This window comes from Uliginosibacterium silvisoli (assembly GCF_036017035.1).
In the GTDB taxonomy this organism is placed as follows: domain Bacteria; phylum Pseudomonadota; class Gammaproteobacteria; order Burkholderiales; family Rhodocyclaceae; genus Viridibacterium; species Viridibacterium silvisoli.
In genome coordinates this window covers 863,167-920,837 of record NZ_JAYXHS010000002.1, presented here as the reverse complement: position 1 = coordinate 920,837, position 57,671 = coordinate 863,167, and the positions used below count along the sequence as shown (strand labels likewise).

The following is a 57,671-nucleotide window of genomic DNA, read 5'->3' as shown; positions in this document are numbered from 1 at the left end:
CGGCAATCAGTTGCATTCGCCGCAGCGAAGCTCGACGAATGCAGATCGGCACTCGAGAAATCCGACTCGCGAATGGTCGCGGCATCAAAACGCGCACCACGCATGCTGGAGGGCCGGAAGTTGCTGGTGAGAATCTCGGCGCCGCTGAAGTCAGCGCCATCCAGCATGTTCACGCCGACGAAAACGGTCTTGATGATGCGCGCACCGACGAATCGCATCTCCTGCGCCTGCACCTCGATGAAGGACGCACGCTCCAGGCTCGCGCCCGAGAAATCTGCCCCCCCGAGCTTGCAACGTACGAAGGCTGCCCGGTCGAGATTGGTATTGCGACACACCAGGCCTTGCAGGTCAGCATCGAGCAATACGACATCCGCGGCGTTGGCACCAGACAGGTCCCCTTCACGGAAATCCGCACCGCCCAGAAGATTGATCTTTTGCAGATTCGCGCCGACGAAGCGTGCGCGCGCGAAATGCGCACCGCGCAGGATGGCGCCTTCCAGCACTGCGTTGCTGAAATCCGCGTCACTCAGATCTGCTTCACCAAGATTGGCGTCGCGCAAACTCGCGCCAGTCAGCGTGGCCCGCGAAAGATTGGCACGCGCCAGCACTGCCTTGTCGAAATTGCAGCCTGACAAATCGCAGCCGCTGAAATCAATGGCTTCCAGATGCGCGCCGCTGAAATCACGCCCTGCAAAATTCATCCCGGTTAGATTGGCGCCAGTGAGGTTGATGCCCGTGAAAGCGCCACCGCTTTCCAGGTGCTGCACTGCGCGATCACGAATCCAGTCCGCACGTTCTGCAGGCATGCGGTCAGCCGCGTCTTGCATGTGTGCGCTGACCAGGTAGGCCTGCTTCGCCTGGCGCTCTGCGGAATGCATGCGTTCGCGGAATGCAGGGTCTTCGAGGTACTGGTCGATCTCGTCAACGGGCCCATTCTGCGCCGCCAGCGTGCTGCGCACCTGCGCCAGGGTGTCGAATTGCGCTTGGGCCGTCATGGTCGGCGGCCCTTTGGGCTTGGCCGAGTACTCGGCCTCGATGATGCCGTAGTCCATGCCAAGGCTCGCGAACAGCGCACGCCGTTGCGCATCATACGTCGCCTCGCGCGCGGCAAACTCCGCTCGCGAGGCAAGCTCCTGTGCCTTCTTCTCTGCAAGGAAGGCAGGAAAATCCTCCAGCCTTTTTGGCAGCGCCTCAGCCTCTGCAGGCAAGCTCGGCGCGTGACCATCATCAGGGTCCATGCCGTAGGCCGTCACCATGGCGCGCGCACTTTCGATCTCGGCACGCTGACGCCGGCGCAGGTTCTCGGCGAGCAGGGGGCGCGGATTCTCGGGCAAGGCGCTGACGAACTGCTCGACGCTGTAGCGCTCGCCCTGCCCGCCCGGCAGGAGGTCGTCCTCCTTGAGCATGAAGAAGTGGCCGTTTTCCGGATCGAGGCGCTGTTGCACGGCTTCGGCGTAGTGCTCGAGCGAACGTGACTCGTCCTGCCACTCTGCCGCCGCGATCAGCAATTTGATCTCGGCCGCATCCTCTTCTGCCACTTCGAGGCTGCCGCGACTGATCAGCACCGCGCACTCGCGATGCGGGAAGAACAGTACCGTCTCGAGCTGCGTCGGGATTTCCTGGAAACGTGGCTCGTCACCAACGAGACGAGTGATGAAACAGCGCGATACCAGGCCGGGCAGATTGCCCTGCAACAGCGGCCGGGTCGGATGCAGGTGCTCGAAGGACCAGGGCGCATCGGCCGCAATCGGCAGGTCGAGCCATTGGTCCTGCTGCGTGACGTTGAAGTGACGCCAGTCGACGTCGCGCGCCAGGCCTGGGAAGTCCGTCTTCAGCCAGTTGTCATCGTAGGTGCCGATCATCGCGGCGCGCTCCGGATGCATTGCATCGCGCGCGCCGAAGCCGGCCACCTTGATCGGCTTGCCGGGACGCACCGAGGGATCATCCGGATACTCGACCTGCGGCAAAGCCCAGCTCGTCGCCGTGTCATCCGGTTTGATATGCCCGAGGCCCGCAGGATTGAGGGCGAAATCGCCACCACCGTAGGCCAGACGCCAGTCCATGGGCATATCGTGAAAGGCTTCGGGCTCGCTGGGCTCCTTGCCCTGCCAGCTGCGCTTGCCGAACACGATGAGCGCTTTCTCTTTGCCTGCGAAGCGGGCACGCACCGCGCAGGCCGGCGCCGGCCCGCCGGGCGGGCTAGCCCGACCATGCACGAAGTATTCGCCGCGGACTTTCGGCATGCCAGCATCCAGGGCGGTTTCTGCACCGAGCTCCTCGGCTGCGAACTGCCACAACGCCCCCTCGCCACGCAGGCGCAGAGGCCCCTGAAGGGATACGAAAAGCATCGGCGTGACTATGAAGCGGAAGCGGCCGCGATACTCGATGGTGCGTGTGAGCATCGCGACCGCGCCGGGCTTGAATGTTTTCATGCCGTTTCTTCGAAGGGCCTGGTGGGGTTTCCGTCAGGCAATGATGTGGGCGTCAGCAGTCTTGATCTCGAAGGAAGCCTTCTCGCACTTGAGTACGACGTACGCCATGTTGAGGCCTTTGGTTTCCATGTTGATACCTGTCGCACTGATGGACTCCAGGGTGGTCTCAAGCTTCAAGGCCGTCTGCGCGATGGCAACACCCGTTGCCTGATAGCTCGAGCCTGCCACCGTGCTTTGCGTACCGAACTTGGTCGACAGGAAACCGCCGATCTTGTCGAACATATTGTCGATGGTGCGATTGCCACCGGGCGAGATGATGGTCAGTCCAGCAGGTGCCGTGATCGTGACCGGGCCTGCTGCCGTCATGTTCCACGAGCCGCCCACGGTCTGGGTGAGCCCTGCACCGATGGTTTCGGATTTCGAACCGCCGACGCTGACTGTCTGGCTGGCGCCCACCGTCACGCTCTGGCTGGCCCCCACGGTGATGCTCTCGGAAGCACCCACGCTTTCGGTGCGATTCGCACCAATCGATATCTGTTCGTTAGCGCCCACACTCTCGGTACGGTTCGCGGCAATCGTGATCTTCTCGCTCGCCCCGACGCTCTCGGTGCGGTTGGCACCAATCGTGATCTTCTCTTCCGCTCCTACGGTCTCCGTGCGGTTGCTCTTCACGTGCACGGTCTCGTCATTGTCGACAGTCTTCTTCCTGTCATGCCCGACCCAGTGTGTCTCGTCGTTCTCGACCTCGATGTCCTGGTTCTTCTCGGCGTGGATGAAGAGTTGTTCGCTGCCCTTCTTGTCTTCGAAGCGGATCTCGTTGAAGTTGGCGACGCCGCCTCCCTTCGTGGAGCGCGTCTTGACGCCGGTCTGGGTCATGTTGGCCGGCAGGTCGTAGGGGGGCATCTGGTCGGCGTTGTACACGCGGCCGGTGATGATGGGTTGGTCGGGGTCGCCTTCGAGGAATTCGACGATGACTTCCTGGCCAATTCTTGGAATGGCGATGAAGCCCCAGTTCTTGCCGGCCCAGGGGTGGGAGACGCGGACCCAGCAGGAGCTGTGTTCGTCTTTCTTGCCGTAGCGGTCCCAGTGGAACTGGACTTTTACGCGACCGTATTTGTCGGTGTAGATCTCGTCGCCGGAGGGGCCGACGACGATGGCGGTCTGCGGGCCCTGGACGATGGGTTTGGCGGTGTTGCGCGGCGGGCGGTAGTCCTGGTGGCTGTTGAGGGTGCTGAAGCTGCACTGGAAGGTGCTGCCCGCGCTGCGGCCGCTTTCGTGGCCTTCGGCGCGGATGAGGGTGGTGGTGGCGGTGAGGAGGTATTCGCGGTTCTGGTCTTTGCGGGCGTGGCCTTTGAGTTTGAAGAGCTGGCCAACGCTGAGGCGTCGGGCGTTGCTGCGCCCTTGGGCGACTTCGAACTGGGCCTGGTATTCGTCGATGCGGACCTGGGCGTAGTGTTTGCCGTCGGCGGCCTGGTCGAATTCGCCAGGGTAGTCGTAGACTTCGTGTTTGCCTTCGCCGTGCGAGCGTGCCATGGCGGCGCTGCCTTCGAGTTTCACCGAGGGCTTGGTGAAGTCGTAGTCGGCCAGCACGGTCTTGCCCGGTTGGACCTGCCGCTGGTAGCTCCAGCTGCTGATGTAATCCGACTCTTCCTTGGCACCTGCGTTCTCCAGGAACTCGATCTCGGCCTCGCCTTCGATCGGCTTGTGCGCACTGTACGCGTCGGCGAGGACAAGGACGTTCTTGTCCTTCTTGTATTCGAAGTAGTAGTAAATCCCCTCTTGCTCCATCAGCCTGCTGACGAAGTTGTAGTCGGACTCACGATACTGCACGCAGTAATCCCAAGTACTGTACTTACCAGTCAGCGCATCGCGAACCTCCGAGATGGCGTGATCAGCGAACACTTCCTTGATGATGTCGGGAACGGTCTTGCTCTGGAAAATGCGACAGTCGGCCGTGCGCGTCAGGAACCACAACCAGGGACGAACCTGCAGGCGATAAGCCTGATAACGCTCTTCCGTACCGAGATGGGAAATGGCGGTCACGTAGCCGCAGAAGAAGCGCTCCTTGTCGTCAGGGAGGCCAACACGCAAGCTGACCTGTTTGCCGAGAATGGAGTCCAGATCCACATCGGTCTCGCTACTCAGGCATTCGATCTGGAAGTCGGCAACTTGCGAAAGCGCCTCACCAGCGTTGAGCCGGGAAAACAGCAGGACGTTTGCCCCTAGCGGGGTTGTCAGCTCGAATTGCGTTGTCTCTGCCATGGCGACCACGTCCCCTCGTCTAGTGTGCGAGCCAGCTTCCCGTGTGCTGCATCCGCGCCTCAGTCAGTGACGAGGCCGCGCTGCCGATGCTGCCAAGCGAAGCTACAGGAATGCAGTGTCCTTGTAAAACGCACCGGCCTCAATGCCCCAGACGGGCATCCGGCATTACTGGTAGCGCGGATTCGTGGCGCTCAGCGGCGCGGCAAAGTCCGCGAGTACGCTTTACAGAGCAGGGGGCGGCGCGAAGATACGCGCACCGGAGAGCGCCGCACGTGCGCCGAAATCCCAACGTGCCTGCATGCTGATCTGCTGCTGCGCGGCAGAAGGCAGGCTTGCGGTGATCTCGAAGCCGCGGCACCAACGCGCACCAGCTTGCCAACGCTCAGCATGCTGCGTCCAGAAACGCTGCGCTTTGTCGATGTCAGGCAACCACACATCCTCGGCAAACTCCCGCGCAAACACATCCGTATCCTCGGCCACGGGTGGCGTCTCGCGGCGGCCCTCGACGTCGAAACCCGTCATGCGCGTAAAAGCATCTCCCGCTGCGGCGGCTTGCACCGGGTCTGCGTCGCGCATCTGCGCCAACATATGCTCGATCGCGACGGGATGCCCCCAGCGCGCGGCCAGCGGTGCACGTAGCGCCAGGGGAATCTCCTCCTGCAGTCCGGATGTCAGCAAGGGCACACAGCGTGCATCGCCCAGCGCAGCCAGACCACGCCAGCCGACAAGGTCTCCTCGCTGTGCAAGCTGGGCCAGCGCAGGTAACACCCAGGATTCACCATGCCAGGCGCCCGCATGAAACGCTGCTTCGCGCAGCGCGACATCCTCGCTGCGCGCAGCCAGGGCATAAGGACGGTCGTGTGCAGCGCCCGGTTCGTCGAGCAGGGCCGCGACACGCCAGGCCAGCAACGCAATAGCGGTGTCTTCATCGCCGAGCAGCGTTGCGAGCCGCGGATGACCCGCGTATAGACAGCGGCGATTGGCCAGCGCCAATCCTGCATGGGCGGCGCGGCGCGCATCCCCCTGCTCCACTACCTTCAACAAGGCCGCTTCACTCAAGGTTTCCTGCACGGCGCCCAAGGCATCGGCAAGCCCCGTGAGGCGATTGCCGGAAGCGCTCATGAAGGCATCAATGACACGCTGCGCGAACGCCGGAATCTGGGTACGCAACAGGCCATACGCCGCAGCAAACACCTCATCGCGATCATCCGCCTCCAGCGAGGCCGAGACCAGGCTCAACAGATCGGGCCCGGCCACCACCAGTCCCTGCACGTGCGCTTCACAGCGCTCCTGCAGATCCTGGATGTTGACGATGGTCAGTGCGGGAGAGGCCAGCGAAGCACGCAAGCGCGAGCGCAAATAGGCCAGTTCTTCGGCGTGGGTCGCAATCTGCCCGGGGATAAAGCGCAGCTTGCGTACAGGGGTACGGATAGAGCCCATCAGTTGATGTTGACTGAGCCAGCCTTGATGCGCTGCGTTCCCTTGGCGCGCAGCAGCACATCCTCGCCACGCATCATCAACTTGCCATCCGCGGCACGCAGATCAATCGACACATCGCCGCACTTCAGGCTTAGCACCTCGGTGGCTTCGAGCGTGAGCTGTTTGGGCGGGACAGACGCTTCCGGCGCGCTGTAGACGCCAACCCGACCGACCACCACGCCTTGCTCGGAATTGGTACGGACAAACAGCACCTGATCTCCTGCAAGGAGCGCAATGGGTGCTGCCGCATTTTCAAGCCAGAGGCAACGCGTCGTCGTTCCTTCAACGGAGCGAACCAGAATCGTGCCCGCAGCTTCAATGCTGAGAATGGAGCCCGTCTCGAATGCAAACCCCGCAGTCTGCTGAAGCATGCCGGCAATTGCGTCATTCATTTCTCACTACCCTCGCGCTGTCGTCGATCGGTTGGTACGGCACGGAAATCCGGAACAAACAGTGTTGTGCAGCCAGCGCCTCAGCCAGCCACACGGGTGATCTGCCTAACTTGCCCACTCCGCCGGATCGGTGAAGGTCAATGTCGTGATATTGGCTTGCTCAATCGCCTGCTTGACGCTTTCGTGCACGACAATTCCAGCGACGAATTCAGCCAGGCGGAAAAGCCTGGCACCCTGCGCTTTGGATGGGTCTATCGCCAACGAGCTGAACTCGACGGAAATGAGCGGGCCATCCGGAGCCGAATAGGCAGACTTCGCCAGATCGGCCGCAGCAATCACGCCCACGATATTGAATGCCAGGTGGGTATCCAGTTTTTGCCCTGACTTCTGGTCGTCGATCTCGGCCTCGTAGAAGTCAATATTCGACACCCCTGCAGATTCGATCGCCTCGGCCAGGCGCTTGCTCATCATGGGCAACGAGCCGCCTATCAAATCCGGAATCAAACCTGCCTGCGAGGCAGGAATGGTGGCAACAACAGGCACAGGCGGCGGCGATGAAAACCTGGCGCCCTCCAGCCAGCTGCGCGCAAAGATGTCGTCGTCCGGCGTGTCTGGCGTGTAGTTCACAAGCGCTTGCTGCTGTCCGATCGGACTGATGAAGTCGAGCATGTAGTACATATGCATTCCTCTTAGTCGGCGTCCGGGGTATTGCTGGTTTTTGCCAGAATGTAGGCTTGCCCCCAGTTGGATGTCACCACCTTGCTACGCCAGACAGATCCGCCCAACAGACCTTTCAGCCCTGTGGAAGAAGCATTCAACCGGCTGAGCAACTTGAACGGAGTCGGGAGCCCGGCGTCCTTGAATTTTTTGAAGCGCTCTTTGCATTTGTCGCAGCCGACGTTCTGCATGATTTCGCGAGCTTGCTTGCGATATTGGATACCTACCGTATTGAGGCGATCCACCACCCAATTACTGTAATCGGCGTGTCGATCATGAAACTGGCCCGGCGCCATCTTGACCGCTTGTTTCACGTACAACCACTTCCTGTTTTCGTTGTTGATCTGGTGCCTGTGGCCCGTAAGTTTCGGGGAGTTGACCTGTTTGGGCTTGGCGACGTTTTCATTGTCAGGTGCTTCGCCATGTTCCCAATCAATTCCCGCCAGTACGCTTAACTCGGGCGTCCAATAGGGGTCATCCATTGTCAGGCCAGTCACTGCATAGTTACCGGGCAGGAACAAACCGTTTTCGCTGCCGTTAACGTCGTAGCCCACATCTGCATACACAACACCGCCAGAGAGCGTCGTCTTGCTTTTACCTTCGGCAACAGCCTCTGTGTCCCCCTTCTTGATCATGAAAGCATGGAGTTCGGTTGCTCGTTTGAGGGACTCCTGAGCGGGGATGAGATGATGCGCAGCACAGGTGACGGGATAGCGGTGCGTGCCGGATTTTCCCGATTTTTCATCCCGCCAGGGAATCTGTATCGGCCACTGATCTTCTGCAAGCCCGTCCCAGAATGGATGCTTGGGGTTGTCGTTCGGGCTCACAATTGCTTCGAGACCGCCTGGCTTCATGGGGTCGTATAGCGCGGTGCTGATCCGGCCCGACATGTTGGACGCCAGAACCGTTGCATCGCCTACAAAATCATTCTGCGTGCTTGGCGGCGTCGGACTGTCATGATCGAATGGACAGGCGTCATCGGCCCCCAGAACAATGCCAATTGCGACCGGCTCTCCCAATTGCGTCATGGTGTCACCCGCAGATGTTCTTCTTGTTGTGCCAGAGCATGTCGCCCATGCGACATACGTTCTTGCCATCCAGCATCACGTCAAAGGAGTAGAGCATGAACTCGCACTCCTGTTTGAAAGTGCCGCTCATGACACCGCCCACGCTGCCCGGCTCGTCCCCGGCACTCATCATGTACTTCGCGCCTTTTACCATCACCATGCTGCCATCGGCCTTGACCGTACTGGTCCCGGCCGAGGTGTCAGACGATTTTCCGATATTGGGGTAAGGAATCGGAATTGGCGGCGCAGGTGGCGCGGGTGTCTTGCAGACGTCGGGGAACACCATGCTCATGCCGCCACTGTTCTTGTGCGCAAAGCCCATGATGTTATGTACGGTACATGGCATGAATCAGTCCTCCGTCGCGCCTGCGCTCAGCTGCAAGCGTTGAGTAAAAGCGCAGCCCGATCACCGTGATCTGACGACGCATAGATCAGGCTCGGTGAGCGTCGATAGCCTGCAGAAATGCCTTGCGCAGCCAGTGCGGCCATCACTGGGCCATGCGCTGCGCCGAGATCGCCGAAGCATTCGGCAGGATGCTCCATCTGCAAAGGCTCGGCGAAGCGGGCACTGTTGCGCAGCCGTGCAACGCCGAACTCCTTGCCCCAATAGCGCTCACCATTGAAGCTTGCGTAGATGCTCGCGACAGGTTGCGCGGGTGGCTGTGCAAACAGCTCGGAAAAAGCATGGGCCAGGCCCTCACCGAGATAGGGCTCATCTGAATACAGATGGCCCTCCTCCAGGCCGATCCCGCAAGCCTCCACTTCCGCCAGAGCCTCGACTCCGAGACCTTGCGCCATCGTGGAAGTGCTCAACAGCAGGAAGGCCGCGCCTTCACCCGGCGCAAAACCATCGGGGTTCTGGCTATTGCGAACACGCCCCTGCAGATCGAGCGTTCCCAATACATACAGATCGACGAGGCTGTCCACTCCGCCAATCAGCACAAACTCCGACTGACCACTCTCCAGCTTTGCAATGGCCTGACGCACCGCCATCAGCCCCCCTGCGCGGCCGCGGGGCACAGCCAGACTCGACGCATGAAAACGCGCACCGGACTGCACTTGCAGGTACTTCATGAACATGCGTGGGTCTATCTCGCTGCGTGTGTGATGCTCCGGCAAGCCCATCAGCAAGGGAATCGGCGCCGCAGACTCGGGCACAGGCGCCATCGCCTCGGCCAACGCCACGTGCGCAAGGCGCAGCATGCGCGAGAACCGCTCTTGCAGGCCCTGCCCGCGCAAGTCGTCCGCCAGTTCAGGCAAGCCATCATCGGGCACACAGCCCACCACGAAAGGATCAAAGCGCCGGTCACGCCATTCAATCTCCCGCAGATTGGCCGTACGCGAGCGCGCCGCTGCGGCCGTCTCTGCAAGACTCAAACCATTGGGTGTAATGGCCCCTGCCGACAACACGACGATGCCTGAACTCACGGCGCCTCCGCAGTCATGTGCAGGTTTGTGCAGGCAACCCGCAACTCGCGCAGCTTGAGCAGATTCTTGTCCACCCTCAAAGCTGCACGCCAGACCATCTGCAAACGCCCCACGTCGGTTTCAAACAGCACGGTATCGAGCACGGGTATCGCGGCAATGGCTTTGCCATTGAACAGCCACTCCAGCCGCAGATCGAGCCGCGGCAGCCTGAAGCGCAAGGGAGCCCCCGCCGAACACCCCACAATGCTGACCTCCTCACCGCCCTGCAGGTAGCCGGGCGCCACCATTCCGGGCGCGGCGACATTGAAAAAGCGGGGATCAAAATCAAGCGGCAGATGCGGAGCCCGTTCGCGCTGCCAGGCCTCGTCGTAGGTTCCCGCATACTGACTGCGTACCGACCATGTCGGCGCGACTGGCGCAATTCCTGCGGGCGCCGGCCTGTCATGCGGTGCTGTGATCAGCATTGCAGGGTCTTCAATATTTGGGAGCGCCTGGCCAGCAATCTTGTCGTCATGGCTGGCGATAAATCCGCGACCGAGCGGATTGCGCGCATCCCCCTCCTGCGGCCGACCCTCCTGCAGGGCGCCGATGCCACCATAAGCAAGCTCCCAACGGAGTGGCATGCGCTCGAAGGGCTCGGGCTCGCTGATTGCAAACTCCCCTTTGCCGCGCGCAACCCAGTGACGATTGCCATAGATGCGTAGCTGACGCTGCACAGGCCCGACTTGCAGCCGGACCTCCATGGACTGCGTTGCCCCGCCTTGCGCAATTGCGCGGCCGATCACAATGACGTCCGTCGCGGGTTTGAGCAAGGTCACGTCGCCGGCAGCGCGCAAGGAGCTCTTGCCAGGCTCACCCCAATAGACATCCGCCGCGAGAAAGTTGGCCTGTTGTGCTGCCAGCAAGGGCTCACCCGAACGAAAATCGAACGATGCTTTGACATTGGCATACGCACATTCGACCCCCTGGGGGTCGGGAAACACCGTCAGCGTTGCCGCAAGGGGAGTCTGGTTTACAACCTGGAGCATCTTGCAGCGACTCAGTTCTCAGCGATCTTGGAGCCCTTGAGCACCAGATCGCTGGAGGCCTTGACGTTGATCTTGCCACCACCGTCGAGCGTGATGTCCTTGCCCTTGATCGTGATGGTGCCGTCTTTCTTCATCGTGATGCTGGCGCTGCCGGTCTTGATGGTGACCGAGTCGCCTGCTTCTATCACCCAGTTCTTGCCGACCTGCAACTGGTCATCCTTGGCAACTGAAGACGTACGCTTGCCTGAGACATCAAGCTTCTCGTCCTTACCGACGGACGTTGTCCGGTTCTCAGCAATAGTGATCGATTCATCCTTGCCGACACTCTCGGTGCGATTGCTACCAATCGTGATCGACTCATCATTGCCGACGTCTTCAGTACGATTGTTGCTGATGGTGATCGACTCATCCCGGCCAACGCTCTCCGTACGATTGTTGCCGATCGTGATGCTCTCATCATTCTCGACCGTCTCGGTGCGGTTGTGTTTGACCTGCACGGTCTCGTCGTTGTCGACGGTCTTCTTCCTGTCATGCCCGACCCAGTGTGTCTCGTCGTTCTCGACCTCGATGTCCTGGTTCTTCTCGGCGTGGATGAAGAGTTGTTCGCTGCCCTTCTTGTCTTCGAAGCGGATCTCGTTGAAGTTGGCGACGCCGCCTCCCTTCGTGGAGCGCGTCTTGACGCCGGTCTGGGTCATGTTGGCCGGCAGGTCGTAGGGGGGCATCTGGTCGGCGTTGTACACGCGGCCGGTGATGATGGGTTGGTCGGGGTCGCCTTCGAGGAATTCGACGATGACTTCCTGGCCAATTCTTGGAATGGCGATGAAGCCCCAGTTCTTGCCGGCCCAGGGGTGGGAGACGCGGACCCAGCAGGAGCTGTGTTCGTCTTTCTTGCCGTAGCGGTCCCAGTGGAACTGGACTTTTACGCGACCGTATTTGTCGGTGTAGATCTCGTCGCCGGAGGGGCCGACGACGATGGCGGTCTGCGGGCCCTGGACGATGGGTTTGGCGGTGTTGCGCGGCGGGCGGTAGTCCTGGTGGCTGTTGAGGGTGCTGAAGCTGCACTGGAAGGTGCTGCCCGCGCTGCGGCCGCTTTCGTGGCCTTCGGCGCGGATGAGGGTGGTGGTGGCGGTGAGGAGGTATTCGCGGTTCTGGTCTTTGCGGGCGTGGCCTTTGAGTTTGAAGAGCTGGCCAACGCTGAGGCGTCGGGCGTTGCTGCGCCCTTGGGCGACTTCGAACTGGGCCTGGTATTCGTCGATGCGGACCTGGGCGTAGTGTTTGCCGTCGGCGGCCTGGTCGAATTCGCCAGGGTAGTCGTAGACTTCGTGTTTGCCTTCGCCGTGCGAGCGTGCCATGGCGGCGCTGCCTTCGAGTTTCACCGAGGGCTTGGTGAAGTCGTAGTCGGCCAGCACGGTCTTGCCCGGTTGGACCTGCCGCTGGTAGCTCCAGCTGCTGATGTAATCCGACTCTTCCTTGGCACCTGCGTTCTCCAGGAACTCGATCTCGGCCTCGCCTTCGATCGGCTTGTGCGCACTGTACGCGTCGGCGAGGACAAGGACGTTCTTGTCCTTCTTGTATTCGAAGTAGTAGTAAATCCCCTCTTGCTCCATCAGCCTGCTGACGAAGTTGTAGTCGGACTCACGATACTGCACGCAGTAATCCCAAGTACTGTACTTACCAGTCAGCGCATCGCGAACCTCCGAGATGGCGTGATCAGCGAACACTTCCTTGATGATGTCGGGAACGGTCTTGCTCTGGAAAATGCGACAGTCGGCCGTGCGCGTCAGGAACCACAGCCAGGGACGAACCTGCAGGCGATAGGTCTGATAACCATCCTGCGCGCCAAGGTGCGATATACCCGTCACATAGCCCGAGAAAAAGCGGTTCTTCTCTGCGGGAAGGCTGACCCTCAGGCTGACCAACTTGCCAAGAATGGCATCGAGATCAACCGTGACTTCCTTGCTCAGGCATTCAATCTGGAACTCTGCGACCTGCGATAAACCCTCGCCTGCATTCAGCTGCGAGAACAGCAATACATTGCTGCCCAGTGGTGTCGTCAGCTCGAATTGTGTCGTATCAGCCATCCGGCCATACCCCGTTCAGTGATTATCGTTACCCGAAGCCGCGCGTCAGGGAGGGCAAGCGCCTGATCAGGCGGACTTGCGTGCCGTCACGACCCAGCCGATGACGGGTTCGCCACCCTCGTTGCGCAAAACCACCTCGTTGATGGCGTCCACCGACAAGCCGGCTTTGGTCAATGAGCCTCTCAAGTAGGTTTGCGTATGGGCGTAACGTCCGTGAGGGTTAATGGCGAAGCCGATGTCTTCAGGCACCTTGCCTTCGCCCTTCTCCACCGTGAAGATCAGCAAACCACCCTTGCGCATCGCAGCGTGTGATGCATGCAAGACCTCATCAAGCGCACCAAAGTAAACGATGGTATCCGCCGAAACGATGGCATCGAATGCAGCCTGACGTGCGGCTATATAAGCCGTCAGCTCAGCCTTTTCCAGCAAGTCGTAGCACTGTTTTGCCTCGGCCTTCGCCAGCATGCCCGCGGACAGGTCTACACCGATCATGTGACGCGCAAAGGGCTTCAGCAATGGTCCGCACAAGCCCGTACCGCAACCGGCATCGAGAATATCGAGTTGCGCGGATGACGCTTGCAGCGCGCTTTGCAGTGCTTCCGCCACGATCTCGGGCGCCTTGTATTCCAGGCGCTGTTGCAACTGCGCTTCGAAACTGTCGGCAAACCGGTCAAATGTATGCTCGATATAGTCGTCGGCCGCACGAACGGGAACGTCCTTGCCGGAGCATGCGGCATGCATGTGTTTCGCCACAGGATCTTCCGGTGACTCTTCCAGCCACTGCCGGAACACCTCCGCCGCCTCGGCAGTACGCCCCAGCGTGTAGTAAGCAATCCCCAGCAAGCGACGGCTATCCGGGTTGCCCGGCATCTCGGCGATGGAACGACAATAGTATTCAACCGCCTCCTTGATCTTGCCCTGCGCTGCGAACAACAAACCCATGTTGTTGTAGGCACTGACATGCTTCGGATCAATCTCGATTGCGCGCCGGTAATAGCTCTCAGCCTCCAGCCACTTGCGCTGCAATTTATGCAGGACACCGAGGTTGTTATGGACGTCCGCCTGATCGGGCACGAGCGAGAGCGCTCGCAGATATTCGGCTACGGCTTCATCCAGCCGTCCGCTTTCCGCCAACACATTCCCCATATTTATATGGCATGGCACGTGATCAGGGATCAACGCTATCGCCCGCGCGATCAAGGCAATTGCCTCATCCACACGGCCACGCTGATGCATCAACACACCGAGAAAATGCAATACATCAGGGTGCTCAGGCGCAACTTCGAGAATGCGCTCATAGATCAACTGTGCGCCATCGAGGCGTAATTGCTGCTGCAATTCCAGCGCGTAGGCGAGCGCTTCGTCGAGTGTGGCCGTTGCCGGGGTTTCTTCGGTGGGCGTCTGTGTGGTCATGACCGGACTGCGTAACAGAAAGTGACCGAATCATCCCCGAAAGCGGGAAGCGCGAAAAGCCCCGGCAAGGGCTTTGACCCCTTTGGACAGCCTTGAATACGGAAAAGCGCGGAGAAAAAGAAAAAGCCCGACACGAGGTCGGGCTTTCGGAGTCTGGGGCGACATACCGGGTTCGAACCGGCAACACCTGGAATCACAATCCATTGTTTATTCTATTTTTTTCAACGCTTTGCAGTGTCAGATGGCGCGCAAAGACGACGCATACGCAGTTCGCAAATATCGATAGCCGTTGAGGGTCAATCCCTTTTGCGAACCGAAAACAACACTCAAATATGGTTGCAGTACAAGGACGTCGCCGAAGCGATATCCCTCCCCTTGACCATGGATACACCCAAGCCAATGCTCGGGAGCAGCTTGCAAACCAACCTGACCGCGCGCAGGCAACTCCGGCATGGCATCGCCTGCCCGCGGCATTCCCTACCGCCGACGGCTCTGCCTGGATACCAAGAGATCAATGAAGGTTGGGGTCTGAACCCTCTCTCCTGACGGCATTGTTGCCGATTCGTGCTTACTTCTTTCTGCCGCGCGCAGCAAACCCCAGCAAACCGACACCTCCGAGCAACATGCCCCACATGGCAGGTTCGGGCACAGGAGTGATTTCGGCGTAGCCGGCGAGGCTGGCGACGTCCTTGCCTGCAGTCAGTGTGAATTGCGTTTCAAAGGCCCAGTAGTTGAAGCTGCCGGAGCCGCTACCCAGCTGGCTGTACAGACCGTAGGCCTTGCTGCCGGTGGCCAGGTCTTTCTGGCCGACGTCGACACCGGCATTGACGAAGGTCAGGCCGCCGTCGTTCGACAGGCTCAGCACCTGCAGTTCAGCTATGCCATCGCCATCCTGATCGGCGAGTGCCGGGGTGATGGTGACATTGCTGCCCGTGCCATTGACGATGGAGCCGGAAACGTCAGCGTAGATGTCGTAGGCACCGGCCACTGATGGCGACAGCGCTTCACCCATGGTGAAGGTGTAGGTCTGCGTGCTCGCCGTGTTGTTCTTGGCGGTGAAGCCGTAGGTCATGAACGGATCGACATTGCCCGAGGCGGTGAAGGTGAACACCGACGACCAGGGATTGTCGGTGGTAGCGGTGGCACCGCTCGTGCCATCGACACGTTCCCACGAATGCCAGCGAACGCGATCCGAGGTCAGCACGGTCACGCCGTCGACGTCCTTGCTTCCGGCCAGCGCGAGAGACCACTCGCCCTGTGCATCGCTCACCGGTGCGGCCACCTTGCTGCTGTCGAAGGCAAACGCGCCCGTGGCGGCGTTGAAGCTCATCAGCGCGCTGAGATCCAGATTCCAGCTGCCGTTGTCACCCTGCACGACGATACCGATTTGCTGGCCCGATGCAGCTGCGGCACCGGCCATGGCCTGGCCGGCGAAGCTGCAGCCCAGCGATGCAATGGCGATAGACACAAGCGTCTTTTTGAACATGCCCACTCTCCCTCAGAAGGATTTGTTTTGTCATGGCACACCTGCACGGTGTAGCCGTTGTGGGAACGAGTATTGCGCGCCGACATGAAGCCCTTGGTCTTGCAGGCAGTGCCACGCGTAGTGCGTTCGGCACGTTTTCGTGTCAGGCGGATGACGGGCGGCCCATGCCTACATCTGCATCTCACGCTTCACGCGCTGCTGCAGTTGGTTCCAGGGGCTGGCGGTGCGCTCTTCGCCAGCAGGGCGTTGCACGCCTGCGCGCCACACGCCCTGATCATTGAAGCTGAATACGGGCGAGAGGTCTGGCCGTTGCGAGGCTGGCAGGAGACGCGGGTCGATGTTGTCGAGCAGCAGCGGTTCCGCGTCAGGCCCCGCGTACCAGGCCAGCACCATGTGCGGCACGAGTTGCCCCTGGAAGAAAGCGCGCACGTAGATCAGGCGCAGCTTGTCGCCCGCCACGCCGAGCGTGCGCAGCGCGTAGTACTTGGCGATGGCATAGTCCTCGCAATCGCCCGCGTTCTTCGACACGAACTCGGCGGGCGTGGCCCAGTAATCGACGAGGCCCCAATTCTGCAGATCGCTGAGGTACTCCGCACGATTGGCCAGCGCATTGATGGTGGTGAGCGTCTGCCGCTCGCTGGCGACGGCTGCAGCAAGCTGCATGGCGCGCTGCCAGTCGGCGAGATGCGTTGCTGCGTCGCGCCCGAAGCGCTTCACCATCTGCTCGCGCAACGCATCCGGGGTGCGGTCGAGATAGGCATTCGCCGCCAGACTGAAGGCTGTGACGCATACAAGCAGCAGTGCGGGCCAACGCCTTACCAGAACTGCCATTGCCCCGTATGCACGACCCACAGACCCAGCAGGAGATTGGTCAGCGCGTGTGCCGCGATGGCTGCGCGCAAACTTGCCTGCCGATAGAGCCAGGCGTAGGCGATGCCCGCCACGATGCCGGCGAACCAGAGGTTGTGCTCGACACCGAAAACCACGGAGCTGATCAACACGCTGCGCCAGCTGACGGAAGCAGGCAGCACTTTGAGAAAGTCACGCGCCTCCAGCCAGCGCATCAACAGCGAGCGCCAGAACAGTTCTTCCATGAGCGGCACGACCAGCGCGGCACCCATGATGCGCAGCACGATCCAGCGCCAGTCGATGCTGCCATCGGCCAGTGCGGGCGGCGCCACATGCGGCGCGGGAATGCTCAGCGGCGACACATCGAGATGGATCCACGCGACGAATACGGCAATGCCCAACGCACATGCGAGAGCAGCGCGGTACGCCCTCACCTGCGGGCTGTTTTCCAGCGAGTACGGCGCCGCGCGCAGCTCCACATACTCGGCGCGGAAATGCCACAGCACGGCCGCGACCAGCGCGACCTGCACGGGGTAAAGCCATTGCACCAGGCTGGCACCGAGCAGCGCACCTGCTTCGCCACGCAAGGCCATGCACAGAATGTAGAGCGAGAACGGCAAGGCACGCGCCACCACGCTGCGCTCGACGCGCGGCAGGCGCAGTGCGGAGATCATGGCTTGCCTGCTGCCGTTGCCGCCGATGCGTCACTGGCGAGCGCCGCACGCTTCTGCGCGTCGAGCTTGTCGCGATATTCTTCCAGCATGTTCTGCATCTGCACCTGACCGAGACCAAATACGGGTTCGCTGTGACGCAGGGCACTCACCACGCCTTTGTTCTCGTAGAGCGTCATGAGCTCACGGCCGTACTGGTACAGCGCGATGTTGTTGGCTTCGCAACGCTTGCGTTCTGCCAGCTCGGCGGTGAGCGAAGCCTGCAGGCCAGAGGCTTCGCCATCGCGTGTGCGCAACTTCGCTGCCGTGTCGCGCTGCAGGGGCTCGAGCTCAGCGAGGCGCTTGCTGGCGTCGCCATACTTGGTGGTCAGCGCATCGCGCTCCTGCTCTGCCGCTTTGAGACGCGTCTGCAGGTCGGCCAACTGGCGTTCGCTGTCTTTCAACTTCTTGCTGGTCGAGCCCAGCTCGCTGCTGCGGCGTTTGAGCTCTTCGTCGGCTGCGGCCTTCTCCTGCGCGCTTTTCTGTTCGCTCTGCTGCTGCGTCTGTTGCAGTTGCTGTACTTGCTGACGCAGGCGACGCAGCTGCTCCTGGCTGCGTGCGGCCTGTTTGTCCTCCGCGTGGGCAAGCGGTTGCGCCAGCAGCAGGCCGATCAGGCAAGCCCGGACGAGTATGTGGTGTGTCATGTCACGACTCCTTAGAACCCGACACCGAGATCCATCTGCAAGGTGTTCTGCTTGAAGGTGTGTGCATCGCTGACCATGGATGGCGAATCGATGTTGCGCGCGTTCATGTAACGCACACCGAATGTCGTCGCAAGGTCGAGGCCATAGTTGAAGCCGAGGATGTAGCCACGCAGGTTGGTACCACCACCGCCGAGCGTGCCATCGACGAAGGCATCCGGCACGGCATCGCTGCCGAGGTTGCGGAAGGCCACGCTGGCATTCCACTCGCCCTTGCGACGCACGGCAGGCGTACCCACAAGGAATTTGAGTTGGTAGCCCGAGCTGCTGCCATCGGTAGGCGCGACGCCGGTACGACCCTGGATCTCGTTGCGGTCGTAAGCCAGATTCTTGACGTAATCGCCACTGAAGATCAGGTGCATCGCATCGGTGCGGGCGTTATCGAAACCGAAGCCGAGGTGGATGGGCTTGAAGCGGGAGCTGAGGCCCCAGATCGTGGCGCTCGAATCGTTGGCGGCATTGATGCGCACCAGCGTGTTGCCCTTCTGCCGCATGCCGGCCTGGTACTCGGTGTTGGCATAGGTCGGCGTCAATGCACCGACACCCGTCAGGTAGTTGTCCTCGCTCTCGACGTGGCCTTCGAGATTGTGGAAGTTGTAGTACGCGAGGCCGAAGCGCGCGCGCGTCTTCGTCGACACATCTGTCGCCGCGCCAGCCTGCACAGCGAACAAGGTGCGGCTGAAAGGTCGGGCCGGTGCACTTTCGGTCTGCAACGGAAAGGCGCCGAAGGTTGCGTAAGGCACGAAGCCATCGGCCTTCTTGTCGCGGACGTTGAAGGTGATGCCGTCGAAATTCAGGTTGTCGTCCCACATCAGGTCGGAGCCGACAAAGGGATTGCTCATGCGCCCTGCTTTCACATCTACCCACTGAATCGGGTCGTATGAAATGAAGCCGCGGTCGAGCCACAGCGAATACTTGTTGAAGGCCGAGCCGAGCGGTTGCGTGGTGGATACGCGGCTGTCGGTACTGCCCGTGGCGATGCGCACCTCAGTACGCACGGCGTCAGTGAGCTTGGCCTCGATGCCGAGGCGCACGCGCAGGCGTTCGGTGTTGAGATCGTTCTGCGTATTGCCCGAGCTGAAGCCATTGTCAGCCAGCGGCGCGTTCCGTGTCATGACGCCAGGCGTGGTATTCGTTGCCTGGTCGTAGTCGATCGGTGGCGTATTGCTGCTCGCGAAATTATCGAACTGGTAGCGCGCCAGCACGTCACCGGAAAGCTTGATGCGATCGAGCCATGAAGGAATGACATTCGGGTCTGCCCAATGTTCTTCACGCGCTTGCGCCAGCACTTCCTTCCTGATCTGGTCGCGGATTTCCTTCTTCGTGCTTTCCGGGATGTACTGCACACGCACCGGAGCGGGGGCCGCCGCACCAGCAAGCGTTCCCGCAACGGCAGCACCGGCCACCGCGCCAGTTGCGGCACCATCGGGCTTCGGATCACTCAGTGCCACGGTACGTGCAGCTTTCTCTTCTGCAGTGCGGATCAACTCGTTGGCTTTCTCGCGCGTCAGCACGCCGTTCTCGACCAGTGCGTTGATGAGATTCAGCGTCGTCTGCTTGAGGACTTCCATCGACTCGCGCTCGTCGGCATGTGCGGCGCCGCTGGCGGCGATGAGCATGACTGCCAGGGCGATCGGTCGCAGGGCATTTAGCGGTTGAATGCGGTTCATGATTGGGGATGAATGAGAAGTTGTCCGGTGGATCAGTTCAGGAATTTGTTGGTGATGCGCACGCTGAAGCCGCCAGCGGGCGAAGCTGCCGGCGGTGGATCTTTCTGGATGGCGTGATCAAGGGCTGCGCGCAGCAGCTCGTCGAGCTGGGGGTCGCCCGTGCTGTCGGCAAGGCTCACCTTCCAGCCCTGCCCGTCGCGCGCCACTTTGGCGGGCACGCGATACTGGGCTCCCTTGAGTTCCTTCACACGCGCCAGCTCTTCCTGCAGCAGACGTTGCAGGCGTGAGCGGTAGAGATCGAACTCGGCACGCCCAAGGCCACCGGAAGCGCCGTTGCCGCCAAGTTGCTGGCCGTTGTAGTCCTGCGTCGGCGTGCCGGCAGCAAAGCCGCTCGGGCCATCACCCGCCTGGCCTTCCATCTTGAGTTGCTCGGCTTGCTGCGGCGGCGCCTCCTGCCGCGGCTGCTCCATCTTCACTTCCTTGGGCTGGTCCTTCTGCGGCGGGGGCGGCTCTTTCGGTGGAGGCGGTGGTGGAGGTGGCGGCGTGTCCGGCAGCAGCGCGATCTTGGCCACCTGACGCGCCTTGGGCTCTTCCTTCTCGCAGGCCGTGCACAGCAGCAGCGCCATTGCTGAGACGAGAGAAATCTGCAATGCAGCGTTCAGCCTTGCGCACATGTCAGACACCGATCCGCGCAGTGACGAGGCCCATGTTCACCTCGAGGCGATTGCACAGGTCGACCACGGCAATGACGCGCGCGTACTGCGCTTTCCCATCACCCTTGATCATGGCCTGAACATCCTTGTCCTTGGCCTTGGCCTGCTTGAGCTGCGACTCGAGCTCTTCCATGCTCACCGCCACGCCATTGATCAGCGTCCGCCCTTCCGTCGTGATCTGGATGATGCGCAGCTCGTGCTTCTCCGTGCTCGGCTTGTTCGACGGCTTGGGCAAGCTCATTGACAGACCTTGCACGGATGCCGTGGTCATCAGGATGAACACAACCAGCAGCACGTACGCCAGGTCGAGCATCGGCGTGACGTTGATCGTGTCGTAGGGTTTGGCTTCGTCCTGGACTTGCATCAGGAACCCACGCGCTTGGTAACGAGGCCAACCTCGGTGATGTCGAGCTTCTTGCAGACCTCGAGCACGGCCATGATCTTTTCGTATTGCGCGTCTGCATCGCCCTTGACGACCACCGGCAGCGCAGGATTGCTGGCCTTGTAGCGCGCCAGCCCGTCGGCCAGCGTCTCCAGCGTGACCGGGTAGGCGTCGAGGTACATGCCGCCATCGCGCGTCACGGTGATGGCACGCGTCTGCGGTTTGGCGAGGCTCTTCACGGCGAGTGTTTGCGGCGAGTTAACCTTGACGCCCTGCACCGAGGCCGTCGTCAGGATGATGAACACCACCAGCAACACGTAAGCGAGATCCAGCATCGGTGTGACGTTGATATCGTCATACAGCTGGTTGTCTTCTTTTACTTCAGCCATGGCGCGACACGCATTCGTTGCACATGATCAGCCGCATCAGTCGCCGTACTTCTCGGCAACGCGCGTCACGAATTCATCGACGAAAATCTGCAGGCCGGTGGTGACGTTCTTGATCTGCGCAGCGAGCCAGTTGTAGCCGAACAGTGCGGGAATGGCGACGCCCAGACCGGCAACGGTAGCCATCAGCGCGGCAGCGATCCCCGGCGCGATGGCGTTGACGTTGACGTCGCCGGCTGCAGCGATGGCGGCGAAGGTGATCATCACGCCGACGACAGTGCCGAGCAGGCCGAGGAACGGGCCGCCCGAGATCGCGATGGTCAGCAACACCATCAGGCTGTTGAGCTTCTGGTTCTCGCGGATGTAGTCGGCGTCGATCGTTGCCTTGATCGCATCGATCGATGCACCACTCAGGATCGTCGACCCCGCAGCGCCGACGCTGGCACGCGCAGCAAAGCGCTTCTCGATTTCATGCACACCGGCCTGATACAACACGAACAGCGGCGAGCTACTCATCAACTCGTCCTTGGGAATGTTCAGCAAGGCCTCGTCGCTGACATTGCGGTAGCGATTCATGAACTCCGCATTGGCCTTGCGCACCTTGCCGAGCAGCAAGGTCTTGCTGACCATGACCCATACGGAGATCGCGAACATCACGCCGAGAATGATGATGATGACCCACGCATCCGTGGTCAGGTTCTGGAAGAGAATGCCAAAGTAATTGTGGCCGCCGCCTTCGCTGGCTTCGTCACCCGCAGCTTCTTTCGTCACCGTCAGCAACTTGCCTTCGCTGGCCGGCGCGGCAGCGGCCAGTTGCAGGAACTCGGCGCTGCGCACGGCATTGGCAATCTGCACTTCATCGAGCAGGCCGCTGTATCCCTCACCCAGCGAGACGTCACCCGCAAGTGCCGGCAGGTTCGTATCGGCTTGTGCGACCTGCGTGCCATTCACGAACAGCGTGCCCTTGCCCGCACCTATCGTCAGCGCAACGGCCTGCCATTGCCCGACCTTGATCTCCCCCCCCTCGAACTTCGCACTGCCCACCTGCGCCACGAGCTTGCCGCCTGCGAGTTGCAGCTGCACGCCCCCCCCGTTGTAGAGCGTGCCCTTGGCCACGTCGGTCGGCTTCACCCACAGCGAAATCGTCATCGCGGCCCCCGCCGCGAGTTTCAGACGATCCCCTCCGTTGATACTTATCGGCGCGCCACTGAGGGTCGCCGCATTGCCGAGAAGACCATCGGCATCGACTGCCACCGCCGCGCTGGTCTTCAATGCACCTGAAGTCGCGTCAAGCGCAGGCACATCCTTTTCGGCGAAATGGAAGACGGCGAGATGGCTGCCGTCATAGCTGGCGCCCGCAGCGGACGGCTCTGCCGTTGCGGCAGCATTCCCGTAGTAGGCGAACACCACGTTCTTGTCATTGCCGGGTGCAACGGTCGGCACCTGCACCCACACGACCGCCAGCTCGTTGATGCTGTCGAAACGCTCGATGTGGAATTTCAACGGCGTCTTGTCGTCACCTGCCACGAAGCGCAGATCACTGCCGTCCTCCTTGGCTGACGCGAAATCGAAGTTGCCCGAATGCAGGCGAACAGCCAGTGGCAGGTTGTTCACCGCCTGCTTCGTCTCGACCCCTGCAGCCGTCGTATTAACGACGATCTTCGCGCGTTGCGTCCACTCCGGACTCCACCAGGCATGAGCGAGAAGCGGCAGACAAAGAGCGCTGGAAAGAAGGAGTTTGGCGAGGCGACGCATGGAATTTTCGGGCGAGATGGAGAGCCCGAAGATGATGCCCACGCAATGTTGCATGGCGTCGCATCGCGGTCATTCCTGAATAGGCTGATCGGACCATTCCGCAGTCCGACGACGTCACGCAACTGCAATGACATCAGCAGCGGACGTGATCTCCCTTGCAGGAAATCACGCCCTGACTGCTAGCGTTTCTGCTTTTCGTCTTTGCTGCTCTCCGGAACGGCGGACGCCGATGACGTTTCGTCTGTTGCCAGCACTTCGACCGTCAGCAGCGCACTACGCTCCTTCGGACTGACGTTGGTCGGTGCACCGGCTTCGGTCGCTGCGTCTTTCTCGGTGCCGCTGGTGCTATCGGGGGCAGACACTGCAAGCGCTGGTGCAGGTGGCGCTGCGGGTACGGTACTCGTGCCGACCGACACGATGAAATCGCCGCCGATCACGGTGCCCCCCGTATAGACGTTCCCCGCAGCACGAATCCCGGCTTCGCCGGCATTGATCGAACCGCGCGGCGCGTAGAGCCCTACATTGCCGCCGCTCGTTATCGGACGATTGAAGATGCTGGCAATACCGGATCCGCTCGATGCGCCGCCGTCGACAAGCGAGAACCTGCCGGTAGATCTGTCCACATCGAGACGCTGCGACGAACCCGATTGCGCAGTGCGTGACCCCTTGCCCGCATCGATACTGCCGTAAGACGCCCAGCCCATGAGTTCACCACCGTCAATCGCGAACCAGCGAGAGGTATTGACGTTGATCGAATCGCGCGCGAAGACGTTTGAATTGCCTTGGTTGGCGATCAAACCAAGTTTGCTGGCAAAGTACTTGTCCCTGGCATCAGCCGCCTTCTTCTCAGCGTCGTAGTCCTTGAGTTGCCCTGCCGACATGGTCGACGTGTCACGCGGCACAAAACTCGACGCTGGAGACTGCGTCGCGCCGATATCGAGCGAACCGCCCGGCACCAGGAGATCTGCATTGCCGCCCGCTTGGGTTCTTATCTGGCTGAACAGCATGCGTACATTGCCATTGACCCGGAAGGCATCGCCGATCCCCATGAGTTCGATGGCCTTGAATCCATCGGCATACAGCACTTCTGGCGCCAGTTCAGCCGCCGTGTATTTGCCGGGGTTGGCCTTCGCATCGGCATTCCTCGCTGCTGCGGCGATACCTGATGCGCTGAGCTCCGCCCACAGCACCTGGTAGCGGAAGCGATTGAAAAGCTTGCTATCAGCCAATGCCGGATTGCTCATCGCCGCATCACTCACACCATTGCTTCTCGCAAATTCCTGCCATTGCGTGAGGTATTGCCCCCCTGTTCCGAGATAAGCATCGATGAAGCGCTGACGCAGCAAGTCTTGCGCAAAGTTCAACTGCGCATCCTTCGACAAGGCCATGAACGCAGGCACGTCAGATGCGTTCAGGTAAGTCACAGCGAAAGTCGCTGCATTGATGTCGGTCGGTTTGCCTGCCACCACTCGAATCGACGCGCCGCTATCGGGCAGATAGCTATTTGCGCCTGGCCCCTTGGAAACGATACCGCCCGAATTGGCGAGATCGACGTTGCGGCCGACAGTAATCTCCAGCAATCCTGGGCCGAACACTTTGATGGCAGGCGTCGTGTCATTGAATTTACCGTCCTTGACAGAAACGTACCGGGTCAAGTCGCTCGCACTGAGGTTCGAATAGGCCAGATCGCGCCCTGCCGAGACACTCGACACATCATTGCTTGTCAGATTCTGCACCGTCAGCGACATGTCTTTCACGTCACGCCCTGCACTGACGTTGACAGGCTTGGCGATGAAATAGGCGCCGCTCACGTCGCCACTACGCGACACGATCCTGGCCGGCTGCGTGTCTCCATCGTGCAGATTGCCGACCAGCGTCGAGCCGGTCACGCGTACCCCCAGGGAGGTATTGCCGTTATCAGTAAAGGCCGTGACATCCGTGAACGCCTTCTTGAAGCCGTTGCTGTCTCTTGATGCATGCAAGGGATCGGCCAGATCCGTCGGAGAAAGATCGAGCATGGAAATACCGCCTGTGTTGGCACCCGACGCATCCGTCGCGAGAACATCCTTCTCTGCAAACAGGCCAAGCTGCCCCCTGCTTGACGGGAACATAGGCAGGGGCACGCCGCCGAGATCGATACCGCCGCTAGCGGCAACAAGTTGCAAATTGGCAGGCAGCACCCCTGCGTCAGCCGAATTCTTCTGGAAGATGCGAATGTTCCCTGCCGCAGACCGTGCATCGAGCGCGCTGGCACTCGTATAGCTGTTCCAGAACGTTGTGTATGCCTTTGAAGTACTGGCATTCCCGGTGCTCTGCTCAACCATGGGCGTATTACGCACGCTGTCGAGTTGCAGATCGACCCCGGCCTTCAGCTTGAACTGCGTGTCGGCAGCATAGAGTTGCAAGGCATATCCGGTCTTGCCAGGCGCCATGCTTCCCGCAGCGCTTATTTTCCCGGTGCCGCGCTCGACCATGTATTGCCCGCCCAGAATGTCTCTATCGGCACGCACATCGAGGTCGCCACCATTGCGAATGGTATAGCCGTTTACGACACCGTTGCTGTCGTAGGTATAGACACCTTGCGTTGGCAACGACGCAGCAACATTGCTGATGTCACGCCCAGCCCGAACGCTGACATCACCACCGCCGAGAGCGCCGACCTGCTGATTGAAGCGGTCAAATAGCACCAACCACGCAGCAGGCTTGGCAGTCTTTGCCTTCTCTGGCGACACCCGCCACAACCAGGTGGTCGGCTGATCCGTCGCTGCCTGGCCGAGGATGTCGCGGCCAGCGATCAGGCTCACGTCGCCACCGCCAACAGTGAGGTAGCCCTTGTCCGCCGAGTTCGGCAAGACCATGTCGTCGGTGTTCGTCGTCGTGCGCTGGCCTGACGAATACACCGAGGCACCCGTGCTGCTGATATCGATGTCGCTCGCTGCGGCCACGCGGATCTCGCCCGTCGCGGTGCGCACCTTCTGGCTGACGATGACCTTGCCGCTGCCGCCATCGACCGTTGCAAGGCTGGAGGCCGCATCCAGATCGGCGCCGCCAACGAGCGTGTAGGACCAGCCATTGGCGAAGCTGCCCGGCGTTGCTGCCGTGGCGTTGGCGAAGCCGTCGTTGAGCGATGCCGGATTTGCCGTCGTGCCGATCTTCAGGTCGCCGCCTGCGCGCAGCGTCAGGCTGCCCGCGGCCGTGTTGCCGTTGTAACGCCACAGGTAGTTGCCGTTCGCATCCTGCGCGGCGAGGTTCCAGTCGGTTGCGAGTGTCATGTCACCCACGGAGCGCACCTCGATACCCGGCCGCACGACCAGATTCGCCGCGGAACCCAGGTTCAGTTGCGTGGCAATGGCCGGCAGGGATTGCGAGAACTGCTGCGCATCTAGCTGTACCTTCGATTGCAAGGCTGCATCCAGCGTCGCAGCGGTGTACGTCTTCACGGCATTCACTTCGACGTTGGGTCTACCTGCGAGCACCACGCCCCTGTTGCTGATCGGCACGGACGATTCCAGATTGGACGTGCTTACCAGTTGGTAGCTGCCGCCGACCTGGCGCGCCACGTAGAGCGTGTTCGTCACGAGCGAGTTGAAGTCGACGCTGCCTCCGGAGTCGTTCAACAAAGGCACGGCACCCGCGCCGTTCACGCTCAGGCGCACGCTGCTCAAGGTCGAACCCGATGTATTACCGAGGCTGGACAAGGAGAAAACCACCAGCGTCGGATCGCTGGCGCCGGTCACCGTCAGTTGCTCGTAGGTGCTCGCACGCAGGGCATAGCGCCCGTCGCTGAGGCGACCTGCCGAGTAACTCTGGCCAGCCACCAGTGCGCCGGGCGCGAGCGGCGAACCGTCGCTGGCATAGAGCAGCGGCAGGCTGCCGTCGGCATTGCGGAAGTCGTTGAGCAGGATCTGCACATTGCTGCTGGTGTTGGTGGCGCCCGGCGTGAAGCGGATGTCATAGGTATCCGCCGGTACGCTGGTCAGCGCATTGCTGATCTTGATCGTGTCTTGCTGCCCCACCGAACTGAGCAGGGAGAAGCTGTTGCTGGTCTTGTCGTAGACCGCCGCGTAGCTGCCACCCGCCAGCAGGTCGCCTTGCGCAACGATGCCGCCTGTGGAAGTGAAGAGCTGCGCATTGCCGGACAGCCCACTGCTGGAGATCAACACGCCCCCGTTCGTGGTGTTGCTGCTCGCCCCACCGAAGCTGGCCAGTTGGGGTTTGAAGTACACGATGTCACCGGTCCTGCCGGTAAAGCCAGGCGTACTGACCGGCAATACCGATACGCTGGCGACGCCAAGCTTGGTCTTCGTCGTGTCGACATACCAGTAGCGTGGCACTGAACCGCTCGGGTTGTTCACGAAAACGAGCTCGTAGCTGGCCCCGGCGATCAACTGGTTCCTGCCGAGTGCCGTCGTGGAGATCGCGCTGGCGGCGATACGGTAAGGCGAACTGCCATTGATCGAGAAGGTCGTACCCGTCGTGCTCGAGACGCTGCTGTTATTGATGCCTGCCACGATGACGACGCGCGTGCCATTGGGAATCAGCGGTGCATTGGCCGCCGCGGTGTAGTCCGGCTTGCTGGGGTCGGTCACCGCGAAAGCGGTAGCAACCGTACCGGCATACAGGTAACTTCCCGTGTCGACCGCCACGGCTGCAACCAGTGGTGTGTAATCCTGCAGCGGCGCTGGCGGCGTCGGGAAGACGGAGCTCTCGACAACCGGAGCCCCCGTGCCACTGATCGGGTTGTAGGCACTGGCATCGAAGAGACGCGGCGCGTTCAGCACGAGCTTGCCATCGGCACCGCCCACACCACCCCGCACATCCACCTTGCTGCCGTTGGCGAACTCGATCAGCGTGCCGCTCTTCGGATCGACCTCGACGCCGTTGATGATGCGTGCGTCAGCGCCCGATACACTGATGCGCACCGTGCCGCCCTCCTCCCCGTCACCCGTAGCGTGGGCATCGAGTACGGCATTCGCACCGAGCTTCACTTCACCGCCTTGCGCCGTCGTATTGCCGTTGGCATCGGTCACGAAATCGCGGCGTGCGGCGAGATCGATGCTGCCGCCCTTGAAGCCTGAGGCGTCGATCGTGCCGTCGATGTAGATGCTGCCGGCATCTGCATACAGATTGACCTTCGATGCGGTCAGCTTGTTCGCGTCACCTGCGCTCAGCTTCAGGTCGCCCACGCGCAGACGCACGCTGCGCTCGCCGGTGAAGGCAGCCGTCAGACGATTGAGATCGTCGAGGCTGGCAAGCTTGCCCGCATCCAGATAGAAGCGCCCTGCCGCGGCGCCCGCAATCTTGCCGAGATCGGAGACGCCCGCGTTCAGCGTACCGGCAAGTTTCGCTTCACCCTTGGGCACCAGCACATTCAGGCTGCCCGCGCTGGAATCGCCCTTGCCCTGCAGATCGAGCACGGCGCCGCTATCAAGCTGCACCGATCCCGCAGTCGAAGACAGCGTGATGGAGCCCGCGTCCGTGCTCTTGGTCGTGCCATCGAAATCGGTCTGCATGCTCGACACATCGATGCGCGAACCGTTCTGCAGATGGACGTCGCCCGTGCGTGCATTCAACGTCACCGTACCGCTGTTGCTTGCGATGTTGCTGCCGTGATCGATGCTTGCCGCGTCGAACTTGATGGCGGCACCGCCGCCTGCGGCGACCGCGTCTTCGACCGGGCCGCTGCCGACAGTCGTCGTGATCCTGCCCGCAGCGCTCACCACATGGCGCGCGCCAGACTCTGCGGTGATCATCGGCGCAGCAACCACCAGATCGCCACCGACATTGGTATTGCCCGTGCCGCTGAATACCACGCCACGTTGTGCCGAGAGGCTGGTGCTGCCAAAGCCAAGCAGCGCCACGTCACCCGCAGCTACATTGATGACGCCAGCGTTTGCACCTGCGCCGCTGTTGCCGCTAGCATTCAAAGCGAGCGAGCCGGCGCCGGTAGTCGCGGCGACACCTGTCTTGCCCGTGGTATTGGTCAGCGTGAGGCTCTGCGCATTGATCTGCACCACGCCGGCCGAGCCGCTTGCCCACTCGATGCTCGGCGCGTCGAAACGCAGGGCGTTGATCGGTTGCCCATCACCCAGCACCAGTCCCGAGTTGAAACGGATACCTTCGTAGCCACGCAGGGTCAGCTTCTGCGCCGAGCCCGCAACGGACGCGAGCAGGTCGCCGCTCAAGTCCGTGCCAGTTACCGAGCCACCCGTACTGCCAGCACCGCCGAAGTTGATCTGACGCGCACCCAGCGAGAACGCCGTTGCCGAAGCTGCGCTGTCCTTCGCCAGCTGGCTATCGAGCGTTGCATCTGCCTGCACGGCATAGCCCTTGAGCGTCGCACCGCTCTGCACGACCAGCTTGCCCTGCGTGCCTGTCACGCCGGTGCGGATGACATCTGCGTCATCCGAAGCGACGCGCAGCAAGGCACCATCACCCTTGACGCTAGCCTGCAGGGACGGCTGGCGCGCGCTATCGTAGGCCGCCGTCTCGATCCGCGAGCCAGCCTCGACCGACACCTTGCTGACGCCCGCCAGGATGACTTCGTTTGCGTTGCCGCCAAGCCCACCCTGGCCGTTGTAGCGCAGCTCGCGCGCGGTGACTGCAATGGTGGCGCCGTCGGCGCTCACGCTGCGCTCGCCACCAATGAGGATGCTGGCAGCGCCGATATCTGCGATGTCCTTCTCGCTGACGCGCAGGGTCGGCGTGCCAGCGCTCGCCACGATCGTGCTGTCGCCGATGACGATGTCGCCACGCGGCGAACCATCGCTCGCCAGCGTGCCCTTGAGCAGGCTCACGTCGAGCATGCCGCCACGCCGTTTTTTACCTGCCCCTTGTGTCGCGGCTTCCATGGCGATCTTGCCCGCCAGCTGGATGCTGTCAATCGCCGACAGGATCAGATGCCCGCCATCGGCCGTGTCATGTGCGCTCGCCTTGCCGGTTCTCGCTGCCTGTTCTTCGAAGAAGGTCGACGCGAGTACTTCGGTGTATTCGGAGCGCTTGCGCGTGATGTCGCCGGACTCCACCAGCACACCCTGTGTATGCGAATCCTTGATGCCCGTATTTGCGACAGACAGTTGACCGGTGACGATGCTGCCGCCCAGCGCCTGCGCAACCTTCAGCTGCGGCGCTGCGTCCTGGTAACTCTTCAGCAAGGTGACCTTGTAGGCGCCGGGCAGCAGTGCATAGCTTGCCGGCAGCAAGGTGTAGGTACCCGCTGGCACGCCGCTATTGGCGCCCAGCGTGATCTGCGTGCCTGCCAGCTTGTCGAGACCTTCCGTCACGGGTGCGTAGGCGCTGCCGTAGCTCGGCAGGATGGCGTAGGTGTTGGCCTGCGCCAGCACGTTCTTCGAGCCGCCCGCGCCCGGTACCCATTCCGCCGCGGAGAGATCACCGCCGCCGGATACATCCACCTTCGAACCGGCCTGCGCAACGACCGTGGCACCGCGCAGCGCCACGGTGGGCACGGGCACCGAGCTGACCGTCTTCGTCAGGCCGCCGCTGGGCGTGATCGTCCAGTCGGTACCGTTATTGAGTTCGCCGTAGGGAATCACCGCGCCCTCCGCCGACGCGGACGTAAGGCTGCCTGCTTGCAGCGTCAGGCTGGAACGTGCGCCGAGATCGATCGTGCCAAACGGCGCGCGCAGCACGCCACCCTGTTCGATGTTGTCGGCGACGAGCGCAAGTCGTCCGTTCGCCGTCAATGGCACCTGTGGCGTCGGGCCGGTGCCGGAGACTCGCAGCAGACTCGGGTCGCTGGCAGTACCCGGCGCAAGGCTGATCGTGAAGTCGGAGAGCGTGCCGGGATAGATCTGCGCTGCACGCAGGTCGAGATTGCCTGATGCCGAGAAGTTGCCTTCGACGCGATCGGTCGCAGCCGCAGCCGGCGTACTGTCGTCCTTCACCACCTGACCGATGAGGCGGATATTGCCGCTGCTGGCAAGCGTCGTCTGCGCCGCGCCGCTGACGCTCACACTGCCCTGCAGGTCGACTTGCGCCGCATTCACCGTGAAGCGACCCGTACCCTTCGCTGGCGTCTGGATGCCCACCACGGAGGCGTTGTACTTGTTGTTCGGCCCCAGCCAGCCGAGTTTTACGTAAGCCGACTGGAGATCTACGTTGGCATTGTTGATATCGAGGTTCGAGGCCAGCAGGCTCAACTGGCGGGCTGCGGCAAGTTTCACATCGCCAACAAAACGGATCTGTCCATCGCGCCGATCGCCATCGCTTCTGATCGTGACGTGGTCGAAACCCTGTGCAGAAAGCGCGTTGGCATCTACGTATGCACGCCCTTTCAGCAAGGCGTCATTACCCAAGGCCGTCCCTGCCGACGCAGTTTTCAGCAGCGTACCCAGTGGCGTGCTGCCATCGAACAGATTGTTGCCGACGGTCACGATGCGTTCCACGCCGGACAGCGTGCTGGCCGTATCGCCCGCTCGCAGATTGACTGCCAGTTTTCCACCAGCCGCATTGGGCGCACCACCCTGCGCGGACACCTGCGCGCCGAAAGCGATGCCTGATCCGGCATCCAGCGTCAGGCTGCCGGCGTCGCTGCTCAGCTCCTGCGGAGCACGCAAGGCCAGATTGTCCACGGTTGCCGTGCTGCCATCCAGGCGAATGGTCGCACCCTGCTGCGCGACGATGTAGCCCTTGTCCACCGTAAGGGCGATGTCGCCGCCAGCGAGCACTTCGCCGGAGCGGCGACCACGACGATCCTTGACGATGAAGGCCTTGCCTGAAACGTCGATCGAAGCGGTATCCGTGAGGAAGATCGAGCGATCCGCCACGTCATCCGGCGCATCCTTGTTGGCCACCAGATTCATGCTCACCGTGCCACCCTGCGCGCGCAGGGCACCTGCAACGGTGATCTGCCGGTCAGCCTTGAGCGCGATGCTGCCGCCCGCACCCGCATTGATCAGCACATCCTTGCCGATCTCGATGACGCCAGTGTCGGTACCTGCCGAAGCGAAGATCTGGCTGGCGGCACTCATCGAGAAGCTCGACGCATCCTTAATTGCCGGATCAAGCTTGCCGACGGCTCCCACGCTGGCGAGGTCGGTGCCGGTCTTCGTCGCACGATATGCCATCGGCAGATTCCGCACGCTACGCGACAGATCCAGTTGCGTGCCATCGGCAATGCTCGCGTTGCCCAGCGCTGCATTCAGCGTGAACTTCGAGAAGCCGCCCTGCATGAACCAGTCTTTCTTCAGCTCCAGCTCGCCGAGGGCATGCGGCACATCATTGATGCGGATGCCCGGCGCGGTGATGCTCAGGCTGCCGCCCTTGCCGACCTGCGTGCCATTGGCCAACGCAAAGCCGTTCAGCACGGCGTCGTTCAAGGTCACACCGTTGCCACCATTCAAGGTGATCGCACCACCATTGCCCAGCTTGAGCGTACCTGCAGAGTTGATCTCGCCGCCGCCGGATACGTCGATCATGCTGCCCACACCGAGGATGACTTCACCTCCCGTGCCGGGCCCACCTGGCGTCCCTGCAGTGCCCACGGCCGTTAGGCTCACTGCGCCGCCATCGAGCTGACGCACACCCGTATAGGTCTTGCCCGGCCGCGCCTTGTAGTCGTTGATCCACATGCCGGCGGCGCGGATGCTCTTGCCGTCTGCCAATCTGATGGAACCGGCAGAAACCCCCGCCTTGCCTGCCTGCGCGTCGAGCACCAGGCCAGCAGCGTTGATGTCATCGTTGATGTTGATGTCACCCGAGCTGCGCAAGGTGACCGTGCTGCCGGCGAGCAGATTCATCGGCGCGCCGGCCGAGACCGTAACGCCATCGGCATACACCGATAAATTCTGGAAGCCACCGGCAACCAGTGCGTCGGCCGACAACTTGTTGTAGGCACTGCTACTGACCGTCGCATTCAGGGGATCGGCCCAGAAGCTGGCCGCATCGTCCAGCCCGCTGCCGGATTCGAAGTGCACTTCGCGTCCATACGATGGCAATGCACGTGGATTCGAACCCGCCACACCGGCCTTGTCTTGTCCGCCATAAACATCGCCAACGATCAGCGTGCCGCCCTTGGGTGCCGTGCCCGGCGTGGTCTGGTAGATGCCAGGCGTGGTCTTGCCCACGAGGTCTCCATCCATCACGGCTGCGCCACGTGCTTCCACCGTAATGCTGCCCGCACTCTTGCCTTCGCTATAGCCTTTGACAAGCCTTCTGGCGGCGAGCAGCTTTGTGTAGACGATGTCCTGGCTTGCCTTGCCGATGTCGAAGCGCTGCTTGCCCACGGCGAGCTGCGTCGTCTCGATCAGGGCGTCGCTGTAGTTCACCGAGCCGCCCGACACGTCGATGGTAGCCCCCTTGCCGATCACCACGCTGCCCGCCGACTGGATGTTGACGGCTCCGCCCGTCGCCGCCATTTCGCGCAGGCTGTAGCGCAAACCGCTCACAGCACCCGACGCATCGGCCACACCCATGATGCCGCCCGGCACATCCAGCAGATTGAACTTCACGGTCTTGCGGTAGAGGATGCCTGCACGCTGCAGAGGCGAATCCTTGAGTTCGTTCGACACCAGCGTCGCACTGATCTGGTTACGGTTGCCATCGACCGCGAGGTTGCGGTAGCCCGAGACATTGATCGTCGCGCCGTCTTCCATCACCACGCGCGCGCCCGGATCGTCCACGGCATTGCTCAGGAAGGTCGCATTGGTATTGGCAACGTTATCCACGCTGCTCGTCGGATCCAGACCGAAGCGGCGCTCACCGGCCGCGAGGACATTGACTGTCGCGCCTGGCGCGACGATAGACGAGCCGCGCTGCATGAGCACCGTGCGGCCATCAATCAGCACCTCCGACTGCTTGAACGCATCCGACTTGAGCACGGTGTACTGCTTGCGGATCAGGTCCTGCAAGGCGCTAAGGCGCGAGGCACGCACCAGCTCGCTTTCGCCCGCCTCCGGCACGAATTGCGCGGCTGCACGCGCCTTCACTTCATCCTCGGTGATGCTCTCGACCGGCAGTTCGATGCGGCTGTTACCACCCAGCACGACCTCGCCACCCTGGCGTGCCACCGTCACCAGATTGGTCGTGTCGGAGCCTTCGTTGTCCTTGAGTATGGTCGCTGCCGAGTAGCGCCCCTGCAGGTAGATCGAGCCGTTCTCGAGCTTGCCGGTAGAGGCCTGCAGGAAACCATCGTTATTCACCGCCATCGCAGCCAGCGTGATGTTGCCGCGGTTGGCGATGATGCCTTGCATCGCCTCCTTGAGCCCGGTGTTGCTCACCGTACTCGAATCCTTGTTGCCGCCGATGAAGGGATCGACCTCGACCAGAACGCCGCGCAAGGCAGTGCTCTTGCTTTCGCCGAGATAAACCTTGGAGCCTGCCGCCAGCACGACCTGCTGGCCCGTGGTCTCGATGCGCCCGGCATTCTCGACGCGCGGCGCGAAGAGCATGATCGAACCGCCCTCGGTCGCGCGGATGCTGCCCTCGTTGCGCACGGTCGGCACACGCCCTGCCAGCGCACTCACGTCGGGCGTTGCAGCATCGAAGTCGACCAGGTTGCCAGAGGCATCCAGCGTCCCCGCGTAGTAAAAGGCCGCCTCACCCTTGCCGCTCAGGCTGAGGTAACCATCCTCGAAAGTCTTGACCTTGATGTTGAGCGCCGAGGCGATCAGACCGCCCACGTCGATCTGTGAATCCTTGCCGAACTGAATGCCGTTGCGATTGATGAGGTACACCTGACCAGGCGCCGTGATCTGACCGTTGATGACAGACGGGTTGGCATCCCAGATGCGGTTGAGCGTGCGTGCGCTGCTGTCGCCGTTCTGGTCGAAGTGAACGCGATAGCCCCTGTTCACGTCGAACGAATCCCAGTTCACGACGGCCGACCTGCCACTCTGCGTCACGGTCATCATATTGCCGTTCGTATTGATGCCCACACCCGCGGTGTTGGTGACAGTACGCGCAGCTGCGCTACTGGCGACGGGCAGTGGCCCGGCCGCGTAAGCGAGCGGCGATCCGATCAGCGAAAGTGTCGACGCCGACAGCAGCGAGACCAGCGCACCGGCGCTGCGCGCACGTGACGGTTTGCCACGCGCAGCAACGTTTTCGGCCACGGCCATCCAGGCACCCAGACTGTCGTTGAAAACGACGCGGTAACGCATGCTGTTCATATCGCTGCTCCTGCACTCATGCGACCTGAGCGGCCGCCACTGTTCCCACCGGACACGTTCAGAACTCCGCCTTCACTTCGGCATTCAGGCGACTCGCGCCGTCCTTGCTGCGCGGCCCTGGCAACATCGTGCGGCCCCAGTCAAGGGTGCCCTTCAGGTACTTGCCGAATTCCACGCGCATGCCGACACCCTTGCTCAACAGACGGTAGTCCGGTGTCTGGCCTGGTAGCGGTTGTTGGGTGCGCACCCAGCCTGTATCGAGGAATGCGAGCAACTTCGCGCTCACGTCCCAGCTGCCGGGCGTTAGGCGTGGCGTGAAGAGCTCGATGCTGGCGCTGGCGCCGTCGTCGCCACCCGCCTCGGACTGGTAGTAGCCGCGCACCGAATCCGTACCGCCGACGTAGAACTGCTCGCTGCTCAGCAGCGGGCCGCTGGCAAACTGAAAGTTCAGGCGCCCTACCCCCAGCCACTGGCCGAAGGGTTGCTCACGCTTGATGTTGTTCGCCCACGTGAGGTAGCTCGCCGAGGCACCGCTGCGCCGACAGTCGAACTGGTCCGTCTGGTGACCATTGCAATCGACCTCGCGATCGCTGATTCCGGTGAAGCTCGTATTGAGCGTGCTCGACAGATTCCAGCGCCCGGACTCCTGCGGAAACATGCCGATGTACTGCACGGAAAACGGCAGGTAACGCACCGGCTTCGAGCCTGTCGCTTCCGATACCTCATCGAGTTGTTTGAAGTCGGCGCCGTAACTCACGCGCTCGAAATCGCTCCCGGCCGCAGAGCCAGGCGTCGCTGGCAGGGTCAGGCTCTGGCGCAAGCCGAAGGTCGTACCCTTGCCGACCACGCCCGTACCCGTATCGCTGATCACGTTACTGTCGGAACGCACGAGATACATCGTCAGTCGATCGTCACCGCCACCGAATGGCAGGCTGTAGCTCAAGGCGCCGACGCGGATTTCATCGGTCTTCAGCGGCGTCGTGATGTAACGCATCGAGAGACTGTGCTGCGCCTGGAACAGGTTGTCGTAGCGCGCACCTACTTCGAGACGGCGCGGCGTCGTGTCCGGACTCTGCTCGTTGGAAAGCTGTACCCAACCATGCAGGGGAAGCTTGTCCTCGACCTTCAGTTCCACTTCCATCGTGCCGGGGTCGCGGCCGGGACGCAGCACCGGTGTGACCGTCATGTCCGACATCGCGGCCACCTTGGCCAGATCCTTCTGCAGGCTCGGGAAATGCGGCACCGTGCCTTCGGCAATCGACGGCGTCCGCTCCTTCACCTCGCTCGGTGTGTTGTACTCAGCGCCCGTCACCTTGAGCCGGTCGACACGCCCCTCGACGACCTGCAACACCACGACCCAGCCCTTGCCCCATTCGGTATCCACGGGATCGAGACGCACCGCACGTACGGAAGCCGACACGTAGCCCGCGGTCTCGTATTGCTTGGCCAATGCATCCTGCGCGGCATACACATCGTCGAGCTTGCGATCCGGCCCGAGGAAGTCGGCCACGGAGCGCTCGACCAAGTCTGTCGACAAGACGGTATTACCCTCGACGCGGAACTCGTTGAGGAAGAGTGAAGCTGGCAGCTTGTCCAGATTCTGGGCGTGCACATTCGCAGCACCCAGCAGAGACAACAGCGCCAATGAGGCAACACATTTCAAACGCATCATTTCTCACACTTATGGCCATTGATGGCTTTTGCCTGCCACCTTGATATGCCGACGGCCTGCATTTGAGCAGCCGCATGTTTCCGTTTTTGCGTCGTGCATCGCGTCGTCTGACGACAACATCAGGACGCGAATCACGATTCAGAAAAAAGCAACAAGCCCCTTCTCGCGAAGGGGCCCGATTTGAACTGCGTGGCAACGGGTGTTGCCTGCGCGACAGACCCTGGCGGGTCTGTCGCTACGCAGGATCAGAATGCGTACAGTGAAGGCTGGCAGACGTTGCCACCGCGGGTGGCCTTGGCAACTTGCAGTGGCAGGTCAGCATTGACCTTGCCTGCGACATTGCCCGGTGCAACGTAGATGCCAACGAGGTCGGTGATGGTCGGATCGCTGACAGCCGTACCGAGAGCGGCCAGCAGGCTCTTCTCGACAGCCGATGCGGAGTTACGGGTCACATAGACGAACTCGTAAGAGAAGTCGTACTTCTGGTCGATCGAAGTCTGACGAGCTTTGACGCCGTCATACACCGGAACACCGTCGAGCTTCACGAAGCGCCAGACGGAAGAAGCGCTGGCGTTTTCAGCAGACAGGACACCAATGGCAAAGTTGGTGGCATCGCTCAGGCATGTCACTGCATTGCCCGTACCCGAACCTTCGCTCACGTTGTAGACACCTGCGCTGGAGTCAGCCAGGGACGATGGATCCTGACCACCGAACGAGCAGCCCTTACCGAGGAAGTAGTTGTTGCTGGCTGCTTGCGTGCCGGAAGTCGAAACGCGGCGGCAGATATTCACAGCCTTTGCGTCGCTCAGACCCAACACCGACCAGTCAGAGATATAGCCGGCATTCACGCTGGCAATCAGCGAAGCGTATTGACCCTTGCTGATGGATGGCTGGCAAGCTGGCGACAGATTGTTGGTGCAACCAGTGATGCCTTGCGCGGTTTGCAGAGCGGTGTAGAGAGACGGCGAGACAGCGATACCGAAGGACTGGCCGGCGGCAACCGGTGTCGTCGCGTAGGAGACGCTCAGGCTTGGGTAGCCGGCCAACACGGTCGAGAACAGCTCAGGATTCACGTCGAGGAAACCACCGATGGTCTGCTTCTTGAACGCCGTTGTGACGGAAGAAGTAGCAGCCGTCGTTACGCTGGAGAAGTCGACCTGTTGATTCTGGTTGGCGGCAGCGGTGTCTTGCGACAGGATGGCGGTCAGCGAACCGTTCTGCACGGACAGGCCGAGCAACAGCTTGTGGGTAGCCCAGCCATCCAGACCCGTGATGCCTTCAGCAGCCAGGGCAGCGGTCGACTTGATCGTGCAGCTGTAAGCGCGGACGTTGCTCGCGTCGGAAGCGTAGGTGAAAGCCGTGACGGAGTCGGAACACAGCTTGGCCAGCGCGAGAGGAACCGAGGCCTTGAGGGCCGATGCACCACTCAGATAGACAACGTGGCTGTTGGCCAACGTGCCGTCTTGAATGGACTTGGTGACGAGTGCGTCGAGAGCGAAAGCGGATTGCGCGCCAAAAGCGGCGAGCGCCAAAGCAATAAACTTGATTTTCATGACATTGTCCTTGATTTCAGGCAAAGGGGCTGCCGGGCGGCTACCGCCCGGCAGTTCATGCAGATGAGACGGAACGAGAGATTTAGTTGGCGCGACGACGGCGAGCCATCAAGCCAATCATGCCGAGACCGGCCAGCAGCATGGCGTAGGTCGAAGCCTCCGGAACGGCAGCAACGGTAGTCGTCCAGGTCAAAGTGCCGGCAGCTTCGTCAACTGCGAACTTGCCGTAGTAGTTGCTGATGGTTGCTTGCTGTGCCGAACCTTTGGTATTGCCGTCGATGGCAAAGAAGTCCAGCGTGCCAGTCGTGTTGGTCGTGGCGGCAAACAGGAACCTGTTAGCCCAGTTCGTGCCGAAACCAGCGCCCGGCGTGCCTTGGTATGCCACGACGGAAGAATCAACGACATTGGCCCCGTTCGCTACAGACGCGTGATTGCCTTGGGCGGCGTTGAGGTTCAGCCAATCACCGACCGTTGCATTGTCGGCGCTCAACAGGGCGCTGTTGGTAGCTGCAGGAGTGGCAGTGGCGGAAGTCGTCAGAACGTGGTTTGTCACAGGCGTCGTGCCGTCACGATCCATGGCGAACACGTCATATACCGAACCAGCAACATTCGGCTTGTAGGTATTCCAGGCGTCGCTCCAGGAGCCCGACACGCCGGCCAGCAAAGTGGACACATCATGTGCGCCGGTCGAGCTGACGGTACCGGTAATGAAGTTCCAGGTGATTTGCAGGCTTTCGGTTGCGCCCGAGAACGAACTCAGATCCACACCACCCACGTTGGCACGGCTGAAGGTGCTCGAATCGAGGCCCAGATCGAACAGCGCAGAGACGCCGTTCGTGCTGTTCCACAACGTGAAGTTCAGTGAGCCAGCTTGAGTAGCGTCGTTGTATGCAGGCAGCGTTGCGTGTGCTACGCCAGCGGCCATCGCCATAGCGGCGACAAGTGCTTTCAGTTTCATCGAATCTCTCCAGAAAAAGTGTGTCCGGAAGAACTTCCGGGCCTCTCGCGAGACGTCTTGAACCTTATCTTTGCAAGGTTTCAATCCGCACCGCGATAAAGTCAATTTGCATAGTCCCTTTGCACTAATGCGATACAGCGCCAGGGCGACGCGCGAGCGAAACACGACGCGCCCTGCACTTTAGGGGGGGGACATGACAGGGGCTGCGCTCGCAGCGGGGAGAAACGTAGTTCCAACGGACTATCGGGAGCTGAGGCGCCTGCAAGCAGGTTCGCTGCAAGCCATTTCTCCCCCGCCGGGTGGTCGGGTGAACATCTGGTTACCAAAAACGAGATGTAAAAAAGCGAAATCCGTAGTCCGCTTTCATCAATATGCAACGATTCCTGCGAGTAGCTGACATGTTGGTGTCGCACACTTGTTCCTGCGTGCCCATTCAGAAACGGAGCACGCAACGCGCGCCGGGGGAACGCACCGGGCTCACAGCCCGGAAAGTTCGTTGCGCGTCCTGCAGATCACACGCCGATGCAATCACATGTTCGCTACAGATCCGCTTACATTGAATCAGCATGAACTCGAACGCCTGCTGATCAACTTCGAAACATCCGTCAAGGTGCGCAGGCGTCACCAGCTGTACCTGTGGACGCAAGGGGTCCTGCAGAGTTTCCTGCCACATGAAACGATGCTATGCGGATTGGGCTCCATTTCGGGCGCCAATCTGCGCACGGAAATCTGTTCGCGCGCAGTGATTGACGAAGCGCAGGCAGCGAGCTTCTGCAACGGCGAGCAAAGCCTGTTACTGGACATGGCGCGGTATTGGTCGGATTCGAGCGGCGCGCCCATGACGATCCGGAGCACCGATGCACACCCGCTTGCCAGACGACTGCATCTGAATGGCATCGAACGTGCCGCGTGTCATGGCATGCCGGAGTTCGGCGCGGCCAGCCGCAAGCACGTATCGGCCGGCAGCTTCTTCGTGTTCCTGCACCTGCCCGAGACCACCCTGCTCCGCTACAAATACCTGCTCGACCTGATACTGCCGCACCTGCATGTGGCGCTGATGCATGTCTGCAATAACGAAGGTGCGGACCTGATCCCCGACAGCACGCCGGAACCTGCATTGAGCGAGCGCGAGCGCCAGGTCTTGCAATGGGTCCGGCAGGGCAAGACCAATCACGAGATCGGCCAGATCCTCTCGATCAGCCCGCTCACCGTAAAGAATCACGTACAGAAGATCCTGCGCAAATTGAACGTATCGAACCGCGCCCAGGCAGCTGCGCGAGGCGTCAAGGGCGATGCTGCCAAGCAGTCAAAGCGCAGCAGTGCGCTGGACGACGAGGCGCTCAGCGCACAGTGAAAAACGCCAGTTCGCGATGCCATCACCGCGAACTGGCGCTCAGACAAGCAGTGGAGCTGGACTCCCCCTGCACGTATTACTTGCGGCGGCGAATACCTGCCAGGCCCAGCACACCCAAACCCAATGACATGAGCAGGCCCATGCCGGGTTCTGGTACGGCTGCGATGAAAACATTGTCAATCAACAACGCAGAGCTCACTGCCGAATCCCCGACATCCACCACACCAAAACCCACTGTCACGACGCCATCACTCGTGAAGGTATGGTTGAAAAGACCGTACCAGGTTTGTCGAGCAAACACATTGGATACCTTGAGCTCGGAGCTCGTATCGTCGAGACGCGTGATCTCTCCGTTGATGCTCACAAAGGCGTAGTCACCTCCTTGCAAGGAAGCGCTTTCGTTAGTCTGGAAATCCCAGAGGAAGCCCAGGCGCTCGCCCTGCAAGACCGAGAAGGTCTTGTACATCACCGAACCTTCGCTGGCGAACACGAAGTTGTCCAGATCCGGATCCAGAACACCCGTCGCAAGCCCCAGTGAGCCCTCGATCTCTGCGCTGCCCACAGCAGCGACACCCGAGAAATTGAACGCTCCCGCTACTGCCGGGAAATCGTCGGCACCGCGCGATGCCGTTGTCAGCAAGGCTGAATTTCCCAGGAAGGCATCTGCTTGCACAGACACGTCGCCCAGATGAGTCCATGCCCCGAGCCCGTTATCGAATCCATCATTGCTCGTCGCAGCGAGCGCAGATGCTGTCAGCGTGGTCATGGTGAGTGCTACGAAGACCGCTGTAACTTTCTTGAGAATCATGTCTGGAGTCCGATCAGTAAATGAAATCGCGCGAAGCATCGAGTGCAGCAAAGCTCACACCCTTGAGCAGTACCAGCGGACGGAAGCCGAGAGGCCCGGCCGTGCCGTCTGCATCGATCTGCACGATTACGCCTGCAGCGCTGGTAACGAGGCGCACGTAGCCGTCGGCAACTGCATTGCCACCGCTGTAGCCGACGCTGACCAGCAAGGCGTGCAGGTCGATACGATCCGTGCCTGGCGTGAAGTCGAGGATGGTGTCGCCCGCATCACGCATGTCCTGATAGACGAAGACATCCCGGCCTGCGCCGCCCGTCAGGGTGTCTGCAGCTTCGCCTCCGACAATCACGTCATCGCCCGATGTACCGACGATGCTGTCGCGACCGGCTGTGCCATTGACGCGCTTGAGCAGGTTCAGGCCGACAATGACCGGATCATGATCGGACGCGCGATACGGGCTGGCGGTATAGAGATCCTGCGGCTTGAACTCGGTGTTGTAGTCGATTACCGATGGTTCGTCGGCGTTGATGTGCCAGTGGCTTGCACCCGAGATCTGCTCATCCAGAGAAAGTGACGACAAGGCGTGATCGAGATAGCCCGACTCACCATCGAAGATGTAGGAGTAAGGCGTCGTCACATGCTTGGCAATCTGATCGACAAACAGGCCGGAGTCTTCGGTCAGCACCAGGACCGGATCTTCCTTGCCGTAGCTATTGAGGTCGCCGATCACCAGCACATCCGCATCATTCGCAGCCGCCTGCACGACCGGAATGAAGTAGTTGAGCAGACGCTGTGCTTGCTTCTGGCGGCGCAGGTTGTAGCAACCCTGACCGTCATTCTGGTCAGCATCGCCACCACCATCGCTGCCGCACGATTTGGACTTCATGTGATTGACGATCACCGAGAACTTCTCGCCGTTCGCTGCCGCGAAAGCCTGCGCCATTGGTGGGCGGTTGTTGATGCTGTCCGCATCGCTCAGCGAGGCGCCGACCAGGCTCAGCTTGCCAGGCTTGTAGATCATGGCGACGCGGATTGCGTCGGTACCCGAACCGGTCGAAGGTGTTGGCACAACGGCGTAGGTACCAGCACCCACTTCGGCATTCAGCGCGTCCACAAGATTCTGTGCAGCCACCGTACCGTTGTTCTCGATTTCCATGAGGCCGAAGACATCGGCGTTGATCGCCTTCATCGCCGCCACGATCTTGCTGCGCTGACGCTGGAATTCCGCTGCCGAGTTGGCACCGCGGCAATCGCTTTGCGTCATGCTCGGGTAGCACTTGCCACCGGAGGCGTTGAGCGTCGTGAAGTAGTTCAGCACATTGAAGCTGGCCACCTTGACGTTGCCCCCTACAGCCTCCGGTGCCGCAGTGCGCGCGTTGTCACGGCTGAACACCGGCACCACGGTTGGATGCAGCTTGTAGTCGCGTGGCGCAGTAGCCGAGCTGTCGCTGTTGATCAGGCCATGATCGATCACGCCGATCAGGTTCGTCACCGAATCACCGGCACGCAGCGTGTTGTCCGCTGCGATGAAGGGAATCGGATTCGGGTTCTGTGCGGATGAGCCGTCATCGAGAATCAGCACGCGGCGTGCGTTCTCTGCAGCCAGTGCGAGTGCATCGGCACTGCCTGCACGGAAGATGTTCGTCGGCTTGATAAGGCGACCGCCTGCAGCCAGCGTGACCTGGCCGTAGCGCCCCTGGAAGTAGTTCTGCGCAACCGTCATCGGCGAATCGATGCGCACCAGCATGCCCTCGTAGCGCTCCAGATCGCCATTGACGACTTCAGGCAGCGACACGGATGTCGGCGCAATGCTGATGCCACTTGCCAGCACCACGACACCCGACGGGCCCGTCAGTTCGGTAATCGTGTTGTATTCGCTGACAACAGCATTGAGGCGCACACGATCACCCACGCTGACGGCGATACCACCCGGCGAGTAGACGAACACGCCATCCGAGGTCAGCACATTGCCGTCGCCGGTCTCGTCCTGGATGTAGTAGCCGCTCAGTGCTGCGAAGATGGCCGTCACGACACCCTGCGTGCTGACCGACTGCCCCGCCAGCGGGCTTGCAGTGCCCGCGCCCTGTATGTCGTAGATCGGTGTGAATGCAGCCGCTGCGCCAATCGTGACGCTCAGCGTACAACTGGCGCTCTGTGCTTCGTTATTGCTGAAGCCGAGCTGCACGTTGTAGGTGCCGGCAGCCGCTGTGCTGGCGATATTCAGCGCGCCGGTCAGCGCAACACCGTCACCGCTCGCCGCATTCACGGCTCCCAATGAGATACCCGCGACGGCCGGGCTCGTGATGCTTGCTGCCGTCACCATACTATCCGTATCCGTCGCCGAGAAAGCCGCCGTACCGCCTGCTCCCACGCTCAGTGCAACAGCCGGGCAACTGGCAACGATGGCCGCATTCACGGGCGCGCCGCCGCAGCTGTTCACCGGCGAAGCGGTGTTGCGCGGGTTCGGCGTGCCGATGGCGAAGTCGGCGCTATTGTTGTTGGCGTCGGTGCAGCCATTGGCGGCGCGCAACGCAGCCGTCGTGTTGCTCAGCGCGGCGGTGGAGCTGCCTTCAGCGGCACTGGCCGCACCAAAGCCGATCAGGTCGACGATGCTGGCGGCCGTGGGCGCAGCACCTGTCAGTGCCGTGATACTGCTCACCAGCGCCACCTTGCCTGTGGTCGCCGACATGGCGATGGTGCCTGTAACGTCGGCCGTCGGCAGGTTGACCGAACCGCCCGCGCCAACTGCTTCCTGCACGAGGTAATACTGGCCGGGGCTGAGCATGACATTGCCCAACGGCGTGACGGCCCAGGTCGTGCCGGCGGACGATGCGTACTGCACGCTCCAGCCGTTCAGGCTGACCGGCGCATTCCCTGCGTTGAATATCTCGATGAAGTCGTTCTTCAGCGTGGCGCCGCTGTTACCACCACCGCCATACACCTGACTGATGACGATGCCACTGCTCGACGCCCGTGCGGCACCGCCGATTGTCAGGGCTGCAAGCAGCGCCACGCGCAGGCAGGTGCTCGTGGGCACATTGAAAAACGACCAGGTCTTGCTCATCGGGAAGGACTCCGCTGAATACTGCGAGTGTAGGTACAGAAAGGTTCGGCCCGGTGTATGCCGGGCCGACGTTCAGATCTAGCGAAACTCAGGCTGTGCGACGACGCACAATCAAGCCGAGCATGCCGAAGCCAGCGATCAGCATTGCGTAGTTGCCAGGCTCCGGCACGGCCGTCACGGCGAAGTTCGTCGTATCCGGAACGACCGAGGTGTAGGTGCCATTGGTCGTATCGACCGTCCAGTTCGACACGTTGGCAACCAGCGCCTTGTAGTCCGAGAAGTTCGTCAGACCGGTGCGTGCGCCGGTGTATTGACCGAAGTCGGGCGTAGCCGATGGCGAGTTGAGGTTAAGACGCTGCGCATTGACACCGGCCGTCAGGCCCGTACCGGCCAGCGTGCCATCCGCAGCGAAGTCACCATTGGTGATAGCCGTCAGGAAAGTCGTTGGCGCTGCAGCGGAGGTACCAAGGTAGGCATAGATCACGTCGTTGGAATTGGCCACGCCGTAGTTCGTGCTGCCACTCACCGCAGCGCGTGTCAGCGTGCCAACGGAGGAAGACAGCGTCGTCTGGTCGACCGCGCTGAAACGGATCACCGTGCCGGCAGCAATCGTGCTCGCGCCAGACACCCACTGGTGATAGCTCTCGCCCGTATTGAAGACACCGCCAGAGCCGACGGCACTACCGTTCCACTCGTTGTCCGTGAAGTAGATCGTCGTGTTCGCAGCGATATCAGCGAAGGTCACCATGGCCCAGCCATCTTCGTCGGCATTGAAAGCAGTGAACGCCAGATCGCCCGTGGTCAAGGCTTCGGCATTGCCCATCGAGGCAGCCAGCAAAGCAAGCGGCAGAACGGCTTTGGCATATTTCTTGAACATGTGAATCTCCGGAAGATGCATAGGGAAGACAGTCGACAGTGCCTTGCAGCTTAAGCAGCTCCCGTTACATCCACTCGCAGCCGGCAATGCATCCGCATAGCCCGTGTGGAGCATCCGAACGATGCATTTTGTTACGCGAATGTCACATCTGTTGTGTTCGGCACAGATGGCCCCTCAGATGCACACGGTAATAACCGCGTCATGGCGCGGTGCTATCAGTTGCCATCCACAAACGGCAACCTGGCACGACGATGAACCACCGGCATGGCAAGACCGCACGCATCTGTTGCATGGCAATCGCACTCGCCTGCGCGGGCGCCGTCGCCGCGCCACGCGTGCGCAATGCGGAGACGCTGCCGGCCGCCCTGCTCCGCGCCGAGCAAGCCCTGGCGCTCAAATCACCCGATGCCGCAGCACTGTTCGAACATGCCAGCCATGTCGCGGGCGAATCGGCCACGGCCGAAGTCGGCATGGTGCGCGCCTACCTGGCCGAAGGGCAGTATCGCCGCGCGCTGGCATTTGCCCATCTCGTGCAGGGCGAGCACACACGCTCGAACGAGGCCATGGCGTGGATGGCGTACCTGAACGACCGCAGCGGCCAGACCGGCATTGCGCTGCGCATGCTGGAAGTGGCACGCGCAACGCAGCAGGACGATGTCGCCTTGCTGTGCGCGCAGAGCGAGATCTTCATCGACCGGCAACAAGCAGTGCGCGCGACTACCGAGCTGGATACGTGGCTGGCGCGCAATGCGGCCCAACCGCCCATCATCGCCCTGCGACATCGCGCCAGCATTGCTGCGAACGACAAGGTATCTGAAGGTGTGTGGCGCAAGCTCCTGCCCACGGCTTACTCGCAGCGCTTGCCTCAACTCGCAACGCGCGATGCGGAAAGCACCGGCACCTGGATTACACCGTGGTTCGACGAACTGCCTGCAGGCTCATGGCAAACCAGCAGCGGCTTCATCGTCGATAGCGGCACGCACGTCATCACCGCCCTCCCCGCCAACACCTCAGGCGAGATCCGCGTGCGCGATGCAAAGGGCAATCTGCGCCGCGCGACCGTCGAACGCGCGCTCGAGGACGCAGGTCTTGTCCTGCTCAGACTCGAACAAGCACTCCCGCACGATGACGCGCCGTTAGCGATCGCGCCGCGCCTTTTCCCCGGGAGCCCTTTCCATGCGATCGGCTTCCCGGTACGCGGCAGCACCTACGCCGCACTGCCGACAAATACGCCTGGCTTCTTTGGCCGCCCTGCGAATGACGGGCAACAAGGCATGCTGCTCGGCCAGGCCATGCCGGCAGGTCTCGCCAGCGCGCCGGTTTTCAACGCAAATGCGCAACTGGCGGGCTTCATCTCCCCCGACACCAGCACAAGCCGGCTATTGCCCGCCGCTGTCGTACTCGAAAGTTTCGGCATCGCCACGACCACAGGAACGTCCACCGCCCGCCCCGGCAATGCGGAAATCTATGAGCGTGCACTGAGCAGGGTAGTGCTGGTGGCAATCGTGCAGCCGGCAACAAATCCAGGCGGCACCCGTGCCGATGTCACAAAAGATTCACTCAAGGCGATGCACGCCGGTGTCGATTGAAGGGGGCAAACGTCCAGGGTCTGTTCACATGTATCCGGCGGATATATGTGAACAGACCTTCGAGAACGTCCATCGAGGGAGAACAGTTCGATGCACCCGGATTCCACCATTGCCACCTCTGTCACGACTGCCGCAGAGGATGTTTCTGCCTTGATCGCAGACAACGCACTTACCGCGGTTTTCCAGCCCCTCATCAATCTGGCCGAGAGCAGCTTCTTCGGCTTCGAATCCCTCGTGCGCGGCCCGCAGGATTCAGCGCTGCGTAACCCCGATAACCTCTTCGCCGCCGCCGAACGCGAGGGCTGCGTGGTTGAGCTCGAACTGCATTGCTGCCGCATCGCGATCCGCGAGTTCGCGCGCGAGCACGCAAGCGGCAAGCTTCTGATGAACATGAGCCCGCGTGCCGTGCTGGGCCTCAGCGAGCAACAACGCGAAGAGCTGGCCGATTACGCGCGCCGCATGGGCATCCTGCCTTCGCGCCTGATCATCGAACTGACCGAGCACGACCGCGTCGCCCAGCCGCATGTGCTCAAGGCCGCGCTGGCCCCCTGGCGCAAGGCCGGCATGTTGCTGGCGCTGGATGATTTCGGCGATGGCAAATCCAGCCTGCGCGCCTGGACCGAGTTGCGCCCGGACCTCGTCAAGATCGACAAGCACTTCGTCAAAGGCGTGCACGCCGACAACGAGCGCTTCGAAGTGCTGCGCGTGCTCAAACACATTTCCGAAACCTTCGGCGGCAAGCTCGTTGCGGAAGGCATCGAAGACGAGGCCGACCTCGCCGTGCTGCGCGACATGGGCATCATGTATGGCCAGGGCTACCTGCTCGGCCGACCACAAGCGCAACCCGCGCGCGAGCTGCCACGCATCGTGCTGGACATCCTGCAGTCGAGCCAGCTCGCCGTGTTTCCCGACATTCGCGTCGCCACCCACAGCAGCCTCACGGCCGAGACCCTTATCGCCTCGATCGCGCCGGTCGGCACCAGCACCACCAACAACGATCTCGCGCAGCGCTTTCGCGAACAACCCGGCCTGCATGCTTTGGCCATCGTCAGCGACGACCTGCAGCCACTCGGCCTGATCAATCGCCAGGCCTTCATGGACCGCTACGCCCAGCCCTTTCACAAGGAACTGTACGGTCGCAAATCATGCACGACAATGATGAATGCCGCGCCCCTCGTCATCGAACAGGGCACGCCGCTGATGAGTCTGGTCGACGTGTTGCGCGGCGACGATCAACGCTACCTCGTGGATGGCTTCATTATCAGCCACGAAGGCCGCTACGCAGGGCTTGGCACCGGCGAACGCCTGGTGCGTGCCGTGTCAGAGCTGCGCATCGAAGCCGCGCGTCACGCCAACCCGCTCACCGCCCTGCCCGGCAACATCCCCATCAGCGAACACATCGATCGTCTGCTCAGGGCCAACGTCGAGTTCGTCGCCTGCTACTGCGACCTGCGCCACTTCAAACCCTTTAACGACTGCTATGGCTACTGGCGCGGCGACGAGATGATCCGCATGGTGGCCGGCTTGCTCATGGCGAGCTGCGACCCCTTGCGCGATTTCGTCGGCCACGTCGGCGGCGATGACTTCATCATGCTCATGCAAAGCGATGACTGGGAAGAGCGCTGCCGCGCAGCCATTGTCGAGTTTGCCGAACGCAGCCGCGCGCTGTTTGATAACGAGGCGCGCGAGCGCGGCGGCATCGACTCGGAGGATCGTCACGGCAATCCGTGCTTCTTCCCGCTCAGCTCGCTCATCATCGGCGTCGTGCGCGTGCGGCCCGGCCGCTTTGGTCGCGCCAAGGATGTCGCGACTGCGGCGGCCGCCTCCAAGCGCGCAGCCAAGCACGAACCCGGCGGCTTCTTCATGCAGGATCCGAGCGCAGCCACCGGCGGTGGCGGTGGCGGTGGCAGCACGACCTCGGCGCGCCATCTGCTGACGACATTGCATTGTCCGGTGGGCTCACGTCTGCAGTAGATTTCGCCGCTCGAAAGGGCTCTGCTGATACCAAGCCTCTAACTGCAACCCGACGCTCATTCGACGCTGTTTCCGAACAACGGATCAACGACCAAGACGGAAATTGGCCTTGGCAATGCCGTACGGCCACCTTCGAAACACTACGGGGCCGTCAGCATAAAGATAAAGGGCTGCCAGAGAGAGAAGATCGCGCGAAATCAAGAGACGTAGCTTATTGACCATTCCGATCGGCTGACAAAGAGGGACTTACTCCCATCGTCACGTTGCCCGACAATCAACCCACAGTCCATACGACAACCTCATCAAGCGCTCGCGTCACCTGCCGAACAACACCGAGAACCTCAAACGCATGACGATTCGGGTGATCGATACTGAGTGGATCGGCAGCCAGAGAGAAATGTCGGCTGCATGATCACTGAGAGGAAGCACGCTCTCATCCTCAGCGGAGCTGTAGTGCGCATTCCGGTCTGAATGTCGCCCCGGCTGTCTGAGGTCCCCGGTAACCCAGCACAACGGCGCCAGTCTTCCCATTTGAGGCGGCAGGCACGTTCGGTCTTGCCTCGCCTTCGCGCACCAGCTGCGAGGAGTCACCAGTTCACTTTCAAAAATAATGACATGGCAATTATCCTGCTGACTCCAGTCAGCATGGCTATGCCGCGGCACTTCGACCACCGGCGAATTCGGGGGACGAATGACCGACGGCCATCTAAGCTCCCTGACACCGCGTGAGAGAGAGATCCTTCACCTGATGGCAAAGGGCCTTTCTTGCCGGGAAATCGCATCCGAGCTTGCAATCAGTGAGCTCACGGTCAAGACACACCGTCGCAACATGCTCGGCAAAGCTGGGCTTTGCAACGGCAGGCAACTGATTGAACACGCTAGGCAACAGAATTACTTGCCCAGATTGGTTGAGCGCCCATTGGACGAGCTCCTTTCAGCCAGAGAACTCCAAGTGATGAGACTGGTAATCCAGGGATTCACGAGCAAGAGCATCTCAAGACAACTTGAAATCACCGATCCCACTGTCCGCAAGCATCGCGAGAACCTGCTACGCAAGCTAAATCTCCGCAGCATCGCGCAACTCGTTGCACTTTACGAGTAAGCGACCTACGACATCGGAGGTATATGCGAATTAACTATCCACTACTAGATTTACAGAGCGTTGCAAGGCCATTCGTCTCGCAATGCAATTCGAATTCATCATTCACTTTTCAACGAAACACAGAAAGGTCAGGTTCAAATGGGCCACGCAACGAATATCAAGGAAGTCGGCGAAAGCAACACGGCATTTCAAAAATATATCGACGAGAGAAACGCTGAGCTGGACAAAACTGCGGCAGAAGCCCAGAACATCCTGGACGCTCGAATCAAGAAATTCTACGCCGACGGGAAATGGGACGATGCCCAACCTTTAGCAAGCGGATCGTATCAACACCTGTCTACCGCTTCGACATGGTCACTTAACAATGTGGTCGAAATGATCGACGGCGTCCGCTCCGCGATCTTTGGAGGGAAAGCTGCCGTCATAGCTCCCACTGACGGCGACAAGAACGACAAAGTTCCTACAGCTTCCGCCGCCAAAGGAAGCACCATCTCGGCAACGACGCAGAACCTTCTGACGATGATGGCTGGAACCGAAGCGATCATCGCCAACGCAGCCTTTCAGGCCATCACGGGGATTCTTTCCACCATCAAGACGGGAACGGAAACTGAATTGTCCAAGCAGATTGTGCAAAAGGACATTATTCCCGGGATGAGCATGTTCGTATGCGTGATGGAGAACAAGTTCAGTAGCAAGGATTTCTTCAACAGTGAAATCATTGTTCAGAATTTCTACATCTACGACATTCGGATGTCAGCCGATCGCGCCCGTGCTCTTGCCAACTTCGACAGAATCAGCGGCCTCATTGCCCAGCAAAATGACCTTAACGCGGCGATCAGCGAACTGAGCCAACAAGTTCATGACTTGAAGCTTGCCGACTACAAGACAAAGCATCCGGGGGATTTGAAGGCTGCTATCGCAGACTACAAGGCCGACTTCCTCACTCTCGAAGATATGATCAAAGAAATCAATACAAAAGTCTCCGAGACAGCCGACCTTATCAACAAGAAGAGGGCGTTGATTGCGGCAAACAATGCCGCGCTCGTGGCGGCCAAACGCACTGAACTGGTCATGTTGTAGAGGCGCTCGATTGAATGGGTCGGCCTGTACGTCTCCTCAATGCTTGCGGGTCGATTCCCTTCGCGCACGGGACTTCATTTATCCAACTTCACCGGGAACAGACCAAATGCCCTACCTTTTTCAGCGCGCAGTTGAGGCCGCTCTTCTGAAAGATCCTGACAAAGCAGACTTCAAGCATCTGAAGGAGAAATGCGAAAGCAAGACCCAATCGCTAGCTGCCGATTTTCATCGCATTAACCCTCAGCCCGACGATATGCAGATTGCTGGACCACTCGTCGTGTCCATGGGCGAACAGTTCAAACCGAAGAATGGGCCTTGGGCCGGAACCTACGTCGACAACTGGCGGATGGTCAGCGGAAACGCTCCCATCGTCACTGCCTTGGTGTCGGCCCAACTACAACAAGCCTATGAGCTCGAACTCGACATCAGCAACGAGAGGGTGATAGGCAAGATGTTTGGACTTGCCGTTCTGGTCTGGTCGGTACTTGGGGAGTACTCAAGCCCCCCACAAGAACCAGGGAGACGATAGCTTGGTTGTCACGGACTCTCGTAACGCCAAGCCAACAGGGTCCTTGGGGGGAAGCTCTTTCAAGGACCATCACCATGGATGACGGCCCGCAATTGGGACAATGAACGTTTTCAGCTTCTTCAAAATCGGGAGATGGCAATGCCAGATGAAATTATTCAGTACAAAAAGGGCGTATTCACCAACGACGGCCAATCTGATGTCGATGGATTTGCTGAAAAACTAGAGAAAATGGCGAGACAGATTAAAGAAGCTGGAAAGATCACCGTCTACTACGGTTTTCACGGGACAGAAGAAGGCAAGTTTTCGCATGCATTTGATGAAGGTGAGTTGGAAAAATCATTGAGGATTGCAAAGGAATTTCCAGAGGCCATGATGGTGCAAATAAGCTCACCGACAGATTCGAAGATTGATTACAAAGCCCATGACTCGCACGGCCACGCCCTCTTTACCTGGTGTGACAGTGAGAACTACATAAGGGCTAACAAATGCCTCCCGAATATCGTTGGCTGACCGGTGTGTTACCCCCGATTTAATTTTGATCTGGGGACGACGGCTTTCCGCACTGAAAATCGAATGGCGCCCAGGTAAACCGAGGCGCCATTCGTGCAGAGAGGGGTCTCAGAGATTAAGCGACAAGTATCTGAGTTGAAGCTAGCGCCGGCATGCCTACTTACGAGCGGCAACTCGGCAAAAGCGGGCACTCAGCACGGTACCCATACGGCGGTCTGCAGTGCCACTCCGTCCAACAAAGCAAGACGCCGACATTACCGTCAGCGTCTCAAGTGGGGCTAACTAACTTCAGCAACGCCGACGACGTACCATCGCGCCCAGCAGGCCCACGCCACCCAGCATCAAGGCCCAACCAGCAGGCTCAGGCACTGGTGCAGCCAACGAGATCAGCAGGAACTCGTTGCTGTCCGGAGTCAGGGCGCGGCCACCACCGCCGGGGAAGTTGTTGTCGTTCATCACGAGGATGGTGTTGGCATCAACAATGAGCACGTCTTCAATCGTCACGTAAGGGAACGTGAAGGTGTTGCTGCCATCGCCATTCAGGTCGTGCGGGTCGGCGATGTTCATGAGGTCGACCACTTCGGTCTTGGCGGCAAAACCATTCGCGTCGACCTGGTTGGTGTCGATCTTGTAGATCTTCTTGAAGGGGTTGCCACTGGTACCCGTACCGCCGTTGCGCTCGATCACGAGGAAACTGTGATCGTCGATCGCCGTCATGTCGCCGATGTTGGTGCCGAGCGCGTCGAGTTGATAGAGGAAGCTCTTGTTTGTGTAGCTCTCGGTGTTGATGTCGAACTCGTTGATGCGCAGGCTCTTTGGCGCGTCGCCGGTCACGGTGCCTTCGAGCAGGGTGTACAGCTTGTCGCCCGCCTGGTTGATAGCCATGCCCTCGAAGCCGCGCGAGCCACCGAGATTGACGGTGCCACCGAGAGGATTGTCCGGCGAGATCACACCAGGCAGTGGCACTTCCTGACGCAGTACCTTGCCGGTCGCATCGGTCTTGACGAGAAAGGGACCGAACTCTTCACCAAACCACAGGTTGCCGTTCTTGTCCTTGCGCATCGACTCGATGTCGAAGTCGGCACCGGTCAGCAGACGGCCGGAACGGATGCTCGAATCCACCAGCGGATTGGCGGCGTTGTTGTAATAGTTGGTGTAGTCAGCCTGGATGCTGAAGCTCAGCTTGTTATCCGAATCGCGCAGGCTGATGTAGGTGCTGTTGTTGAACGAGGCCTGTGCAGCACCCGTGTTGTAGTTCAGTGCCGACACAGTGCCGGAGCCCACGACAGCGCTACCGTCCCAGGTCTTGAAGTTCGGCTGCATGGCATACACGCGCAGCAGCGCATCGGCCGAGTTGGCCTTGTTGCCGAAACCGTTGTCCGGCATCACGTAGTAGCTGCCTGCCGTCGGGCCGTTCAGCACGGCCGAGAAGCCCTGCACGGCCTGACCATTGATGAGGGGCAGCAGCCCGCTGTTGATGCCAAAGCCGGTGCCGCCGAACTGACCCGTCGTCGGGCCATCGGCAACCGTCAATGCGGGCAGATTGGCCCAGCCCACCAGCGTGTTGCTGGCGGCCTGCGCCGACAGGGCGCCCAGTGCGGATGAAACGAGTACAGCCAAGCCGGTGGCGCGGCGGGCAAGATGCAAGACAGTCATGAGAATCCCCGGTTGAAATCAGGAGCTCAAACTACCTGCATCAGGTTATCCCGCCGTGAAGCAGCCATGCGCCAAATAGACCATTGCCCTCCGCGACGACATGCGTCACGCGGGCAGCGAAATATCAGGCCAAAACTGTGTCGTCAGTCGTCAGCCAGGTCGAACGCGTGGCGGATGGCGCAGCCTTCCTCGACACCGTCCTTCCAGGCCAGGCGCTCTTCTTCCGAGCGCAGGCTGTCGGGTGGAGCTACATCATCGTTCCGTTGGCGGATCGCAGCCAGCAGGCCGCTGTTGTGGGCATCGAATGCCGAAACCGAGCTGTAATGAATCATGATGACCTCTCTCGTTTCACGTGTTGCCGGATGAATGTTTCACGCGGGGCGACGCTCACCTACGTGGCGCCGTTCTAAAGGCATGATGGTCAACCCGCATCGCCTTGGTCAACGCATCGAAAAAGGAGAATCCGATAGTCACTCCCCCAAACCCCGCCTCTCCAGCTTCGCGCAAACGCTGTGCCACCGCCTTGTTCCGCAACAAAGCCAGTACAAAAAAAAGCCTGCCTCCGTACGGAGACAGGCCTCAACACATCACGAGTCAACGTTTTATCAAGGCGCGCTGCAGGCGCCCGTGCTCACCTTCGTTACACGCGGCAAGGCCAATGCGGGAACAGTCTGGTCGTAGGCTGCGTTCGGGCTCTTGAATGCCAACAGGTAGGCAATCAGCGCATCGATGTCCTGCGCGCCACCGAGCAGATTGGTGCCGCTCTTGAACACCGTGAAACCGTCACCGCCGGTGGACAGGAAGTTGTTGATCGTCACACGATGCGTCGCTGTCGGGCTCTGCACCACGCCGCAGGCATCCACAAGTGTCTCGCCGTTGAGCACCACATTCTTCACCTTGCCGCAAAGAGGCAGCGTGCTGTCCCACTGGTACTTGAGTTGCGCAGACGGCAGCAGGATTTTCTGCGTCGTTTGACCCATGCAGCCGCTGAACTGTTGCTCCAGCACGTCCTTGAGGTTCTGGTTGGTCAGCGTGACGGTCACGAGGCTATTGCCGAAAGGCTGGACCGTGAAGGCCTCGCCGTAGGTCACGTCATGCGGGAAAGGTGCTGCCGTGAAACCTGGGTTGCGCACGCCACCCGGATTCATGAAGGCCACTTCGGCGCCGCCAAAATCGGCAGGCTGCGTCGCCAGGTACTGGGAATCGGCAATCAGCGCGCCGGCAGGCATGTTGCCGGAGGCATCGACACCGTTCGACAGCGGAGCGGTGATGGTGCCGATGACAGCGCCAGCCAGCGGCGCAACGAGGCTGCTATAACCATTGACGATGCCCTGGATGGTGGCGTCAGGTGTGATCGCGAGGTTGGTGCGATCGACCAGCTTGTTGACCGCGTTGATGCTCACCAGCTGATTATTGGTCGACTCTACCGTCACGTCGATCTCGGTCACCACGCGACCGAATGCGCTGGCGCTGGTCACAGGAATCTTGCGACCGATCTTGTTCGGCAACTGGCAGTTGTACGGCGCGTGCGTATGGCCGGAGATCACCAGATCCACGGCATCGTCGAGCTTGCTGACGATGTCCTTGAAATGCGCCGAGCTGTCCGACGCATCCAGCTGGTTGCTGCCGTTGGCGCTGGTGCAGCCGTTGATATCGGTGATCGACGGATTTGCCGTCGTGTCCTGGAAGCCGCCCTGATGGATCAGCACCACGATGGTCTCGACACCGCGTGCGCGCAGTTGTGGCACCAGCGCATTGATCGTCGCCACTTCATCCTTGAAGCTCAGGCCGGCCACACCACTCGGGGTGACGATGCTGGGCGTCTCGGCCAGCGTCAGGCCGATGAAGCCGACGCGCACATTGCCGAACTGCTTGATGCCATACGGGGCAAACAGGGGCTTGCCGCTTGCCGTATCGACCACGTTCGCCGATAGAAACTTGAACTTCGCGCCTTCGAACGGCACGGGCGTACCCACGGTTGCGCCCTTGCAGCTATTGGCCGCATCGGTCGGGTGGCAACCGCCGTTCTGCATGCGCAGCAGCTCGGTCTTGCCATCGTCGAACTCGTGATTGCCAACGGCGTTGAAATCCAGACCGAGGCGATTCATCGTCTCGATCGTGCCTTCGTCATGGAAGAAAGCCGAGATCAGCGGACTCGCGCCGATGATGTCACCCGCAGAGACGACAACAGTATTCGGATTGGCGGCCTTCGCAGCTGCCACGTAGGCCGCCATGTAGTCGATACCGCCCACGGCCACGGCAGCACTGGTCGAATTCGGGCGGAAGGTACCCGGTGATTGCAGATTGCCGTGGAAGTCGTTGAACGACACGATCTTGAAGCTGACAGGCGCTGCGGAACACGCCACGGAGGCGGCGCCCAGAGCGCATGCGAGGATTGCATGGTGCAGTTTCATTTCAATTCTCCTGAATGCTTTTTTGCATGACAACGGACACAGGCGACGCAATCACTTGCGGCGTGAGCGTTGTGCGGTGACGGACAGCAAGAAGAGGCCGGCGGCGAGCGTGGCCCACTCGGCCGGCTCAGGCACGGCCTGCAACATCACGCCGCCGACCGTGGCGTCGAGCGCACCGAAGTCGCTCAGTGCCGAGGTCGTCAGCACGCCGGTGATGAGGTGACTGCCCGGTGCGAGCACGAAGCTGCCCTTGCTGTAGAGCGGATTGCTCAGCGCTGAATCGAAATCAAGACCGATGGAGACGGGGTAGTTGTTGACTGCGGCCGATGTCGAGCCAAGCGACACGTTGCCGTCCTTCACCAGGAATATGTCACCGGCAAAACCGCCGTCGGCAACCGTCAGCAGCACCGGCGCGCTGTTGTTGATGCGGAACGACAGCACGCTGCCATCCGTGTAATCAATCCACTCGAGGCCGCCCGACAGGGAGCTGAACGAATCGACATCGAAGGTATGCCATTGGCCGTCAGCCGTGAGGTCGACCGTCGTCGCGCCAGCGTGTGCCACGAGACCCAGGCTGAGCGACAAGCCCAGCAGCGCGCGTTTGAACGTATTCATGATGCTCTCCCGAATGTGTGCAGCTCAGACCGCCCACCTGCATCAGCGGGCTCTGCGCACATCGTAGGCATCCGGCATTACAGGCCGGATGTCGGCACTACGTCACAACACGTTCCGATAGGAGGATGGCGCTGCAATGAAATTGCAACCTGTACACGCTACGCGTGCACGCTTGATCGACACTGCCCGTCGACAGATTCAGCGACCGCAATATCAGTGTCTTTTTCCAACACTAGAGTTACGGTCTTCTGACGATCCGATGTATTACAAAATGACTACACGCACGGTCCGCCACCGACGAGACACCGCACATCGCATCGCAGGCTTCACCCTGCTCGAGCTGCTGGTAGTGATGGTGATCATCGGTTTGCTGGCGGGCTATGTCGGCCCCAAATTCTTCGCGCATATCGGCAAGGCCGAGGTAAAGACGGCACGCGCGCAGCTCGACTCGCTGGAGAAGGCGCTCGACGCGTACCGGCTCGATGTGGGCAGCTACCCGACCACCGAACAGGGACTTGCTTCGCTGGTCACGGCGCCCGGCGACGTACCGCAATGGAAAGGCCCTTACCTGAAGAAGGGCGTGCCGGAAGATCCCTGGCATCACCCGTATCAATACAAGGCACCCGGCGAGCATGGCGAGTTCGACCTGCTCTCGCTCGGCAAGGACGGCCAGCCCGGTGGCACAGGCGAAGCCGAAGACATCGTCAACTGGTGATGTTTTAGTCATGGCACGCTTCAAGGTCAGGACACTCGATAGCGAGATGGCGCTCGCGGAACTGGTGATGGATTCGGCCAGCGAAGCCGACGTGCACCAGCAGATGCTTGCGCGCGGCCTGTCGG

40 protein-coding genes (2 of these 40 only partly in view) are annotated in these 57,671 nt (G+C 60.9%); 9 read left to right on the top strand and 31 right to left on the bottom strand.

Going from position 1 to position 57,671, the window contains the following annotated elements:
- From VVD49_RS13815 to VVD49_RS13700, 24 genes are all read right to left on the bottom strand, one after another.
- On the bottom strand, positions 1 to 2,432 hold the 5' portion of the coding sequence (locus VVD49_RS13815; protein WP_327599766.1) for a DUF2169 family type VI secretion system accessory protein. The gene continues 226 nt to the left of window position 1, outside the view; 2,432 of the gene's 2,658 nt are visible here — the first part of the coding sequence; it begins with the start codon at positions 2,430 to 2,432; the stop codon falls past the left edge of the window.
- Between the two features lie 33 nt (positions 2,433 to 2,465).
- Positions 2,466 to 4,694 carry a type VI secretion system Vgr family protein gene (locus VVD49_RS13810; protein WP_327599765.1) on the bottom strand — a complete coding sequence of 743 codons (2,229 nt, stop codon included), beginning with the start codon at positions 4,692 to 4,694 and terminating at the stop codon, positions 2,466 to 2,468.
- 222 nt (positions 4,695 to 4,916) lie between these two features.
- A complete protein-coding gene (locus tag VVD49_RS13805; protein ID WP_327599764.1) occupies positions 4,917 to 6,134 on the bottom strand; it encodes a hypothetical protein in 1,218 nt (405 codons plus the stop codon).
- Positions 6,134 to 6,544 carry a hypothetical protein gene (locus tag VVD49_RS13800; protein ID WP_327599763.1) on the bottom strand — a complete coding sequence of 137 codons (411 nt, stop codon included), beginning with the start codon at positions 6,542 to 6,544 and terminating at the stop codon, positions 6,134 to 6,136. Before VVD49_RS13800 ends, VVD49_RS13805 begins: the two co-directional genes overlap by 1 nt.
- A gap of 126 nt (positions 6,545 to 6,670) precedes the next feature.
- Positions 6,671 to 7,234, bottom strand: a complete 564-nt coding sequence (locus tag VVD49_RS13795; RefSeq protein ID WP_327599762.1) for an imm11 family protein — start codon at positions 7,232 to 7,234, stop codon at positions 6,671 to 6,673.
- Positions 7,235 to 7,254: 20 nt separating this feature from the next.
- Positions 7,255 to 8,310: a hypothetical protein gene (locus VVD49_RS13790; RefSeq protein ID WP_327599761.1), complete on the bottom strand. Its 1,056-nt coding sequence runs from the start codon at positions 8,308 to 8,310 to the stop codon at positions 7,255 to 7,257.
- Positions 8,311 to 8,314: 4 nt separating this feature from the next.
- The gene (locus VVD49_RS13785) at positions 8,315 to 8,695 is read right to left on the bottom strand and encodes a DUF4150 domain-containing protein (RefSeq protein ID WP_327599760.1); all 381 of its coding nucleotides are present in this window, start codon (positions 8,693 to 8,695) and stop codon (positions 8,315 to 8,317) included.
- A 26-nt stretch (positions 8,696 to 8,721) separates the two neighbouring features.
- On the bottom strand, positions 8,722 to 9,777 hold the full coding sequence (locus VVD49_RS13780; RefSeq protein WP_327599759.1) for a beta-ketoacyl synthase N-terminal-like domain-containing protein: 1,056 nt from the start codon (positions 9,775 to 9,777) through the stop codon (positions 8,722 to 8,724).
- Entirely contained in the window at positions 9,774 to 10,805 is a 1,032-nt protein-coding gene (locus VVD49_RS13775) for a DUF2169 family type VI secretion system accessory protein (protein WP_327599758.1), read from the bottom strand. The genes VVD49_RS13780 and VVD49_RS13775 overlap by 4 nt, the downstream gene beginning before the upstream one ends.
- 11 nt (positions 10,806 to 10,816) lie before the next feature.
- Entirely contained in the window at positions 10,817 to 12,886 is a 2,070-nt protein-coding gene (locus VVD49_RS13770) for a type VI secretion system Vgr family protein (protein ID WP_327599757.1), read from the bottom strand.
- Positions 12,887 to 12,952: 66 nt separating this feature from the next.
- A complete protein-coding gene (locus VVD49_RS13765; RefSeq protein WP_327599756.1) occupies positions 12,953 to 14,299 on the bottom strand; it encodes a tetratricopeptide repeat protein in 1,347 nt (448 codons plus the stop codon).
- Between the two features lie 568 nt (positions 14,300 to 14,867).
- Positions 14,868 to 15,785 carry a PEP-CTERM sorting domain-containing protein gene (locus tag VVD49_RS13760; protein ID WP_327599755.1) on the bottom strand — a complete coding sequence of 306 codons (918 nt, stop codon included), beginning with the start codon at positions 15,783 to 15,785 and terminating at the stop codon, positions 14,868 to 14,870.
- 168 nt (positions 15,786 to 15,953) lie between these two features.
- The gene (locus VVD49_RS13755) at positions 15,954 to 16,616 is read right to left on the bottom strand and encodes a transglutaminase-like cysteine peptidase (protein ID WP_327599754.1); all 663 of its coding nucleotides are present in this window, start codon (positions 16,614 to 16,616) and stop codon (positions 15,954 to 15,956) included.
- Positions 16,601 to 17,308, bottom strand: a complete 708-nt coding sequence (locus VVD49_RS13750) for a CAAX prenyl protease-related protein (RefSeq protein ID WP_327599753.1) — start codon at positions 17,306 to 17,308, stop codon at positions 16,601 to 16,603. The genes VVD49_RS13755 and VVD49_RS13750 overlap by 16 nt, the downstream gene beginning before the upstream one ends.
- Positions 17,305 to 17,988 carry a hypothetical protein gene (locus VVD49_RS13745; protein WP_327599752.1) on the bottom strand — a complete coding sequence of 228 codons (684 nt, stop codon included), beginning with the start codon at positions 17,986 to 17,988 and terminating at the stop codon, positions 17,305 to 17,307. The genes VVD49_RS13750 and VVD49_RS13745 overlap by 4 nt, the downstream gene beginning before the upstream one ends.
- An 11-nt stretch (positions 17,989 to 17,999) precedes the next feature.
- The gene (locus VVD49_RS13740) at positions 18,000 to 19,715 is read right to left on the bottom strand and encodes a putative porin (RefSeq protein WP_327599751.1); all 1,716 of its coding nucleotides are present in this window, start codon (positions 19,713 to 19,715) and stop codon (positions 18,000 to 18,002) included.
- 32 nt (positions 19,716 to 19,747) lie between these two features.
- Positions 19,748 to 20,365: a hypothetical protein gene (locus VVD49_RS13735; protein WP_327599750.1), complete on the bottom strand. Its 618-nt coding sequence runs from the start codon at positions 20,363 to 20,365 to the stop codon at positions 19,748 to 19,750.
- 25 nt (positions 20,366 to 20,390) lie between these two features.
- Complete coding sequence (locus VVD49_RS13730; protein ID WP_327599749.1) at positions 20,391 to 20,792, bottom strand: ExbD/TolR family protein; 402 nt, start codon at positions 20,790 to 20,792, stop codon at positions 20,391 to 20,393.
- Positions 20,792 to 21,199, bottom strand: coding sequence for an ExbD/TolR family protein (locus VVD49_RS13725; RefSeq protein ID WP_327599748.1), 408 nt, complete (start codon positions 21,197 to 21,199; stop codon positions 20,792 to 20,794). The genes VVD49_RS13730 and VVD49_RS13725 overlap by 1 nt, the downstream gene beginning before the upstream one ends.
- A 36-nt stretch (positions 21,200 to 21,235) precedes the next feature.
- Positions 21,236 to 22,993, bottom strand: a complete 1,758-nt coding sequence (locus tag VVD49_RS13720) for a DUF2341 domain-containing protein (protein WP_327599747.1) — start codon at positions 22,991 to 22,993, stop codon at positions 21,236 to 21,238.
- Between the two features lie 137 nt (positions 22,994 to 23,130).
- Positions 23,131 to 35,079 carry a two-partner secretion domain-containing protein gene (locus VVD49_RS13715; protein ID WP_327599746.1) on the bottom strand — a complete coding sequence of 3,983 codons (11,949 nt, stop codon included), beginning with the start codon at positions 35,077 to 35,079 and terminating at the stop codon, positions 23,131 to 23,133.
- A gap of 58 nt (positions 35,080 to 35,137) precedes the next feature.
- Positions 35,138 to 36,751: a ShlB/FhaC/HecB family hemolysin secretion/activation protein gene (locus tag VVD49_RS13710; RefSeq protein ID WP_327599745.1), complete on the bottom strand. Its 1,614-nt coding sequence runs from the start codon at positions 36,749 to 36,751 to the stop codon at positions 35,138 to 35,140.
- A gap of 245 nt (positions 36,752 to 36,996) precedes the next feature.
- Positions 36,997 to 38,304, bottom strand: a complete 1,308-nt coding sequence (locus tag VVD49_RS13705) for a type 2 periplasmic-binding domain-containing protein (RefSeq protein WP_327599744.1) — start codon at positions 38,302 to 38,304, stop codon at positions 36,997 to 36,999.
- A gap of 82 nt (positions 38,305 to 38,386) precedes the next feature.
- Positions 38,387 to 39,262 carry a PEP-CTERM sorting domain-containing protein gene (locus VVD49_RS13700; RefSeq protein WP_327599743.1) on the bottom strand — a complete coding sequence of 292 codons (876 nt, stop codon included), beginning with the start codon at positions 39,260 to 39,262 and terminating at the stop codon, positions 38,387 to 38,389.
- Positions 39,263 to 39,794: 532 nt separating this feature from the next.
- Between VVD49_RS13700 and epsA the strand changes: the two genes are divergently transcribed.
- Complete coding sequence (gene epsA, locus VVD49_RS13695) at positions 39,795 to 40,616, top strand: XrtB/PEP-CTERM-associated transcriptional regulator EpsA (protein WP_327599742.1); 822 nt, start codon at positions 39,795 to 39,797, stop codon at positions 40,614 to 40,616.
- Positions 40,617 to 40,692: 76 nt separating this feature from the next.
- Here the strand turns inward: epsA and VVD49_RS13690 are convergent, their stop codons facing one another.
- The 3 genes from VVD49_RS13690 to VVD49_RS13680 form a co-directional block, all read right to left on the bottom strand.
- Entirely contained in the window at positions 40,693 to 41,424 is a 732-nt protein-coding gene (locus VVD49_RS13690; RefSeq protein ID WP_327599741.1) for a PEP-CTERM sorting domain-containing protein, read from the bottom strand.
- Positions 41,425 to 41,437: 13 nt separating this feature from the next.
- Complete coding sequence (locus tag VVD49_RS13685; protein ID WP_327599740.1) at positions 41,438 to 44,485, bottom strand: ExeM/NucH family extracellular endonuclease; 3,048 nt, start codon at positions 44,483 to 44,485, stop codon at positions 41,438 to 41,440.
- A gap of 88 nt (positions 44,486 to 44,573) precedes the next feature.
- A complete protein-coding gene (locus VVD49_RS13680) occupies positions 44,574 to 45,362 on the bottom strand; it encodes a PEP-CTERM sorting domain-containing protein (protein ID WP_327599739.1) in 789 nt (262 codons plus the stop codon).
- A 290-nt stretch (positions 45,363 to 45,652) separates the two neighbouring features.
- On the opposite strand from VVD49_RS13680, the gene VVD49_RS13675 reads away from it, so the two are divergent.
- The 6 genes from VVD49_RS13675 (at position 45,653) to VVD49_RS13650 (ending at position 52,146) form a co-directional block, all read left to right on the top strand.
- Complete coding sequence (locus tag VVD49_RS13675; protein ID WP_327599738.1) at positions 45,653 to 46,951, top strand: serine protease; 1,299 nt, start codon at positions 45,653 to 45,655, stop codon at positions 46,949 to 46,951.
- Positions 46,952 to 47,041: 90 nt separating this feature from the next.
- The gene (locus VVD49_RS13670; RefSeq protein WP_327599737.1) at positions 47,042 to 48,925 is read left to right on the top strand and encodes a phosphodiesterase; all 1,884 of its coding nucleotides are present in this window, start codon (positions 47,042 to 47,044) and stop codon (positions 48,923 to 48,925) included.
- A 691-nt stretch (positions 48,926 to 49,616) separates the two neighbouring features.
- Positions 49,617 to 50,027 (top strand): response regulator transcription factor, encoded by a 411-nt coding sequence (locus VVD49_RS13665; protein ID WP_327599736.1) that lies wholly within the window; start codon positions 49,617 to 49,619, stop codon positions 50,025 to 50,027.
- 138 nt (positions 50,028 to 50,165) lie between these two features.
- Positions 50,166 to 51,107 carry a hypothetical protein gene (locus VVD49_RS13660; protein ID WP_327599735.1) on the top strand — a complete coding sequence of 314 codons (942 nt, stop codon included), beginning with the start codon at positions 50,166 to 50,168 and terminating at the stop codon, positions 51,105 to 51,107.
- A gap of 106 nt (positions 51,108 to 51,213) precedes the next feature.
- Complete coding sequence (locus VVD49_RS13655) at positions 51,214 to 51,636, top strand: hypothetical protein (protein WP_327599734.1); 423 nt, start codon at positions 51,214 to 51,216, stop codon at positions 51,634 to 51,636.
- Positions 51,637 to 51,714: 78 nt separating this feature from the next.
- Positions 51,715 to 52,146 carry a hypothetical protein gene (locus tag VVD49_RS13650; protein ID WP_327599733.1) on the top strand — a complete coding sequence of 144 codons (432 nt, stop codon included), beginning with the start codon at positions 51,715 to 51,717 and terminating at the stop codon, positions 52,144 to 52,146.
- 288 nt (positions 52,147 to 52,434) lie between these two features.
- On the opposite strand, the gene VVD49_RS13645 is transcribed toward VVD49_RS13650, so the two are convergent.
- From VVD49_RS13645 to VVD49_RS13630, 4 genes are all read right to left on the bottom strand, one after another.
- The gene (locus VVD49_RS13645) at positions 52,435 to 53,802 is read right to left on the bottom strand and encodes an esterase-like activity of phytase family protein (RefSeq protein ID WP_327599732.1); all 1,368 of its coding nucleotides are present in this window, start codon (positions 53,800 to 53,802) and stop codon (positions 52,435 to 52,437) included.
- 143 nt (positions 53,803 to 53,945) lie between these two features.
- A complete protein-coding gene (locus tag VVD49_RS13640; protein ID WP_327599731.1) occupies positions 53,946 to 54,134 on the bottom strand; it encodes a hypothetical protein in 189 nt (62 codons plus the stop codon).
- Between the two features lie 273 nt (positions 54,135 to 54,407).
- Positions 54,408 to 56,216, bottom strand: a complete 1,809-nt coding sequence (locus VVD49_RS13635) for a bifunctional metallophosphatase/5'-nucleotidase (RefSeq protein ID WP_327599730.1) — start codon at positions 56,214 to 56,216, stop codon at positions 54,408 to 54,410.
- Between the two features lie 51 nt (positions 56,217 to 56,267).
- A complete protein-coding gene (locus tag VVD49_RS13630; protein ID WP_327599729.1) occupies positions 56,268 to 56,831 on the bottom strand; it encodes a hypothetical protein in 564 nt (187 codons plus the stop codon).
- A 271-nt stretch (positions 56,832 to 57,102) separates the two neighbouring features.
- Between VVD49_RS13630 and gspG the strand changes: the two genes are divergently transcribed.
- Complete coding sequence (gspG, locus tag VVD49_RS13625; protein WP_327599728.1) at positions 57,103 to 57,546, top strand: type II secretion system major pseudopilin GspG; 444 nt, start codon at positions 57,103 to 57,105, stop codon at positions 57,544 to 57,546.
- Between the two features lie 10 nt (positions 57,547 to 57,556).
- Positions 57,557 to 57,671 carry the 5' portion of a type II secretion system F family protein gene (locus tag VVD49_RS13620; protein WP_327599727.1) on the top strand. The gene runs 1,070 nt beyond the window's last position, so the window shows 115 of its 1,185 coding nt (coding positions 1–115); it begins with the start codon at positions 57,557 to 57,559; its stop codon lies beyond the right edge, outside the window.

Bases quoted from the DNA above. Each gene is read 5' to 3' on its own strand.
- VVD49_RS13810 (WP_327599765.1), bottom strand. From the start codon at position 4,694: ATGGCAGAGACAACGCAATTCGAGCTGACAACCCCGCTAGGGGCAAAC.
- VVD49_RS13805 (WP_327599764.1), bottom strand. From the start codon at position 6,134: ATGGGCTCTATCCGTACCCCTGTACGCAAGCTGCGCTTTATCCCCGGG.
- VVD49_RS13800 (WP_327599763.1), bottom strand. From the start codon at position 6,544: ATGCTTCAGCAGACTGCGGGGTTTGCATTCGAGACGGGCTCCATTCTC.
- VVD49_RS13795 (WP_327599762.1), bottom strand. From the start codon at position 7,234: ATGCTCGACTTCATCAGTCCGATCGGACAGCAGCAAGCGCTTGTGAAC.
- VVD49_RS13790 (WP_327599761.1), bottom strand. From the start codon at position 8,310: ATGACGCAATTGGGAGAGCCGGTCGCAATTGGCATTGTTCTGGGGGCC.
- VVD49_RS13785 (WP_327599760.1), bottom strand. From the start codon at position 8,695: ATGCCATGTACCGTACATAACATCATGGGCTTTGCGCACAAGAACAGT.
- VVD49_RS13775 (WP_327599758.1), bottom strand. From the start codon at position 10,805: ATGCTCCAGGTTGTAAACCAGACTCCCCTTGCGGCAACGCTGACGGTG.
- VVD49_RS13770 (WP_327599757.1), bottom strand. From the start codon at position 12,886: ATGGCTGATACGACACAATTCGAGCTGACGACACCACTGGGCAGCAAT.
- VVD49_RS13765 (WP_327599756.1), bottom strand. From the start codon at position 14,299: ATGACCACACAGACGCCCACCGAAGAAACCCCGGCAACGGCCACACTC.
- VVD49_RS13760 (WP_327599755.1), bottom strand. From the start codon at position 15,785: ATGTTCAAAAAGACGCTTGTGTCTATCGCCATTGCATCGCTGGGCTGC.
- VVD49_RS13755 (WP_327599754.1), bottom strand. From the start codon at position 16,616: ATGGCAGTTCTGGTAAGGCGTTGGCCCGCACTGCTGCTTGTATGCGTC.
- VVD49_RS13750 (WP_327599753.1), bottom strand. From the start codon at position 17,308: ATGATCTCCGCACTGCGCCTGCCGCGCGTCGAGCGCAGCGTGGTGGCG.
- VVD49_RS13745 (WP_327599752.1), bottom strand. From the start codon at position 17,988: ATGACACACCACATACTCGTCCGGGCTTGCCTGATCGGCCTGCTGCTG.
- VVD49_RS13740 (WP_327599751.1), bottom strand. From the start codon at position 19,715: ATGAACCGCATTCAACCGCTAAATGCCCTGCGACCGATCGCCCTGGCA.
- VVD49_RS13730 (WP_327599749.1), bottom strand. From the start codon at position 20,792: ATGCAAGTCCAGGACGAAGCCAAACCCTACGACACGATCAACGTCACG.
- VVD49_RS13725 (WP_327599748.1), bottom strand. From the start codon at position 21,199: ATGGCTGAAGTAAAAGAAGACAACCAGCTGTATGACGATATCAACGTC.
- VVD49_RS13715 (WP_327599746.1), bottom strand. From the start codon at position 35,079: ATGAACAGCATGCGTTACCGCGTCGTTTTCAACGACAGTCTGGGTGCC.
- VVD49_RS13710 (WP_327599745.1), bottom strand. From the start codon at position 36,751: ATGATGCGTTTGAAATGTGTTGCCTCATTGGCGCTGTTGTCTCTGCTG.
- VVD49_RS13705 (WP_327599744.1), bottom strand. From the start codon at position 38,304: ATGAAAATCAAGTTTATTGCTTTGGCGCTCGCCGCTTTTGGCGCGCAA.
- VVD49_RS13700 (WP_327599743.1), bottom strand. From the start codon at position 39,262: ATGAAACTGAAAGCACTTGTCGCCGCTATGGCGATGGCCGCTGGCGTA.
- epsA (WP_327599742.1), top strand. From the start codon at position 39,795: ATGTTCGCTACAGATCCGCTTACATTGAATCAGCATGAACTCGAACGC.
- VVD49_RS13690 (WP_327599741.1), bottom strand. From the start codon at position 41,424: ATGATTCTCAAGAAAGTTACAGCGGTCTTCGTAGCACTCACCATGACC.
- VVD49_RS13685 (WP_327599740.1), bottom strand. From the start codon at position 44,485: ATGAGCAAGACCTGGTCGTTTTTCAATGTGCCCACGAGCACCTGCCTG.
- VVD49_RS13680 (WP_327599739.1), bottom strand. From the start codon at position 45,362: ATGTTCAAGAAATATGCCAAAGCCGTTCTGCCGCTTGCTTTGCTGGCT.
- VVD49_RS13675 (WP_327599738.1), top strand. From the start codon at position 45,653: ATGGCAATCGCACTCGCCTGCGCGGGCGCCGTCGCCGCGCCACGCGTG.
- VVD49_RS13670 (WP_327599737.1), top strand. From the start codon at position 47,042: ATGCACCCGGATTCCACCATTGCCACCTCTGTCACGACTGCCGCAGAG.
- VVD49_RS13665 (WP_327599736.1), top strand. From the start codon at position 49,617: ATGACCGACGGCCATCTAAGCTCCCTGACACCGCGTGAGAGAGAGATC.
- VVD49_RS13660 (WP_327599735.1), top strand. From the start codon at position 50,166: ATGGGCCACGCAACGAATATCAAGGAAGTCGGCGAAAGCAACACGGCA.
- VVD49_RS13655 (WP_327599734.1), top strand. From the start codon at position 51,214: ATGCCCTACCTTTTTCAGCGCGCAGTTGAGGCCGCTCTTCTGAAAGAT.
- VVD49_RS13650 (WP_327599733.1), top strand. From the start codon at position 51,715: ATGACGGCCCGCAATTGGGACAATGAACGTTTTCAGCTTCTTCAAAAT.
- VVD49_RS13645 (WP_327599732.1), bottom strand. From the start codon at position 53,802: ATGACTGTCTTGCATCTTGCCCGCCGCGCCACCGGCTTGGCTGTACTC.
- VVD49_RS13640 (WP_327599731.1), bottom strand. From the start codon at position 54,134: ATGATTCATTACAGCTCGGTTTCGGCATTCGATGCCCACAACAGCGGC.
- VVD49_RS13635 (WP_327599730.1), bottom strand. From the start codon at position 56,216: ATGAAACTGCACCATGCAATCCTCGCATGCGCTCTGGGCGCCGCCTCC.
- VVD49_RS13630 (WP_327599729.1), bottom strand. From the start codon at position 56,831: ATGAATACGTTCAAACGCGCGCTGCTGGGCTTGTCGCTCAGCCTGGGT.
- gspG (WP_327599728.1), top strand. From the start codon at position 57,103: ATGACTACACGCACGGTCCGCCACCGACGAGACACCGCACATCGCATC.